This is a genomic window from Ancylobacter tetraedralis (assembly GCF_014195655.1).
In the GTDB taxonomy this organism is placed as follows: domain Bacteria; phylum Pseudomonadota; class Alphaproteobacteria; order Rhizobiales; family Xanthobacteraceae; genus Ancylobacter; species Ancylobacter tetraedralis.
Map to the genome: position 1 here is coordinate 113,287 of NZ_JACICD010000005.1, position 56,467 is coordinate 169,753.

Consider the following 56,467-nt stretch of genomic DNA (forward strand, 5'->3'; position numbering starts at 1 on the left):
TGTAGCGCGATAGATGACGCTGCGTTACGCTGCTTCCACACGTCTGGAGCCGCCCATGCGCGCAACCGATATCGCTCTGATTCTGGCCGCCATCGGCGCGCTCGTTGCTTCGGTTGAAAACCGCAATCGCGTTGAGGTGACGGTGCAGGCGAAACCGGCCATCCGCGAGGCGGCGTTCATCACCTGCCCGCTGCGCAAGCCCGACTTCGCCACCGTGATGCAGGCGGCCTTTCTCGGCGATGGCACGCTGATTGTCGAGCAGCAGACCAATACCCGCGTGCGGCACATCAAGGATTGCTGACGGCGCGCGAGCCGCCGCCACGCGCCCGTCGCGGGGCCATCCCGACAAACAAAAAGGCCGGGGCATGCCCCGGCCTTGTCGTCAGCCCATGTCAGAAACCGGCGATCACTCGGCGGCGGCCGGCGCGCCCTTCTTGCGGCTGGCGGCGTTCTTGTCCTGGCGCTCGGTGATGCGGGCGGCCTTGCCGCGACGATCGCGCAGGTAATAGAGCTTGGCGCGGCGCACCTTGCCGCGGCGGACAACCTTCAGGCTGTCGATGTTCGGCGAGAAGAGCGGGAAAACGCGCTCGACACCCTCGCCATAGGAAATCTTGCGGACGGTGAAGTTCTCGTTGATGCCGCCGCCGGAGCGCGCGATCACGACGCCTTCATAGGCCTGAACGCGGGTGCGCTCGCCTTCCTTCACCTTCACATTGACGATGACGGTATCGCCCGGCTGGAAATCGGGAATGGCCCGGATTTCGGAAAGCTTGGCGGCCTGCTCAAGGTCGAGCTCGCGGATAATATCAACCATTTTATCACCTCAGGCGAAATCGGCCTTTGCCGTTCGCATCTTGCTGTTGTCAGTTGGTAGTGATGGCGCGCCCTATACGCGAAGTCGCACCGCTTGTCATGCCTTCTTCGTCGCAGAACGGTCATGCGCGGCGGCATAGGCCGCCCACAGGTCCGGCCGCCGCGCCCGCGTGGCCGCCTCCGCCTGCTCGCGGCGCCAGCGCGCCACCTTGGCATGGTCGCCGGAGGTGAGGATGGCCGGGATCTCCAGCCCCTCGAAGCTCGGCGGCCGCGTATATTGCGGATATTCCAGCAGCCCGGCCGAAAAGCTCTCCTCGGTACCGGATTCGGGATGACCCATCACCCCCGGCAGCAGCCGCACGCAGGCATCGAGCAGCACCAGCGCCCCGATCTCCCCGCCCGAGAGCACCACGTCGCCGACCGAGACCTCTTCCAGCCCGCGCGCCGCGACCAGCCGGTCGTCGACACCCTCGAAGCGGCCGCAGACAATGACGACACCCTCCCCCGCCGCCAGTTCGCGCACGCGGGCCTGCGTCAGCGGGGCGCCGCGCGGGGTCATGAGAAGGCGCGGACGGGCGTCGCCCGCGGGGGCCGCGGCATCGATGGCGCGGGCCAGCACATCCACGCGCATCACCATGCCCGGCCCGCCGCCGGCCGGGGTGTCGTCCACCGAGCGGTGACGGTCGGTGGCGTGGCTGCGCGGGTCGACGGTCTCAAGGCCCCAGGCGCCCTGCCCGAGCGCGCGCCCGGCAAGCGAGACGCCGAGCGGGCCGGGGAACATCTCGGGAAAAATGGTGAGAACCGAGGCGCGCCACATGTGCCGCGCCTAGCTCTGGTCCGCCTCGGGAGGCGGGGCCTCCTCGCGCGCCCATTCGCCGGGATCGACCACCACGAGCCCACCCTTCACGTCCACGCTCGGTACCACCGCGCGGGTGAAGGGCAACATCACGGTCTTGCCGCCGCCCTCGGGCACGATCTCCAGAATATCGCCGGCGCCGAAATCATGCACCGCCACGACCTTGCCGAAGGGCGCGCCCTCCAGCGTCATCGCATTGAGTCCGATGAGATCGGAATGGTAGAAATCGTCGGCGTCATCGGGCGGAGGCAGAAGGCTGCGCGCGACATGAAGGCCGGTATGGGTCAGCGCCTCGGCCTGCTCGCGGGTGTCGACGCCCTCGATGCGGGCGACGAAATGCTCCTTCGCCGGCCGCATCGTCTTGATGCGGAAGACGCGCGTGCCGCTCTCGTCGGTCAGCGGGCCGTAAGCGGCGAGCGCGTCGGGATCCTGCGCGAAGATGAACAGCCGCACTTCGCCCTTCACCCCGTGCGGGGCGCCGATGCGGGCAAGCATGACGCGGTCATTCGGCATTCGGCTCTCGCAGCGGGAGGAAATGCAGCGCCTGCGGCGCCAGTCACCCGTGGATCCCGGATCGGCATGGCGCAAGGCGCAGCGGATCCGGGACACAGGCGTCGCAATCGTTTCCCGGACCAGCGCCGCCGCAGGCGGAGCGCCGATCCGGGATCCAGCAAAGATTTCGCCTCAGGCGTCGATCCCCAACGGACCGACACCCCGGCGAAAAGAGCCTCACTCGGCGGAGGCAGCGGCCGCGGCGGCAGCTTCGGCGGCCTTGGCGGCTTCGGCGGCGCGCTCCTGCGCCTTCTTGCCGGGCACGGCCTTCTCCGGGTTGTTGCGGGCGGCGCGCTTCACCAGCTCGAGGCTGTCGAGGAAGCGGGCGACGCGGTCGGTCGGCTGGGCGCCCTTGGCGAGCCAGGCCTTGGCCTTCTCGACGTCGAGGGTGAAGCGGTCGGCGGCGTCCTTGGGCTTCAGCGGATCGAAGGTGCCGATCTTCTCGATGAAGCGGCCATCGCGCGGGGAGCGCGAATCGGCGACGACGATGCGGTAATAGGGACGCTTCTTGGCGCCGCCACGGGCGAGACGGATCTTGAGGGACATAGGTCTTCCTTTCAGTGTGTCTGTTCTGTTTTTCGGTGCCGGCCGTCATCCCGGATGAAGAAGGCGTCTCGAACGCCGATCCGGGATCGCATGCCGCCCAAGGCGGAGAACGATCCCGGATCGGCGCTTGAGGCACCGTCCGGGCTGACGGATGTTCAAAGTCTCACTTCTTCTTCGGCCCCTTGCCAAAGCCGGGCAGGCCGGGAAAGCCACCCGGCTTGCCAAGACCGGGGAAGCCGCCCGGCAGGTTGCCGGGGAAGTTCGGCGGCAGGTTCGGCAGCCCGCCGGGGCCGGAGGCGCCGCCGCTGGGCATCTTCTCGGCCATCTGCTTGAGCTGCTCGGGGCTGGGCATGCCGCCCCCCCCGCCGAGGCCGAACATCGAGGCCAGCCCCGCCATCGGGCCGCCGCGCTTGCCGGCCGCGTTGGCGCCCATCGCCTTCATCATGTCCGCCATCTGGCGGTGCATCTTCATCAGGCGGTTGACCTCTTCCACCTTGGTGCCGGAGCCGGCGGCGATGCGCTTGCGGCGCGAGCCGTCCATCAGCTTCGGGTTGCGGCGCTCCTTGCGGGTCATCGAATCGATGATGGCCTTCTGGCGCTTGATCACACCGTCATTCATGCCGGAAGCGGCAAGCTGGTTCTTCATCTTGCCGACGCCGGGCAGCATGCCCATCAGCCCGCCGAGACCGCCGAGCTTCTCCATCTGGTCGAGCTGCATGCGCAGGTCCTCCAGATCGAACTGCCCCTTGCGCATGCGCTCGGCGGCGGCCATCGCCTTTTCGGCGTCGATATTCTCGACCGCCTTCTCGACCAGCGACACCACGTCGCCCATGCCGAGAATACGCCCGGCGACGCGGCGGGGATCGAAATCCTCCAGCGCGTCCATCTTCTCGCCGGTGCCGATGAGCTTGATCGGCTTGCCGGTGACGGCGCGCATGGAGAGCGCGGCACCGCCGCGCCCGTCGCCATCGGCACGGGTCAGCACGATGCCGGTGAGGCCGACGCGCTCGTCGAAGGCCTTGGCGGTGGTCACGGCATCCTGGCCGGTGAGGCTGTCGGCGACGAGAATGACTTCATGCGGCTGGGTCGCCGCCTTCACCTCCGCCACCTCGGCCATCAGCGCCTCGTCGAGCGTGACGCGGCCGGCGGTGTCGAGCATCACCACGTCATAGCCGCCGAGACGGGCAGCCTCCATGGCGCGGCGGGCGATCTGCACGGCGGACTGCCCGGCGACGATCGGCAGGGTGGCGACGTTCACCTGCTTGCCGAGCGTGGCCAGCTGCTCCATCGCCGCCGGGCGGCGGGTGTCGAGCGAGGCCATCAGAACCTTGCGGTTCGACCGCTCGGTGAGGCGCTTGGCGATCTTGGCGGTGGAGGTGGTCTTGCCCGAGCCCTGCAGGCCGACCATCAGCACCGGCACCGGCGGGGCGGCATCGAGGTCGATCGGCTTGGCGTCGGAGCCGAGCATGGCGATGAGTTCGTCATGGACGATCTTCACCACCATCTGGCCGGGGGTGATCGACTTGATCACCTCGGCGCCCACGGCGCGCGTGCGCACCCGGTCGGTGAAGGAGCGCACCACGTCGAGCGCCACGTCGGCCTCGATGAGCGCGCGGCGCACCTCGCGCATGGCCTCGTTCACGTCGGCCTCGGTGAGGGCGCCGCGTCGCTTCAGCCGGTCGAGTATGCCGCCAAGGCGGTCGCTCAATGAATCGAACATGCGTTCGCTCAGCTCCATGTCCCCGCGGAAAGACACGCAATGCCGAACGCGCCCGAGGGCGCATCGCGCTGTCGGGCGTTAACCTCCGGGCTCGGGTCCCGGGCGGCGGGTCGGCTCGCGACTATGCGAGGATGCCCGGGCTTTACTGCGACAGGACCGCCGAGTCAAGAAACGGGCGCTCCCGCCTGCGCGGGACCTTGTTCGATCGCGCCAGCCTAACCCAATCTTGACCCCGGCATGCTAGCGTGATTCACGACGACGCAGGGAGAGCACCATGGATCTGGAAGAACGGGTATTGGCGATCGTGGGCCGCTCGCGCGGCGGCCTGACCGTCGAGGCGGTATCCGAGGCCTATGCGAAGGATATGGAAAAAGACATCAAGGAAACCCTCGACAGGCTCAGCCAGGAAGGCCAGGTGAACCGCAATCGCGGCGCCAACGGCCAGCCCACCACCTATCATCGGGCCGTCATCCACCGGCGCGGCCAGTCGCCTGCCTCGGAATGACGAGCCGCGGCCTCGATCGCATCTTGGGTTAGCCGTGCTTTGCAGCCACCCGCGGCGTGCCCCGCGTGACCTGCGTCAACAGCTCCCGGTCACGGGCACGTAACATCGTCTGCCTAGCTTGGCGCTCTCACGCGCAGGAGGCTTTCAGGCGATGAACGTTCAGGATCTGGCACCGTCCTTCACCCTCCCGGCGGGCGAACTCGACGATGCCGCGCTGCTCGATGCCGTCCTCGCGCTGCGCGCCGCCGTCCTCAAGGGCGCCGCGCCGCTCGCCGCCCGGTTCGCGGCGGCGGCGGAACGCGAGGAGCCCGCCCTCGTCAATCTCGCCCACTATCTCAGCCTGCGTCACCATGACCTGCGCGACCTGCAGCGCCAGTTGATGCGGCGCGGCCTGTCCTCGCTCGGCCGGCTGGAAAGCCGCGTCCTGCCGACGCTGGATGCCGTGATCGCCGCGCTTGCCACCCTCGCCGGCCGCCCGGCCCCCTTCCCCGCCCCGGATGGCGCGACCTTCTTCGCCGGCGAGGCGCGGCTCGATGGCGCGAGCGCGACCAGCTTCGGCCCCGAGCCGGCGGATCGCTACACGCGCATCATGGTGACGCTGCCGAGCGAGGCCGCGGGCGACCCGGACTATGTGATGAACCTCGCCCGCCACGGCATGGACGTCGCCCGCATCAACTGCGCGCATGACGATGCCGAGGCCTGGCGGGCCATGGCCGCGCATGTGCGTGCCGCCGGCGCGGCGCTGGGGCGCCCCATCACCGTGCTGATGGACATTGCCGGCCCGAAGATCCGCACCGGCGCGGTGCTGCCGGTGAGCAAGAAGGGCAAGCCCTCCGGCAAGCTGATGACCGGCGACCTAGTCCGCCTCGTCGCCGAGGGCGCGCCGCGCACCGGCAGCGGCGTCGATTTCGCCGCCGCCGTGTCGCTGCCGGAAATCGTCACGCGCCTGCGCGTCGGCGACCGGGTGCTCTATGACGACGGCAAGGTGTCGGGCGTGGTCGAGAGCGTTGGCGATGGCGAGGCGGTCATCCGCATCGTCCATGCCCGCGCCCAGGGCACCAAGCTGAAGCCGGAAAAGGGCATCAACCTGCCCGACACCCCGCTCGGCCTCTCTCCGCTCACCGCCAAGGACGATGCCGACCTCGCCACCGTGCTCGAGTGCGCCGACATGCTCGGCTATTCCTTCGTCAGCCGCGCGCAGGATCTCGACCTGCTGGACGCGGCGATCGCCCGCCACGGGCGCAACGACCGCGAGGGCCGCCCGCTCGGCCTGATGGCCAAGATCGAGCGGCCGGAGGCGGTGCGGAACCTGCCGGACCTCATCGCCCGCGCCGCGCGCAGCGGGCCCTTCAGCGTGATGATCGCGCGCGGCGACCTCGCGGCGGAAATCGGATTCGAGCGGCTCGCCGAGATGCAGGAGGAACTCCTGTGGATCTGCGAGGCGGCCGCCGTGCCGGCGATCTGGGCGACCCAGGTGCTGGAGGATCTGGTGCGAGACGGCATCCCCTCGCGCGGTGAGATGACCGATGCCGCCATGGCGGCGCGGGCCGAATGCGTGATGCTGAACAAGGGGCCGGCGGTGATCGAGGCGATCGACCTGCTGGACCGGCTGCTCGGGCGCATGGCCGGCCATCTCGACAAGAAGACGCCGACCCTGCGCGCGCTCAAATCCTGGTGAAACACTGGTTTCAGTGAAGCGCGCGGCGCCCTTCACTGACCCACGAGATAGTGGCCGCTCCATTCGGAGGTCGGGATGGCCGCGCCGAGCTTGTAGCTGAAGGTCTTCACATCCAGCCCGTCATGCTCGGTCTCGCACTCGTAGGACAGGTGATACCAGATGTTGCCGCTGCGGACGGCGGCGCCCGGCGCCTTGATGCGCCAGCCCTTCACCACCGGATCGCGATAGGCATAGGCGACCAGTTCATCGGGCTTCATGCCCTTGTTGGTGCGGCCCACTTCACCCATGGCGCGGGCGTTGCACCGCTGCTCGATGCGCTCGGAAGGTTCGAGCAGCATCATCTGCTCATTCTCCGACCGCGCCTGCGCCGGTGCGTGCAGGAAAAGGGTGAGGCCGCCCAGGGCGAGGCCGGCGATTCTAGCGGCGGTCGACGGTGCCATGCGTACTCCACTCCCCTGACGAATCGTGTCGGCCCTCTTCAATCCGCCACTTGTGACTATCCTGTGGCCCCATCCGCATTGTGACGCAGGCCGCGCGTGTTGCCGCGCCTCCAAGGGCGGATTAGAACCGGCCCATGGCGCTCATGGACCTTGCCAACCCCACCCGCTTCCTCGCCCTTTCCGGGCGGGTACTGCCGTGGCTCGCCGGCGCCGCCGTGCTGGCCCTCGCCATCGGCTTCATTCTCGCCTTCCGCGCCCCGGCGGACTACCAGCAGGGCGAGACGGTGAAGATCATGTATATCCACGTGCCCTTCGCCTGGCTCGCCATGTTCGGCTACACGCTGCTGGCGCTTTCGGCGATCGGCATCCTCGCGTGGCGCCATCCGCTGGCCGATGTCTCGCACAAGGCGCTGGCGCCCATCGGGGCGGTGTTCGCCTTCCTGTGCCTCATCACCGGCTCGCTGTGGGGAAGGCCGATGTGGGGGACCTACTGGGTGTGGGATGCCCGGCTCACCTCCATGCTGGTGCTGCTGCTGCTCTATCTCGGCCTGCTGGCGCTACGCTCGGCCATTGAGGATGCCAGCCAGGCGGGTCGCGCCGTGGCGGTGCTGACGCTGGTGGGCTTCGTCAACGTGCCGATCGTCAAGTTCTCGGTCGACTGGTGGAACACGCTGCACCAGCCGGCCTCGGTGTTCCGCATGGGCGGATCGACCATCGATTCGAGCATGCTCTGGCCGCTGATGATCTGCGCGCTCGGCTTCACCCTTCTCATGCTAGCGCTGCACATGGCGGCGATGCGCAACGAAATCCTGCGCCGCCGCCTGCGCTCGCTGGAGGCGCGCGCCGCCGCCGAGGCGGCCCATGCGTAGAAACGCCATGCCGGGAGCGCATTGATGCTGGGCGAGCACGGGGCCTTCATCCTCGCGGCCTACGGGGTCAGCGCGCTGGCGCTGGGCGCGCTGGCGCTGTCCACCTTCCTCCAGGGACGGGCCGTGCGGCGGCGGCTCGGTGAACTGGAAGCGCGCGGCGTGCGTCGCCGCTCGGCACGGCGAAGCCTCTCATGAGCGCGGAACCCGCCCCGGAGAGGCCCGGCCGGCGCCGCCTTCTGGTACTGCTGCCGCTGGTCGCCTTCATCGCGCTGGCCGCGCTGTTCTATGGCCGGCTGTTCTCGGGCGATCCCGCGCGCATCCCCTCGGCGCTGATCGGCCGGGAGGCGCCCCCACTCGACCTCGCCGCGCTGGAGGGCCTGTCGCGCGATGGCGCCCCGGTTCCGGGCCTCGCCTCGACGGAGCTGAAAGGCGGCGTCACGGTGCTGAACGTGTTCGCTTCCTGGTGCGTGCCCTGCCGCGACGAGCACCCCTTCCTGGTCGATCTGTCGAAGATGCCGGGCTTCCGTCTGGTCGGCCTCAACTACAAGGATGACGCCGGCAATGCCCGCCGCTTCCTCGGCCGCTTCGGCAATCCCTATGCGGCCGTGGGCGTCGACCCGAACGGGCGCGCCGCCATCGACTGGGGCGTCTATGGCGTGCCGGAAACCTTCGTGATCGGCAAGGACGGGCGGATCGCCTACAAGTTCATCGGCCCGCTGGACGCGGAAGGCGTGAAGCAGCGCCTGCTGCCGGAAATCGAGAAGGCCATGGCGGCCACCCCTCCCGCGGGCGGCTGAGGCGGGCGGCTGAGGGGAGCCTGCCGAGGCAAGCTTGCCCTTCCCCGGTCCGGCTAGTCCTGCAGCGCCTTCAGCAGGGCCTTGTGCACCACGACATTCGGCGCCCCCAGAACCTGCGTTCCCGTGGGCGTGCGCAGCGCGCCATAGGCCCTCGTGCCATCCGCCGAGAAGATGACGCTGATCCTCGTGCTCGCGCACTCGTTCACCTTGCACAGCAGGAACACCTTGAAGCGCTGGGCGTCGACCTGCACGATCTGCGCCGGCGACCAGATGCCATGCCCGCCCTTCAGCCAGCGCTCGGACTTGATGACGGGGCCGGTGAGTTTCTTCCATGCCCCGCGATAGGGGTCATGGCCGATAACCTCGTAGAGCGCGGACTTGCCCTGCGTCGTGGTCGTGCTGGTCGCGGCACGCGCCGGAGACGCCAGCATCGGCGCGGCGAGGCCGAGCAGGGTGAGCACGGTCAAACCTGTGAGCACGGCCCTCATCACGACCTCCACCCGTCACCGGGCTGCATCAATTGCGCTCGTCGGGCAGCACCGGCAGCGGCAGAACCTCGATCTCGTCCTCGACCAGCGCGCGCACCTCGTCCGGCGTCGCCTCGCCATGGATGGCCCGCTGCTCTTCCTCGCCCTCGTGCATGCGCCGGGCAAGGCGGGCAAATTCATCCCCGACATAGTCGGAATGGGCGATGACATGCGCGCGCACCGCCCGCAGCATGGCCCGCACATGCTGTTCGCGCTCCGACATCAGGGCGACCGGCTGGGCGGAGGGCTCGGCAGCCACCGGCACGGCCGTCGCGGCAGCCGGGGCGGAAGACGCCTCCGCCGGCACCGCCTCGACGTCGCGCTTGCGGGTGCCGCGCCCCAGCGCGGGCGCCATGATCGCCTTGTCGACATCCGCCGAGCCGCAGACCGGGCATGTCACCAGCCCACGCGCCTTCTGGCCGTCATAGGCGGCCGAATCACGGAACCAGCTTTCGAAATCATGGTCCTGCGCACAGTGCAGCCGGTAGAGAATCATGCGGCACCATCGGTCGTCACCAGGTGCAGGCGGCCGGCTTCGGGCGGCTCCACCAGTTCGAAGCGTCGCCCGTGCTCCAGCGAGGGAACACGCGCGCGCACCGCCCGCACCTTGGCGGGGTCGATCTCGGCGAGGATGACACCCGGCTGGGTGCCGGCCTCGGCGAGGATCGTGCCCCACGGGTCGATGATCAGGCTGTGGCCGAAGGTCTGGCGCCCGTTCTCGTGCGTGCCACCCTGCGCCGCCGCCAGCACATAGGAGCCGGTCTCGATGGCGCGGGCGCGCAAAAGGATGTGCCAATGCGCCTCGCCGGTGGTCTGCGTGAACGCGGCCGGCGCCGCGATCATCCCCGCCCCCGCCTCGGCGAGCGCCCGGAACAGCGCGGGGAAGCGCAGGTCGTAGCAAATGGTGAGGCCAAGGCGGATCTGCGGCAGGTCCGCCAGCACGGCGAACTCGCCCGGCCGGTAGGCGGCCGATTCGCGATAGACGTCGCCATTGGGCAGGTCGACATCGAACATGTGGATCTTGTCGTAGCGCGCGACAATCGCCCCGTCCGGCCCGATGAGGAAGGCGCGGTTGGCAGCGCGATGCTCACCCGCCCGGATCGCCAGCGAGCCGATATGCAGGTGCACCCCGAGTTCGGCGGCGAGCGCGCGGAACGCCGCGAGCGCGGGATCTGTCTCCTCCTCGTGGAGGATGGCGAACAGCGCCTCGCGCCCCTCTTCCATCGTGCCGGTCATTTCCGGAGTCTGGATATAGCTGGCCCCGGCGGACGCCGCCTCGCGGATCAGCGCGGACGCCGCCGCGACATTGACCGCCACGCTTTTGGCCGTGCGCATCTGCACCACACCCGCCACGAACGGCGCGCCCAGATGCAGGGTGCGGGGGCTGGAGGCCGGCGTGGTGTTGGTCATGGCGTCATCACTTTCATGAGGGGCGATCACGAGGGGCGATCACGGGGGGCGATCGAGGGGGCCGGGCGCGCAGCGGCAGCGGGAGGGCCGGCGCGTGGAGCCCGCCCCGCCTCAGCTACCCAGCAGCCCGTCGAGTTCGCCGGCCTCTTCGAGGGCATAGAGGTCGTCGCAGCCGCCGACATGGCGGCCGTCGATGAAGATCTGCGGAACGCTGGTGCGCCCGTTGGCGCGGGTCGACATGGTCGAGCGACCGACGGGATCGCCGGTCACGTTGATCTCGGCAAAGGTCGCCCCCTTGCGCTTCAGCAGGTCCTTGGCGGCATGGCAATAGGGACAACTGGAGGTGGTATAGATCTCGATCTGCGACATCGGTTCGCCTCACACCGCGCCGCGCGGCGCATGTTCCTATGATATGGGCGTATCGTGCCCGTCAACAACCCGCGCAAATACCAGTACGTCGACGCGCAGGGCCCCCGCGCGCATCAGCGCCTTGGCGCAGGCGTCGATCGTGGCGCCGGTGGTCAGCACGTCGTCGACCAGCACCAGTCGACGGCCCCGCAATTCCGCGCGCATCGTCTCCGGCACGATGAAGGCACCGGCGACATTCTGCGCGCGGGCGGCGCGGTCGAGGCCGACCTGCGGCGTGGTCGCGCGGGCGCGCCTCAGCCAATCCGCCCGCACGGGCACGCCGCTCGCGGCGGCCACGCCCCGCGCCAGCAGCATGGACTGGTTGAAGCGGCGCTTCCACAGCCGGAGCGGATGCAGCGGCACCGGCACCAGCGCACCGGCCTCGGCGAGGATGTCCGCGCCGGCCCGCGCCATCATCCGCGCCATGGGCGCGGCGACATCGAGCCGGTCGGCATATTTCAGCGCATGGATGATGTCGCGGGAGACGTCGCCGAAGACCGCCACCGCCCGCGCCCGCCCATAGGCCGGCGGACGGGCGAACGCGGCCTCGCTGACCACCGGCCCCGTCGTGCCAAATGTTTCGTATTCATGCGTGAGCGGAATGCCCAGCCGGTCGCAATAGGGCCGCTCGATAAACCGCACGCGGCTCCAGCACGGCGCGCACAGGCAACCCGGTTCGCCCACCGCGGCGCGGCAGGCCATGCAGATCGGGGGAAGCGCGAGATCGACCAGCCCTCGCGTCCACATCCGTCCCATGCCGAGCCACCGCCCAGCGCGCAGGCCGAGCCTGCGCAGGCCCAGCGTGCGTTGCCGTTCGGGCGCGAGGGGGTTGTCCATGGACACCAGCCTACCATGTGTGCAGCGGCACCGTCGCTGCGGCTCCACGCGGCATCGCGCTCCCGATTGCGGGAGCACGGCTTTGACCCGCCGCGGCCGCCGCCCTATGGCTCTCGCCCGAGGAGCATCGCATGTCCACACCCCCGAGTTCCACACCCCCGAGTTCCGCCCACCCGAGTTCCGCCCACCCGAGTTCGGGCGTCGTCGACATCTTCGATTCCCGCGCGCTCGCCGCGCGCCGCCGCCGCGCGCTGGCGCTGGGGCCGGAAACGTTTCTCATCGACCGGGTGGCGGAAGACCTGGCCGACCGGCTCGGCGCGGTGAAGCGGCAATTCGCGACGGCGGTAGACCTCGGCACCCCGACCTCCGCGCTGGCCGCCGCGCTGGCCGGCTCGGGCATGGTGGAAAGGCTCCTTGCCGCCGGCCCCTCTGAGCGGGCGGATGTGGACGTGGTGGCGGACCCGGAAGCCCTGCCCTTCGCGCCCGAATCGCTCGATCTCGTGGTATCGGCCCTCGCCCTGCAGACGGTGAACGACCTGCCCGGGCAACTCGCGCAGATCCGCCGCGCCTTGCGGCCGGACGGGCTGCTGCTCGCCGCCTTTTTCGGCTCGGGCACGCTGGCCGAGCTGCGCGAGGCGTTCGCGGTGGCCGAGAGCGAGACGCTGGGCGGCATCTCGCCGCGCGTCGCCCCTTTCGCGGACCTGCGCGACCTCGGCGGCCTGCTGCAGCGCGCCGGCCTCGCTTTGCCGGTGGCGGATGTCGACCGCATCACGGTGCGCTATGGCGACCCGCTCGCGCTCTTGCGTGACCTGCGCCGCATGGGCGCGGCCAACCCGCTCACCGACCGCCGCCGCACGCCCTTGCTGCGCAAGACGCTGGCGCGGCTGTTCGAGGTCTATGCCGAGCGCTTCTCCGACCCGGACGGCCGGCTGCGCGCCACGTTCGAGATCGCCTGGATTTCCGGCTGGGCCCCGCATGAGAGCCAGCAGAAGCCGCTGCGCCCCGGATCGGCCAAGCTGCGGCTGGCGGATGCCCTGAAGGTGCCGGAAGGCCGGTTGCCGGGCGAGAGCTGAACTAGCGCCCCGGCCCGAGCAGATCGACGAGCATCGGGATCAGCGGCTCGTCGGCCGGCGGCATGGGGTAGTCGCGCAGGTGGCCCGGCTTCACCCAGGCGAGGCGCTGGCCCTCGCGGCCATGCGGATTGCCTTCCCAGCGCCGGCAGATCCACAGCGGCATGAGCAGCTGGAAATTTTCATAAGTATGGGACGCGAAGGTGAGCGGGGCGAGGCACGCCTCCTTCACCGTGATGCCGAGTTCCTCGGCAAGCTCGCGGATCAGGCATTCCTCCGGCCGCTCGCCGGCCTCCACCTTGCCGCCGGGAAATTCCCACAGGCCGGCCAGCGACTTGCCCTCGGGCCGCTCGGTCAGCAGCACGCGCCCGTCGACATCGACGAGCGCGCAGGCGGCGACGAGGAGGAGCTTCATGCCGCCGGCCTCACGAGCGATAATCGCCGTTGATGGCGACATATTCCTTGGTCAGGTCGCAGGTCATCACCCGGTCCGTGCCGTGCCCCAGCCCGATGTCGACGGTGATGTCGATCACGTCGTTCTTCATGTAGGCGGAGGTCTCCGCCTCGTCATAGGCCGGGTCGCGGGCGCCCTCATGCGCCACGCGGATCGGGCCGAAGGAGATCGACAGCAGGTCCCGCTCGGCCGGCTCGCCAGCCTTGCCCACCGCCATGACGACGCGGCCCCAATTGGCGTCCTCGCCGGCCACGGCGGTCTTCACCAGCGGCGAATTGGCGATGGACATGGCGATTCTGCGCGCCGATTCCTTCGATGTGGCGCCGGTGACATGGATGCGCACCAGCTTGCGCGCGCCCTCCCCGTCCCGCGCCACCTGCTCGGCGAGATCGGCCAGCACCTCGGTCAGCGCGCGGCGGAAGTCCGACAGGCGCGGGTCCTCGGCATCGGAAATGCGCGGCGCGCCGGAAGCGCCGGTGGCGAACAGCATCAGCGTGTCGGAGGTCGAGGTGTCGCCGTCGATCGTCACCGCGTTGAAACTGTCCGTCACGCCCTGCGACAGCAGCGCCTGCAGCGCCGGCGCCTCGATGGCGGCGTCGGTGAACACGAAGGAGAGCATGGTCGCCATGTCCGGCGCGATCATGCCGGCGCCCTTGGCGATGCCGGCCAGCGTCACCTCGACCCCGTCGATCGTCACCTTGGCGGTGGCGAGCTTGGGGAAGGTGTCGGTGGTCATGATGGCCCGCGCGGGATCGATCCACGGCAGCGGGGCGAGGCGTGTCGCGGTCTCGTCCAGCACGTGTTCGAACTTGGTGGCGTCGAGCGGCTCGCCGATCACGCCGGTCGAGGCGAGATAGATCTCGTCCTCCGCGCAGCCGAGCGCCCGGGCGGCGATCGTCGCGGTGAGCGCGGTGGCGTCGCGGCCCTTCCGCCCGGTGAAGGCATTGGCATTGCCCGAATTGACCACGAGGCCCCGCGCCAGCCCCTTGGGCAGGATCTCGCGGCACCATTCGACCGGCGCCGAGGGGCATTTCGACTTGGTAAACACGCCCGCCGCCGTCGTGCCGGCATCGAGCGCCAGCAGCAGCACGTCCGTTCGGCCCTTATAGCGAATCCCCGCCTCGGCGGTGGCGTAGCGGACGCCGGCCACCGGGCCGACATCCGGCGTGGTCTTGGGCGCGAGCGGCGAGACGGGGGAAGCGTGGGCCATCGGGCAGTCCCTGCGGGCAAATGAAAGCGCCACGGGTGTGCCCGATGCGCGCGACATCCGCAAGACGGCGGCGCCACTGCACGGCGCGATTCAGCCCGCGCGGCGTCGATGGGCCAAAGAAGAAGGCCCCGCACCGGATGGCGCGGAGCCTTTTGATCAACCGGCCTTCAGAGCCCGACGAGAGCCGCGCTCACTGCGCGGGGCTCACGGCTCCGGCCACGGTACCGGCTCACTGCGCGGGCTTGGGCGCCGTGGCGGGGGCGGCCGGAGCCGCGCCGGCGGGCTGGGTGGTGAGGTCGGCCGGGCTCGGGGCCGCGGCGGTCTTCTCCACCTTGGCGCCCTCGCGGAACTTCTGCACCGCCTCGGCCTGCGCCTTCTGGGCCAGGAACTGCTGGATCTGCGGCTTCACCTCGTCGAAGGTCGGCACCGGCTTCTGGCGCTTTTCCTCAACCTTGATGACGTGCCAGCCGAACTGCGTCTTCACCGGCTTGGAAATCTCGCCCGGCTTCATCGCGAAGGCGACGTCGGCGAATTCCGGCACCATCTGGTCCTTGGCAAAGAAGCCGAGATCGCCACCGTCCTTCTTGCCCGACGGATCCTCGGTCAGCTCGCTGGCGAGCTTGGCGAAATCCTCGCCCTTCTTCAGGCGGGCCTCGACCTCGTCGGCCTTCTTCTTGGCCTCGGCGTCGCTCTCCTTCTTGGCCGGATCGGTCAGGAACAGGATGTGGCGCGCATGAACCTCTTCTTCCGGCTGCTGCTGCTTGATCGCCTCTTCATAGGTCTTCTTCAGCGCTTCGTCGGTCATCGCGGCCTTGGTGGCCTGCTCCAGCGCCGCCTGCATGAGCAGGCGCTTGCGGATGAAAGCCATCTGCTGCTGGAAGTCGGGGGTCTGGTCGAGCTTCTGCGCCTCGGCAGCCTGCGCCATGGCGGTGAGGTCGATCAGGAAGCCGAGCACATATTCGTCGCGTGCCGCGCCCTGGATCTGCTGCGGCAGGTTCTGCGCCAGTTCCTCGGTGGCTGCCTTCACGTCGCCACGGGTGATCGGCGCCCCGTTGACGGTGGCGAGCACCGTGTCGTCAGCCTGCGCGACCGGCGCGGCCGCTGGCGCTGCAGCCGCCGGGGCGGCGGTCGTCGCCGGCGCGGTCTGCGCGAAGGCCGGCATGGCAACGCCCATCAGCGCGGCCACCAGACCAGCCCGCACGAGGCCAGCGCGGCGATTCTGCGCCTTGGGCGCCGACAGGGTTTCGGGGTGCGGACGATGGAAGTTCATAAAGGCCATTCCTTGGGTTGCGGTTGTCCGCGGTTCGGGCGGCGAAAGCTGGCGCAGTCGGACCGAGGTTGCAAGCGGGGGTTTAGGCAATCGGCAAAGCATGTCAGGTTCACGACGGCGATACCGGCGCGAGCCGCCGTCCGAAGCTCCGCTGCGTCAGGAAACTGTCGTCCGGCGCGCGATTGACAACCCCTAAACCCGTTCATAAGTGTGGCGGAAGGTGCGTGGTCGCTCTGATCCTCGCATTGATGTGACGCAACCACCCGAACGCCGTTCGCGACCGCCTGGCCCGGCAGACCCAATTCGGCCGCAAATGGCGTCTGGATGAACGGCGAGGCCCGCATGGCGCGTGCCGGCGTGGGGCGGCGTCTCACTGGTACCGGCGGCCCGTCACCGTTGGTACCCGACCTCTGCCCTGGCGGACACGGATTGGAAGCTCATGTTCGGCGCTCTCGCGCGAAAGCTGTTCGGATCGGCCAATGATCGCCGCGTGCGCGGTTATCAGCCGAAGGTCGCCGCCATCAATGCGCTCGAGCCGGAGTTGCTGAAACTCACGGATGAGCAACTGCGCGCGCGGACCGTCGAGTTCCGCCAGCAGCTCGCCAATGGCGCCAGCCTCGACGACCTGCTCGTTCCCGCCTTTGCCACGGTGCGCGAGGCCTCGCGGCGCGCCCTCGGCCAGCGGCATTTCGATGTGCAGCTGATCGGCGGCATGGTGCTGCATGAGCGCGGCATCGCGGAGATGCGCACCGGCGAAGGCAAGACCCTGGTCGCCACCGCGCCGGTCTATCTGAACGCGCTGACGGCCAAGGGCGTGCACGTCGTCACCGTGAACGACTATCTCGCCAAGCGCGACGCCGAATGGATGGGCCGGGTCTACCGCTTCCTCGGCCTGACCACCGGCATCATCCATCACGGGCTCGACGACAACGAGCGCCGCGCGGCCTATGCCTGCGACGTCACCTATGCGACCAATAACGAACTCGGCTTCGACTATCTCCGCGACAACATGAAGTACGAGCTGAACCAGATGGTCCAGCGCCCGCACTTCTTCGCCGTGGTCGACGAGGTGGACTCCATCCTCATCGACGAGGCGCGCACGCCGCTCATCATTTCCGGCCCGCTCGACGACCGCTCGGATTTCTACAACACCATCGACACCTACATCCCCCGCCTGTCGAAGGAGGATTACGAGGTCGACGAGAAGCAGCGCTCGGTCTCCATGACCGAAGCCGGCATGGAGAAGATCGAGACGCTGCTGCGCGAGGCCGGGCTGCTCAAGTCCGAGAGCCTCTACGACATCGAGAACGTCTCGGTGGTGCATCACGTCAACCAGGCGCTGCGGGCCCACACGCTGTTCCAGCGCGACAAGGACTATATCGTCCGCAACAATGAAGTCGTCATCATCGACGAGTTCACCGGCCGCATGATGCCGGGCCGGCGCTATTCGGAAGGCCTCCACCAGGCGCTGGAAGCCAAGGAGCGCGTCCAGGTCCAGCCCGAGAACCAGACGCTCGCCTCCATCACCTTCCAGAACTATTTCCGCATGTACGAGAAGCTGGCCGGCATGACCGGCACGGCGAACACGGAAGCGCAGGAATTCGGCGACATCTACAATCTCGAAGTCATCGAGATCCCGACCAACCTGCCGGTCCAGCGCGTCGACGACGACGACGAGGTCTACCGGACGGCGGGCGAGAAATACAACGCCATCATCGACCTCATCACCGAGTGCAAGGCCAAGGGCCAGCCCGTGCTGGTGGGTACCACCTCGATCGAGAAATCGGAACTGCTGGCCGAACTGCTCAAGAAGCGCGGCTTCCGGCAGAAGGATTTCTCCGACCCCGACGCCTTCCGCCCGCTCTATGACGGCGACCAGGGCAAGGCCGAGGACAAGGTGTTCGCGGTGCTCAACGCCCGCCACCACGAGCAGGAATCCTACATCGTCAGCCAGGCCGGCGTGCCCGGCGCCATCACCATCGCCACCAACATGGCCGGCCGCGGCACCGACATCCAGCTCGGCGGCAATGCCGACATGCGCATCCAGCACGAGCTGGCGGACCTGCCCGAGGGCGAGCAGCGCGCCGCCGCCGAGGCCAATATCCGCGCCGAGATCGCCACGCTCAAGGCCAAGGCGCTGGCCGCTGGCGGCCTCTACGTCATCGGCACCGAGCGCCATGAGAGCCGGCGCATCGACAACCAGCTGCGCGGCCGCTCCGGCCGCCAGGGCGACCCCGGCCATTCGCATTTCTTCCTGTCGCTGGAAGACGACCTGATGCGCATCTTCGGGTCGGACCGGCTCGACGGCATGCTGCAGAAGCTCGGCCTCAAGGAGGGCGAGGCGATCGTCCACCCCTGGATCAACCGCGCGCTGGAAAAGGCGCAGCAGAAGGTCGAGGCGCGCAACTACGACATCCGCAAGAACCTGCTGAAATACGACGACGTGATGAACGACCAGCGCAAGGTGGTGTTCGAGCAGCGCGTCGAGCTGATGCAGGACGACGACGTCGCCGAAACCGTGGCCGAGATGCGCCACGGCGTGATCGAGGACATCGTCGTCAAGTTCGTCCCGCCCAACGCCTATCCCGAGCAGTGGAACACCGAGGGCCTCGCCGAGGCGCTGGCCCGCGTCACCGGGCTCGACCTGCCGGTCAAGGAATGGGCGGCCGAGGAAGGCATTGCCGACGAGGAAATGCGCCAGCGCATCCAGACACGCGCCGACGAGGCCATGGCAGCCAAGCTCGCCCAGTACGGCCCGGAGATCATGCGCTATGTCGAGAAGTCGATCCTGCTGCAGACGCTGGATCACCTCTGGCGCGAGCATCTCGTCACGCTCGACCATCTGCGCCAGGTCGTCGGCCTGCGCGGTTATGCCCAGCGCGACCCGCTGAACGAGTACAAGTCCGAGGCGTTCCAGCTGTTCGAGGCCATGCTGTCCAGCCTGCGCGAGGCGGTCACGGCCCAGCTGATGCGGGTCGAGGTGATGATGACGCCGCCGGCCGAGCCGGAGCCGCCGATGACCGCGCATCACATCGATGCCGACACCGGCGAGGACGAGTTCGCGCTCGCCGATGCCGCCTTCGCTCAAGCGGCCACGCTGGCCCCCTCCGCCGATGCCGGCACGGCCGTGCTCCGCGATCCGAACGACCCCTCGACCTGGGGCCGTGTCGGGCGCAACGAGGTCTGCCCGTGCGGCTCCGGCCTCAAGTACAAGCACTGCCACGGCAAGTTCATATGAGCGCGCCGGCGGCGCCTCCGGCCGATGCCGACCTCAAGGAGGTCGAAATCGCCGAGCGCCGCCTGCGTGACGCCGCGCTGGCCGGCGACACCTTCGCGCTGGATCGGCTGCTGGCCGACGATCTGGTCTTTGTCGACCAGCGCGGCCAGTTCCTGAGCAAGCAGGACGACCTCGACCTTCATCGCACCGGCGCGCTAAAATTAAGCCGGCTTATATTCTCGGATTATCGCCTGCGCGCGCTGGCTCCCGGGGCGGTGATCGCCGTGCTGCGGGCTGAGGCGAAGGGCCACGCCGGCGGCGCGGCCTTCACGGCGAGCCTGCGCATCACCCGCCTGTGGCACCGCTCCGCAGACGGCTGGCGCGTGGTCAACCACCACGCCACCGTCATCAGCTGACGCGCGCCCGATGCCGGGCCCCGCCGCGAAGCGACGCGGGCGGCGGATCCTTCACAAATAGCCGACTTATGACCTTCTCGAGCCTCGTCCGCACGGGCGCGGCACAGACCCATCCGGCACCTTCATGAGACGCAAAAGGCCAGCGAGAGCCCCGCCGGCCTTTTGCGTCTCATGGCTTTCTCGCTGGCTTACTGGACGGTGGTGGAGAAGCTTCCCGAGGTGAGGATCGACGCGCCGGGAAGGGCCGGCGCGGTTCCGCTGAGCGGCTGGCCCGCGGTGGCCGATGCCTGTGCTGCGGATGCCTGAGCCGGTGTCGGCACGGCGGGCGTGGCGGCGGCTGCCGCGGCCGAGGGCGTCGGGACGGTGGAATAGGACGCGCCCGGCGTCGGCACCGCCGCATAGGCAGGCGCTGAACCAGCGGCCGCTGCGGCATTTGCCGGCGCATGCGCCGGGCGGGCGGAGGGGGCGGCTGTCGCCACGGGATGCTGGACGACAGCCGCCGAGGCGCGCGACGTCGCCTGCGGCACGGCCACCGGCCGCACGGGAGGCACCGGCACATCGGCCGCCGCCTCTGCGGGAACGGTGGGCGCGACCGGTGCGGCCACCCGCGTCGAGCCGCCGCCGAACAGGCTGCTGAGCGAGAAGCCGGAGGACGGCGCGGCAGCCGCAGGAGCCTCGGCGGCGGGAGAGGCAACGGTAGTCGTCGCATTGGCAGGCGCGGCGCCAGCCGGCGTGGCAGCGGCGCGCGCCGCAGGAGTTCCGGCAGGGGCAACCACCGCCGCCGCCGCGCTGGCAGGCGTCTCGGTCGCGGGCGACGTGGTGGGCGGCGTGGCGGGCGACGTGGCGGCGCTGAAGAAGCTCTTCACACTGGCGAGGAACCCGCCGCCTTCCAGCGCCGCAACCTCCGTACCCGGCGCGGTGACGGCAGGGGAACGGGCGGCAAGCAGGCCGGCGGCCGGCTCCGGCAGGGTGGGCGTACCGGCGGGTTGCGAACTCAACGGCGGCAGATCGGTGGGACGCGGTGACGGCAGCGGCACATCGGCCGTGGTCGGCACGGACGCGGCGGTGGCAAGCGCGATGCTCTCGGCCGGTGCCGGCTCGTTGGTCGCCACGCCATAGTCGCTCCCCGGCGGCTTGACCACGGGCGGCAGCGAACCCGGGGCCTTCAGCTCGGGATTTTCCAGCTTGGCGAGGAACACCTTGTGCATGCCCCCGTCCTTGCCGGTCTTGACCGGCGCGACAGGAACAAGCGCCCCGGCACTGGCGATCCGCGTCGCGACATCGCGCTGGCGGGCGGCGAGTTCCTCGCCGAGATCCCCCGGCTGGGTATAGGCGGGGCACGGCGACGAGGCCTGGAACTTCTGGCTCGGATCGACCGGCGTCGCGTTGAACACGTAGCGCTTGCTGCAATAATCGACCTTCGGCGGCGCCTTGGTCAGATCGAACGTGTCGCTGCCTTCCTTGAGCATCTTCCAGAAGGCGAGATTGGGATTGTTGCGGTGGCGGACCATGTTTTCCGGCGTCATGCGGAAAGGATAGGCCTGCACCTGGAAAGATCGCTGACCGCCCCGGAAGCTCTCGCGACCGAGCGCGAAGATCTCCTGCACCTGCTCGTCGGTCATGGCGTAGCAGCCGCGCGAGGAACAGTCGCCGTGCACCATCAGGTTGGAGCCGTAGCGGCCGAGCGCCTTGTCATAAGGGTTGGGAAAGCCGAGATCGAACGAGAGATAATAGCTCGAATTCGGATTCATCTGGCCGGGCGTGATCGTATAGAAACCCTCCGGCGCCTGCCGGTCGCCTTCCGTCTTCTTCGGTCCCAGTTCGCCGGACCAGCGGCAGATCGGGTAGGTCTTGAGCAGCGCGTAGTCGCCATTCGTGGTCTGCTTCCAGACCTCCAGCTCCGACTCTTCCTTGAAGATGCGCACGACGAGCGGGCTGTCGGTGGACATGCCCTTTTCCTGCAGCAGCGCGACGGTCTGGGGCGAGAGCGTCTTCATCGCCTTGGACATCATCGGCGAGGGGCCGTCATCCCCGGTGCAGCCGGCGAGCGAGAGGGCCGCGACACCCGACAGAAGGGCCATGCGCCAGCGCGCCGCCCCGCCACCGACCAGCCGCGAAAAAGCGGAAAGGTTCAAGCGCGACACTCCCCGTCCGTCCCCAGATGGACTCGACCGCGTAGTCGTTATCCTCGCGCGGACCATACAGCAAGCGTGCACCCGCCGCCAAACGGCACCCGCAACCGGCGCGCGCCTACAGGGTGCGACCGATGGCGAGGAACTTCTCGCGCCGCGCCTTGCGCAGGCTCGGGCCGTCCAGCCCTTCGAGATCCAGCAGCGCTGCCTCGATCGCGTCGCCCGCCCGGGTCATGGCGAGCGCGGGATCGCGATGCGCGCCGCCCGGCGGCTCCGGTACGATGGTGTCGATCACATGAAAGCGAGCGAGGTCCTGGGCGGTGATCTTCATGTTCATCGCCGCCTCCTGCGCCTTGGCGGTATCGCGCCAGAGAATCGAAGCGGCGCCCTCGGGCGAGATCACGCTGTAGATGGAATGCTCCAGCATCAGCACCCGATTCGCGGTGGCGATGGCGATGGCTCCGCCGGAACCACCCTCACCGATGATGACCGCGACATTGGGAACGCTGAGCGAGAGGCACGCATCGGTGGAGCGGGCAATCGCCTCCGCCTGGCCGCGCTCCTCGGCGTCGAGCCCGGGAAAGGCGCCGGCCGTGTCGACCAGCGAGATCACCGGCAGCGCGAAGCGATCGGCCAGTTCCATCAGCCGCACCGCCTTGCGGTAGCCCTCGGGCCGGGCCATGCCGAAATTGTGCTTGATGCGGGTCTCGGTGGTGTTGCCCTTTTCCTGACCGATCAGGCACACCGGCCGGCCGCGAAAACGCGCCAGACCGCCGAGAATGGCGTTGTCGTCGCCGAATTTACGGTCGCCGGCGAGCGGCTCGTATTCCTCGAACAGGGCGCCGGCATAATCGGAGAAATGCGGGCGCAGCGGGTGCCGCGCGACCTGCGCCTTCTGCCACGGCGTGAGATTGGCATAGAGATGGACCAGCGCATCCTGCGCCTTGCCTTCGAGGCGGGCGATGTCGTCGCCGATGGCGACCGCGCCGCCTTGCGCCGCGACGGTGCGCAATTCTTCCAGCTTGGCCTCGAGTTCGGCCACGGGCTTCTCAAAATCGAGGTAGCTGCGCATGGGGTTTCGGTCAATCCGGCTTCGGGAAACGGTCGGCCTGCCCAGACAGGCAGGCTCTAAAGTTGCGCGGAAGCTGCCCCGAGAGGGAGGCGACGTCAAGGCACGGCTTGATTCGCCCTTAATCGCCGTCGGAATCACCCAGCGGATGCAGGTCGCGCACCAGGCTTTTCAGACGCTCGTCGAGCACATGGGTGTAGATCTGCGTGGTCGAGATGTCGGTATGGCCGAGCAGCGTCTGCACGATGCGCAGATCGGCGCCATGCGCCAGAAGATGGCTGGCAAAAGCGTGGCGCAGCACATGCGGGGAGAGCTTGGCGGGGTCGAGCCCGGCGGCGAGCGCGAGGTCCTTCAGGTCCAGAGCCACCTGCTGGCGGGTGATATGGCCGCTCGCCGCAGCGGAGGGAAACAGCCAGCGCCCGGCAAGCGCCTTGGTATCAACTCCAGCCTTGGCGTCACGCCCGGCCTTGCGTCCCGCCGTTCGGCCGCTGGCGGCACGGTCCTTGGACTCCTGCGCCATGGCGTCGAGCGCGGCACGCCAGGCCCGCATCGCCGTCTTGGCGGCTTCGCCCAGCGGCACCAGCCGCTCCTTGGCGCCCTTGCCCCGCACGATGATCGACTCGCCCCTTGTGCCGGCCGCCGAGGCCGGCAGCGCCGCCAGTTCGGAAACGCGCAGGCCGGTGGCATAGAGCAACTCGACGAAGCAGGCGACGCGCGCCCGCCGGGCCTGTTCGGCAAAGCTCGGCACCGCCTCGGCGGCCCGCGCATGGGCGGTCTCGATCAGCGCCGTCACCTCATCCAGCGTCAGCACCTTGGGGAGCGGGCGCGTACGGCGCGGTCCCTCCAGCACGGCGGCGGGGTCGTCGCTGCGGTGATTCTCGACATAGAGAAAGCGGTGGAACTGGCGCAGCGCCGACAGCCGACGCGCCACGCTGGCGCTGGCGAGGCCGCGCGCCGACAGTTCGGCGAGATAGGCGCGGATCTGCGTCGTGCCCGCCTCCAGCGCGCCCACGCCCTCGGTGGTGAGAAAGCCCTCGTAATCCTCGAGGTCGCGGGCATAGGCGGCGAGCGTGTTGGCGCTGGCGCCGCGCTCGGACGCCATCATGTCGAGAAACAGTGCGGCCGGACCCGTATCGCGCCCCTTGGTGCGCGGCGCCCCGCTCATCGGCTCGGCTTGTCGAGAGGCACGGTCACGGTCATCTCGCGCGGCTGCGGCTCCACCAGATTGGCCAGCGCCCACATCGCGCCATAGCCGATGCCGCCGAGCACGGCGAGGATGACAAGGAGGCGGATGAGGCTCGGCATGGTGTCTCGGGCGTCCGGGCGAATCGATGGGGGTCGCTCGCCGCGACCTTAAGGCCTTTCGCCACCCGGACGGAAGGAACCGCTTGGCCGCGGCGATCCGCTCGTCGCAGCGCTTGCCGAAAGACACGCTCACATTGCGTCGCCCCCGCGCGGATGATAGTCCGCGAAGCGATGAGCGGACACGATGTCATGACGGCGGATTTCGTCCAGGACGACAAGACGACAGCCCTGCGCGAACGGCTGGGCTCGCGCTCGATCGTCCTCGTGGGCATGATGGGCGCTGGAAAGTCGTCGGTCGGCAAGCGCCTCGCCCGCCGGCTCAACCTGCCTTTCGCCGATGCCGACATCGAGATCGAGCAGGCCGCGGGCATGACGATCCCCGAGATTTTCGCCCATCACGGCGAACCCGCCTTTCGCGACGGCGAGAAGAAGGTGATCTCGCGACTGCTGGAAAACGGGCCGATGGTGCTGGCCACCGGCGGCGGCGCCTTCATGAGCGACGAGACGCAGGCGGCGATCGCCCGGCACGGCATTTCGGTGTGGCTCAAGGCCGAGCTCGACCTGCTGCTGCGCCGGGTGCGCCGGCGCGACGATCGCCCGCTGCTGAAGACCGACGATCCGGGCACGACCCTCGCCCGGCTGATCGACCTGCGCTATCCCGTCTATGCCCGGGCCACCCTCACCGTCGTCTCGCACGACGTGCCGCAGGACGTGATGGTCGAGGCGGTGGTAGACGCGCTGGCGGGCCATCTCGGCGCCGAGCCAACAGGAGAGACCCCGTGAGCCACGTCGCCGAGGAACTTCGCGCCGACATCACCCGGCTGAATGTGGGGCTGGGCGAGCGGGCCTACGACATCCTCATCGGCCCCGGCCTGTTCCACGAGGCGGGGGAGCGCATCGCCAGGCTGCGCCCCGGCGCGCGGGTCGGCATCGTCACCGATCGCCATGTCGCCGAGCGCCACCTCGCAACGGTGGAGGCCGCGCTCCGCGCCGCCGGGCTCACCCCCACGCCGGTCATCGTCGAGCCGGGCGAGAAATCGAAATGCTTCCGCGTGTTCGAGGAGGTGGTCGACGCCCTGCTCGCCGCCCGCATCGAGCGGCGCGATGTGGTGCTGGCGCTCGGCGGCGGCGTGGTGGGCGACCTCGCCGGCTTCGCGGCGGCGGCGCTGCGGCGCGGCGTCGATTTCGTGCAGGCCCCGACCAGCCTGCTGGCGCAGGTGGATTCCTCGGTCGGTGGGAAGACCGGCATCAATTCGCGGCACGGTAAGAATCTGGTCGGCGCCTTTCACCAGCCGATCCTGGTGCTCGCCGACAGCGCCGCGCTCGACACGCTGCCGCTGCGCGAATTCCGCTCGGGCTATGCGGAAGTGGCGAAGTACGGCCTCATCGACAACGCGCCCTTCTTCGCCTGGCTGGAGCGCAAGTGGCAGGAAGTGTTCGCGGGCGGGCCGGCGCGCATCGAGGCGATCGCCACCAGCTGCGCCTCCAAGGCCGCCGTGGTCGCCCGCGACGAGAAGGAGACGGGCGACCGCGCCCTGCTCAATCTCGGCCACACGTTCGGCCATGCGCTGGAGGCCGGGGCCGGCTTCTCCCAGCGCCTGCTGCATGGCGAGGCGGTGGCGGTGGGCATGGCGCAGGCCTTCCGCTTCTCGGCCCGGCAGGGGCTGTGCTCGCCGGAAGATGCCCTGCGCGTCGCCGCCCATCTGAAGACGGTTGGCCTGCCGACCCGCATCCGGGACATTCCGGGCGACCTGCCGGACACGGACGGGCTGATGGATCTGATCGCCCAGGACAAGAAGGTATCGCGCGGCGCGCTGACCTTCATCCTGGCGCGCGGTATCGGCCGCAGCTTCATCGCCCGCGACGTCGACCCGGCCGAACTGCGCGCCTTTCTTGAGGCCGAACGGGGCGCCATCTGAGATCAGGCGACGCCGTCGACGCGGACGAGCGTCGAGCAGGCATCGAACGGGCATCTTGCGAGAGGCATCCCGCGCCGCGGGATTCGCCCGCACTCTGGGGAGAGCCGTGTGAGCACCTATGACTGGCTGGCCCTTGGCGCGGTTGTCGTCTGCCTGCTGCTGTCGTTCTTCTTCTCCGGCAGCGAGACGGCGCTGACCGCCTCTTCCAAGGCGCGCATGCACGCGCTGGAGAAGAACGGCGACACGCGCGCCGCCCTCGTCAACAGCATGATGGCCCGGCGCGAGCGTCTGATCGGCGGTATCCTGCTGGGCAACAATCTCGCCAACATTGCCGCCTCCTCGCTCACGACCGGCCTGCTGCTCGCCTGGTTCGGCTCGGCGGGCATCGCTTACGCCACCATCGGCATGACCATCGTCGTGGTCATTTTCTCCGAGGTGCTGCCCAAGACCATCGCCATCAACCATCCCGACCAGGTCTCGCTGCGCGTGGTGCGTCCGCTGCGGGTGCTGGTGAGCCTTTTCGGCCCGCTGACCCTCGCCATCGAGGCGCTGGTGCGCAGCATGCTGAAAGGGCTCGGCGTGCCGCTCGGCAAGACCCAGAGCGTGCTCTCCGCCGCCGAGGAACTGCGCGGGGCGGTCGACCTTCTGCACCGCGAGGGCAGCGTGGTGAAGGACGAGCGCGACATGCTCGGCGGCCTGCTCGACCTCAGCGAGCTGGCGGTATCGGACATCATGGTCCATCGCACCAAGATGGCCAGCCTCGATGCGGATGATCCACCCGAGACCATCGTCAGCGAGGTGCTGGCCTCACCCCATACCCGCCTGCCGCTCTGGCGCGAGCGGCCCGACAACATCATCGGCGTGCTGCATGCCAAGGATCTGTTGCGGGAACTGCGCGCCATCGGCAACGACACGTCGAATCTCGATGTGGAGGCCATCGCCCGCCCGCCGTGGTTCGTGCCGGATGTCACGTCACTGACCGACCAACTCAAGGCGTTCCGCCGCCGCAAGCAGCATTTCGCCCTCGTGGTCGACGAGTATGGCGAGGTGATGGGGCTGGTGACGCTGGAGGACATTCTCGAGGAGATCGTCGGCGACATCACCGACGAGCACGACAAGGCGTTCACCGGCGCCCGCCGCCAGCCGGACGGCTCGGTCAGCGTGGAGGGATCTGTGGCGATCCGCGATCTCAACCGCGCCATGGGCTGGGACCTGCCCGACGAGGAGGCGACCACCATTGCCGGGCTGGTCATTCACGAGGCGCGCATCATTCCCGAACCCGGACAGGCCTTCCTGTTCCACGGCTTCCGCTTTCAGGTAATGCGCAAGCAGCGCAACCGTATCACCCTTCTGCGCGTGGTGCCGCTGCGGCGCACGACGGCGTGAGGGCGGGCGCTGGAATTTACGTCGTCGCGACCCATATAGAGCGGGCTTGCCGTCACTCCCCGGGTGCTTTGGCCTCGATCGCGAGCGCATGCAGTCCCCGGGCGATCTCATCCGCGAGCAGTCCGTTCACCGCGCGGTGTCGGGCAATCCGGCCCTGCCCCCGAAACGCTTCCGCCACGATGCGCACGCGCAGATGCGTGAGCTGTCCCACACGGTGCCCACCATGTCCCTCATGCCGATGGCTTTCGTCCTCAAGCTCCAGAACGCTGGGGGACAGTTGCGCCAGCGCCGTGCGCACGCGCGCCAGCGCGCTGGCGACGGCATCCGACGCGTCGGAAATCCGGGAATTCGGGGGGAGCGTGCTCATGGCTGATGCGGTACCTCCCGCAGCGCGAAGCGTCAATATCGCCGTCCGGCACGGTGACGCACCGTTGGTTTCTTGTATACCCGTCCCAGCCCACGCATAATCACCCGACCATGAAACTCGACTCCCCCATATTCGACCGCATTCGCGTCAAGCCGGACCGGGAACGCCGTCTCAAGACGGAGTGCCCGACCTGCGAATGGGCGGGCTGCGACAAGCCGGCCACGCACCGCGCGCCCAAGGGGCGCCATCGCGAAGGGCAGTTCTGGCGCTACTGCTTCGACCACGTGCGCGAATACAACCAGTCCTACAACTACTTCGCCGGCATGCCGGACGATGCCGTGACGGCCTACCAGAAGGACGCGATGACCGGCCATCGCCCCACCTGGAAGATGGGCCAGAATGGCGGCGCCCGGCGCGGCGCGCAGGGCCAGGAACATCAGCCGGACGGCTTTGCCGACCCATTCGGCGTGTTTGGCGAGATGGGCGGGAGCAGCCGGCCCACCCCCGAGCCGCCGCGCGACGGGCGCATGATCCGCAATGCCGAGCGTCGCGCCTTCGAATCGCTCGGCGTGGAGATTTCCGCCACGCCGGAGGAGATCAAGGCGCGCTTCAAGCTGCTGGTGAAAAAGTACCATCCGGACGCCAATGGCGGTGATATTTCCACCGAGGACCGGCTGCGCGACGTGATCCAGGCCTATAATCATCTGAAGACCGCGGGCTTCTGTTAGGGCCGCTCTGCTGACAAGTCCGCGATCGCTAGCGCGGCAACGGAGGAATGATGACTGCCTCGCCCACGCATACCGCCGTGCTGCCGGACATGAAGGTGTCCGTCCGCCAGGTGTTCGGCATTGATGTCGATCTGGAAGTCCCGGCCTATGCCGAACCGGACGCGTATGTGCCGGAGGTTGACCCGGACTATCTGTTCGACCGCCCGACCACGCTCGCCATTCTCGCCGGCTTCGCCCATAACCGCCGCGTGATGGTTACGGGATACCACGGAACCGGCAAGTCGAGCCATATCGAGCAGGTCGCGGCCCGCCTCAACTGGCCCTGCGTGCGCGTCAACCTCGACAGCCACATCTCCCGTATCGACCTGATCGGCAAGGATGCCATCGTGGTCAAGGACGGGCTGCAGATCACCGAGTTCCGGGACGGCATCCTGCCCTGGGCCTACCAGAACAATGTCGCGCTCGTGTTTGACGAATATGACGCCGGCCGGCCGGACGTGATGTTCGTGATCCAGCGCGTGCTGGAATCGGCCGGCCGCCTGACGCTGCTCGACCAGAACCGCGTCATCCGCCCGCACGGCGCGTTCCGGCTGTTCTCCACCGCCAACACCATTGGCCTGGGCGACACGACCGGCCTCTATCACGGCACGCAGCAGATCAACCAGGCGCAGATGGACCGCTGGTCCATCGTCACCACGCTGAACTATCTGGCGCATGACAAGGAGGTCGACATCGTCCTCTCCAAGGCCAAGCACTTCCAGACCGAGGGCGGGCGCGACACCGTGGCGCGCATGGTGCGCCTCGCCGACCTCACCCGTCAGGCCTTCATCAATGGCGACCTGTCGACCGTGATGAGCCCGCGCACCGTGATCACCTGGGCCGAGAACGCCGAGATCTTCCAGGAACTCGCCTTCTCGTTCCGCGTGACCTTCCTCAACAAGTGCGACGAGCTGGAGCGCCCGCTGGTAGCCGAGTTCTACCAGCGCTGCTTCGGCAAGGAACTGACGGAATCGGCGGTCAACGTCGTCATGTCGTGAATGGGCTCTCTCCCTCTCCCGCCGAACCCGGCTGTTGCCGGGTTCGGTTCGCAAGCTCGGACTCGGTAACAGCCGATCTTGACGGAGAGGGTTTGGGTGAGTGGCATCCGGCGCTTCGCAATCGCATAGCCCCTCACCGACCCGCTTCGCGGGCCACCTCTCCCCGGCGGGGCGAGGAATGAAACCTCGGCGTCCGAGGCTGCCTCTCGATCCAAGGCGATGATCATGTCCACCTCGAACCGCCCGACCCGCGCCCAGCCCAAGGAAGCCCCGACCGAGCCGCTCAAGCGCGCCGTCACCGGCTGCCTTCGCGCCATCGCGGGCAATCGCGAGATCGATGTGAGCTTCGGCGCGGAACGGCCGGGCTTTACCGACGGGCGCGCGCGCCTGCCCGAGCCCACGCGCCGCATGACCAAGCAGGATGCCGCCATCATGCGCGGCCATGCCGATTCCATGGCGCTGCGCATGGCCTGCCACGACCCCAAGGTGCACCAGCGCCTCTCCCCGGTCGGCCAGCAGGCACGCGCCGCGTTCGAAGCGGCCGAGCAGACGCGCTGCGAATCGCTCGGCGCGCTGCGCATGGACGGCGTGGCGCTCAACCTCTCCGCCATGCTGGAGGACCGCTACCAGAAGGCGAATTTCGCCAATCTGGCCGACCGCTCGGATGCGCCGCTGGAGCATGCCCTCGCGCTCATGCTGCGCGAGCGCATGACCGGCATGGCCCCGCCGGCCGCCGCGCGCGAAATGGTCAATCTCTGGCGCGGCTTCATCGAGGAGCACGGCGCCACCGCGCTCGATGAGCTGGCCGGCTCGGCGGCCGATCAGACCCGCTTTGCCGAAGCGATGCGCGACCTTCTGTCCTCGCTCGGCATGGGCGAGGACATCGCCCCGTTCGACGAGAACAACGACCCCTCCACGGATGCCGATGACAGCCGCGACGAGGACAGCGGCAAGGGCAGTGACGCGGAGGAGGACGAGAACAGCGAGGGCCAGACCGAGCTGGACACCGACCTCTCCTCCGACCAGAATCCGGAGGACAGCGAGGACCAGCAGGAGCAGCCCACCTCCGACCTCGCCGACGATGCCGAACTGGGCGATGCCGATGAATCGTCCGAGCCCTGGCAGCCACAGAATGCCGTGCCGTCCGAGCCGCGCCCGCCGGAATACCACCCCTTCACCCCGCGTTTCGACGAGACGGTGAACGCGGACGAATTGTGCGACCCCGAGGAACTGGCACGGCTGCGCGCCTATCTGGACAAGCAGCTCAGCCATCTCTCGGGCGTCGTCTCGCGCCTCGCCAACCGGTTGCAGCGCCGGCTGATGGCGCAGCAGAGCCGCGGCTGGGACTTCGACCTCGAGGAGGGCATGCTCGACCCCGCGCGGCTCTACCGCGTGATCCTCGATCCGATGCAGCCGCTCTCGTTCAAGCGCGAGCGCGATACCGATTTCCGCGACACCGTGGTCACGCTGCTGCTCGACAATTCCGGCTCGATGCGGGGGCGCCCGATCACGGTCGCCGCCGCCTGCGCGGATATTCTCGCGCGCACGCTGGAGCGCTGCGGCGTGAAGGTCGAGATCCTCGGCTTCACCACCAAGGCGTGGAAGGGCGGGCAGGCGCGCGAGGCCTGGCTTTCCGCCGGCAAGCCGGGCGCGCCCGGCCGGCTGAACGACCTGCGCCACATCATCTACAAGTCGGCCGATGCCCCCTGGCGCCGCGCCCGCAAGAATCTCGGCCTGATGATGCGCGAGGGGTTGCTGAAGGAGAATATCGACGGCGAGGCGCTCGACTGGGCGCATAATCGCCTGCTCGCCCGCAACGAGCAGCGCCGTATCCTGATGATGATTTCCGACGGCGCGCCGGTGGACGATTCCACGCTTTCGGTGAACCCCGGCAATTATCTGGAGCGGCACCTGCGTTGGGTTATCCAGCAGATCGAGGACAAGTCCCCGGTCGAACTCATCGCCATCGGCATCGGCCATGACGTGACGCGCTATTACAAGCGCGCGGTGACCATCGTCGACGCCGAGGAACTGGGCGGGGTGATGACCGAGAAACTCGCCGAGCTGTTCGCCGAGCACGGCCCGGTGCGCGGGGAGCGCGGAACTTCGCCGAAGAGCGCGGCGAAGGCCGCGGCCACCCGAGCGTCGGCGGCGAAACCGGCTCCGGCCGCGAAAGCGGCGGCCGGCAAGACGCCGAGCGGAAAGACGCCGGGTGAAAAGACTGCGGGCGGCAGGACGGGCGCCTCCGCTGGCCCGGCCGGGCCCGTGCATATTCCCACGCGACGCTCGACCTGATCGGGCCGGTCTGCGGGGGCCAGTCTGCCGGGGCCGGTCTGTGAGGGCCGGTCTCGCCCCAGCCTTCCGGCTCCCAGTTCCGGCTCCCAGTTCCGGCTCCCAGTTCGCCTGCAGGGGCAGCCTCAGGCTTCCTCACCTCGGCCATGAGGCAGGGAAACACGAGGCTGCGAAGCGGCAGCGTCGTTCACGCCGCCCACGCCCCTTGAAATGCCGCTGCGGCACCCCATATCCCTGACAACCCAGCCAGAACGGGGCTGTCGGTAGGTTGGCGCTTCGTCAGCGTCTCGCCGGCAGGAACGTGGTCAGGACGGATGTACTCCGGCCACGTTCTCACCCTCCGGCCGCTTGACGAGCGGCCGGCTTCTTGCGGGGCATGTCCCGAATAGACCGACATCCAGGCGCGCCGTCATGGCGCGCTTTTTTATGTCGCGCTTTTTTTGCCGGTCGACCTGAACACGCCACTGCGCCTCGCGTATGACGGGACATTGCGATCGGCGCCGGGGCCTCAGCCGCCTCCAGCGTCCCACAAGAGCGCGTCGACCCGTGCCCTGCCCAGAGCCACGGGCCGCAGGATCACGGGCCGACGCAGCATCACACCCCGAATGGACGACGCGCCCGCGGGGAGGCTTCTTCGGGAAAGGGCCCGGTGCCGGGATCGTCCGGCAGATGCGGCATGGCGACCACAACTTCCGGCCCGAACCGCCCGCGTGCCGACGCGCCGGCCGGCGAGCCGGACGCGGAAACGAGCGTCTCCCCGGCGGCGGAAGAGGGACGCTCGGTTGCCGCCCGATGAGCTTCAGCCTCCGGCGCCAATGTCGGCGCGCCCGGCCCGGACGGCAGGTCGACTACGGCCGGCGCGGGCGGCGACGCGGGCGCCGGCTCCACCCCGGATGGCGCCACATCGTGCGGCACCGCCTGCGCCTGAGCCGCCTGCGCCTGCGTCACGGCGCGGCTCTCGATGGCAGCGGCGATCGCCGCCTTCACGCGCTCGGCCTCGTTTTCCAGCATCGGCGTCGCGGCGATGCCCGGCAGCACCTTCCATTCGAAGGCGTCGAGCTTGCCCGTCACCGGCGATACCGGCGCCCAGCGCTCGGCGACCACCCCATCCGCCACCCAGGCAGGATCGCGCAGGGCGCGCACCGCGCGCGCGGTCCATTCGCGCGCCTTGCCGACATCGGCATGCTCGGCTGCTTCCAGCTCGGCCATCAGCAGGCAGACGCGCTGCGACGGCTCGCCCAGAAGCGGTGCCAGCGCCGTGCGGGCAATGTCGAATTCCTGCGCGTCGAGCGCGGCCCGCGCCATCACCATGGCGCTTTCCCGGTGCGAGGGCATGCGCGAGGTGAGCGTGCGGATGCGCTTGAGCCGCTCCTGCGACGAATCGCCGGGCCGCAGATGCAGATAGGCATCGGCCAGATCGGGATGCGGCGTCGCCGCATAGGCGGTCTCGATGATCTTCGCCGCTTTGCGGGCGTCGCCCACCGCGCCGAGCAGACGCCCGGCGACATCGGCCGCCGGCACCAGCGTTGGCGCAAGGCGGGTGGCCTCCACCGCCTTCTCGCGCGCCGTCGAAGGATCGGAGAGTTCCAGCGCCAGAGCCTGCGCGGCGAGCAGCACCGCCCGCCGGCGGCGGTGGGCCGCGCGGTCGAGTCCGCCATGGGCCGCCTCGCGCTCCAGCATGGCGAGCGCCCCGGCGAAATCACCGGAGAGGCAGCGCGCCTCGATAACCGCGTCCGCCGCCCAGGCGAGCCCGGGCTCCTGGCGTGCCGCTTCTTCCGCCGCCATCAGCGCGGCGCCGGTGTCGCCGCGCCGGCGCGCCTCCACATGAAGGCCGCGCAGGCCGAGCAGGCGGGTCGCGGGCGTTTCCGTCATGGTGCGGAAGCTGGCCTCGGCTCCGGCGGTATCGCCCGAGAGCTGTGCCGCCTGCGCGGCCAACAGCTGGGTCAGCGGCTCGCGGCCGAGAAGGCGCTGCGCATCATTGGCGGCGCGGCGCGCACCCATGATGTCGCCGGAGCCGACCGCGACCAGCCCGCGCGAGATCGCCGCCCAGCCCTTGTTACGGCGGCGGTGGCGCAGCGACGAACCGATGAGATCGGGCGAGCGCACGATGAGACGCAGCAGCGTCCACAGGAGAATGGTGGCGGCGAGCAGCACCAGCAGCGCGCTCGCCCCGACCAGGAGGCTGGTCTCGATGTGCCAGCCCTGCCAGTCGATGGCGATTTCGCCCGGACGGTCGGCCAGCCAGCCGACCCCGAAGGCGATGGCGGCGAGGATCAGCAGATAGACGACGATGCGGATCACTGGACTCCTCCCGCGAGCGTGGCCAGCACGTGCTGGCTGAGGCCGGCCACCGCGGCGAGCGCCGCCTGCCGGGCCTCGATGTCAGAGATGACCGGCGCGGCGAGCGCGCGCGCGTCCGCCGGAAGGCCGTTCAGCGCCGCCAGTGCGACGGTCAGATCGTCGCGAGCGAGCGCCGCCTCGGCCGTCGCGAGGCCGGACGTCGCCGCCTCGGAGGGCACCTCCGCGCTGCGCCGCACGGTGACGAGATTGCCGGCGCTCTTCATCAGTCGGTCGACGATGCCCGCATCGGCATCCGGCGCGGCGGCGGGCGCGGCCTTCGGCGTTATCGCGGCCATCAGTTGCGCGAGCAGAGCCGGCCCGGCGGGAAAGCCCGTGGCGGCACGGGACTCCAGCGCGGCCAGGGTGTCGCCGCCCGCGCCGAGCAGCGCGCGGCTGGCCTTCAGTTCGGTGACGAAGGGACGGCCCGCGACGACCGCCTCCTTCAGCGCGCCGAGCGCGGCGAGCTGCGCCGCCGCCTGGCCGCTGGTGCGCTGCTGCGCGCTGACCGTGGCGACCTGCTGCTCCAGCGCGCCGATGCGCGTGCGCGCCGCCGCAAGTTCTTCCGGGGAAACGGCTGGCGCCGGCGCAGGGAGCGCCGCGACATGGCTTTCCAGCGCGCCCAGACGGGTGTCGAGCGTGCCGACGCGGGTGCCGAGGCCGGACACTTCCTCGGCCGAGGCACCGGGCGCGGGAGTGGCGGCGGGTGGAGCGCTGGCCATCTCGTTCACCTTGCCGCCAATGGCCGTGAGACCGGATTCCAGTGCATCGAGCCGGGTCGCCAGTTCCTGCGGCGCCAGCGCGCCGGCCGGCAGCGGGTTTGCCCCGCCCCCGGACGCCTCCAGCGCATCGAGGCGCTGGCGCAGATCGAGCGCGCGCGCCTCGAGATCGGTGATGGCCTCCACGTTTTCGCCGGCATTATAGACGGTCGAGACCACCGCGAACGCCACCGCGCCGCCGACGAGGCCGGAGACCAGGGCGATAAGCAGGCTGGCGAGCACGCCGGGCCGGCGGGTCGTTGCCGGGGCAGCCGCCTCCGGCTTCGGGCCGGGCACTTCGCTGGGATGGACGGGCTCGGGCGGTGCCGCATCCTCCGCCGCGGCTTCCGAAGCGGAGGCGGCCGGTGCCGTTTCGGAAGCCGCAGGGTTGGAAGCCGCGGCATCCGGAGGCAGCGCGGCCACATCTTCCGAAGCGGGCGACTTTGCCGCCTCGCCCGCCGGCGGGGTCACGTCGGTGGCGGGCAGGTCGAGCGTCGGCGGAGGCCGGCGGCGCGATTTGTCTTTCGCGCCGGCCACGGCCGTCTCGTCGGTCGGGTCGAGTTTCGGATCGTCCTGCGCCACGTTGATACCCCTGACATCATAAACCGCCGGTCCGGTCCCGGTTCCGGGATAGACCGCGCCCGCGCCCGCCGCAACCTCGGGAGACCCCCATGGTTCACCCGCCCAGCAGCGCGAACAAGCCCTCTTCCGTCGGCGCCGCCGCGATCCGCGTCGGCCAGCCGGCCGCCACGAGCGGCGCCGCCACCTTCGCCGAGAAGCACAGATGCGTCACCTGCGCAAAAGCCCCCATCGCGTCGGCATCGCCGGCTAGTGCCACCAGCGTCGCCGCCGTGCGCGGGGAGAAATGGAACGCCATGTCGATCCGCCCCTCCCGCGCCGCCACAAGGGTGGTAGCGCGTAGCCGTGGCGCCGCCACGGCACGGTAGATCACGAAAAGGTCAACGCCGATGCCGGCCGGCGCCAGCTCCGTGGAAAGATCCACCGCGCGGTCCTCCCCGGCGACATGCAGCACGCGCATGCCCGGTGCCAGCCGCCCGCGCAGCAGCCCCGCCAGCGCGAGGCCGTCACCGCCAGCGACATGCACGCTGCCGAACGCGGCCGGCGCGGCGGCGGCGGTGCGTCGACCCACCGCATAGAGCGGCAGCGCGGCCAGCGCCGCCAGTTCGGGGCGCAGGTCGAGCAGGCGGGCGCCGTTCACGCTGGTCAGCGCCACCGCGTCGAACGCCCCTTCCGGCAGGCGGGAATCGGCGAGGCCTTCGACCAGCAGCAGCGGATCGACCAGCGCGACATGGCCGGCGGCGGCGAGGCGGTCCGCCGTCGCCTGCGCATCGGGCTGCGGGCGTGTGACGAGCACCCGCATGCGCGTCAGGCGGGAAGCAGGTCGGGCGGCACCAGCGCACGCATCTCGCGCCCGGCGGCGATGCCGAGTTCCAGCGCCCGGTTGACCGGGCCGTGGCGCACCACCTCGTAATAGTGCTTACCGTCCGGCGAGAGCACTGCACCACGGAAACGGATCTCGTCTCCGTGGATCTGCGCGTGGCCGGCGATCGGCGTGCGGCAGGAGCCGTCGAGCTCGGCGAGGAAGGCCCGCTCCACGCGCAGCGCGAGCCCCGTGGGGGGGCACAGGATGGGCACCAGCAGCGAATCCACCGCCAGATCGCGCCGGCGGGATTCGATGGCGACGGCGCCCTGCCCCACGGCGGGCAGGAAATCGGCGGTGTTCAGCACCTCGCTCGCCTTGTCCGCCATGCCGAGCCGGGTGAGGCCGGCCAGCGCCAGCAGGGTGGCGTCGAACTCGCCGCTCTCCACCTTGGCGAGCCGGGTCTGCACATTGCCGCGCAGCAGCGAGACCTCGAGGTCCGGTCGGAGACGGCGCAGCTGCGCTTCGCGCCGCAGCGAGGCGGTGCCCACCTTCGCGCCCGGCTTGAGGCCGGCCAGCGACCAGCCCTCGCGCAGGATCAGCGCGTCGCGCACATCCGCGCGCGGCAGGTAGCCGACCAGATGCAGCCCGTCCGGCAGCTTCGTCGCCATGTCCTTGGCCGAATGCACCGCGAGGTCGATGCGCCGCTCCAGCAGCGCTTCCTCGATCTCCTTGGTGAACAGCCCCTTGCCGCCGGCCTGCGACAGCGCCCGGTCGGTGATGGCGTCGCCCGTGGTGCGGATGACCTGGATCTCCACCGCCTCCTCATCCCAGCCATGCGCCTTGAGAAGGGCATCGCGCACGGCATGCGCCTGCCAGAGCGCCAGCGGGCTGCCGCGGGTGCCGAGCCGGAGACGGGGAAGCGATTGCGTCATGAGGTCCTGCGGTGCTAGCGGTTCCGACGGGGTTCAAAACACTGTCCATCGGCATGGAGTCAATGCGCGATCTTCTTCTGCTCGGGATCGAGACCACCTGCGACGAGACCGCCGCGGCCGTCGTGCGCCGCCGCGCGGACGGCAGCGGCACGATCCTGTCGAACATCGTGCGCTCGCAGACCAGCGACCATGCGCCCTATGGCGGCGTGGTGCCGGAAATCGCCTCCCGCGCCCATGTGGAGGTGATCGACACCATCATCGAGCAGGCGCTGCGCTCCTCCGCCGTGAAGCTGGTGGAACTCGACGGCATCGCCGCCGCGGCGGGGCCGGGGCTGATCGGCGGCGTCATCGTCGGGCTCACCACCGCCAAGGCGATCGCGCTGGCCGCCCGCAAGCCGCTGATCGCCGTCAATCATCTGGAAGCGCATGCGCTCACGGCCCGTCTCACCGACGCGGTGCCCTTCCCGTTCCTGCTGCTGCTGGTCTCGGGCGGGCACACCCAGCTCGTCGCCGTCACCGGCGTCGGCGAATATGTGAAGCTCGGCGGCACCATCGACGATGCCATCGGCGAGGCCTTCGACAAGACCGCCAAGATGCTCGGCCTGCCCTATCCCGGCGGACCCGCGGTGGAGGCGGCCGCCCGCACCGGCGATGCCCTGCGCTTTGCCCTGCCGCGCCCGCTCTATGGCCGGCCGACGCCGGACTTCTCGCTCTCCGGCCTCAAGACCGCGGTGCGGCTGGAGGCGCTGAAGATCGCCCCGCTGGCCGACCAGGACGTCGCGGACCTGTGCGCTTCCTTCCAGGCCGCCGTGGTCGACCTCCTCGCCGACCGGGTGCGCTGCGCGCTGCGGCTGATGCGCGAGCACGGCCTCGCCCCGCATGCACTGGTGCTGGCTGGCGGGGTCGGCGCCAACCAGGCGGTGCGGCGCACGCTACACAAGGTGGCGGCCGATGGCGGCACGCGCCTCGCCGTGCCACCGCCGGAACTGTGCACCGACAATGGCGCGATGATCGCCTGGGCGGGAGCCGAGCGGCTCGCGCTGGGACTGACCGACGACCTCGCCACCTCCCCGCGCGCCCGCTGGCCGCTGGAGGAAGTGGCCGGGGTCGACTGGGCGGACTGATGGCCGCGCCCTTCACCCGCATCGGCATTGCCGGCGCCGGCGCCTGGGGCACCGCGCTGGCCAATGCCGCCGCCCGCGCCGGCCGCGAGGTCGTGCTATGGGGCCGCGACGGCGCGGCGGTGGAGGCGATGCGCGAAACCCGAGTCAACACGCTGCATCTGCCGGGCGTGGAACTGGCCCCCGCCGTCACGCCCACCGCGTCGCTGTTCGACCTGTCGGAGTGCGAGGCGGTGCTGCTGGTGGTGCCGGCGCAGGCGAGCCGCGAGGTGGCCGGCGCGCTCGGCTCCCACCTCGCCCGCGGCACGCCGCTCGTCGCCTGCTCGAAGGGCATCGAGCGCGGCACCTCGCTGTTCATGACGCAGGTACTGGCGCAGGCCTGCCCGCATTCGCCCCCCGCCATTCTCTCCGGCCCGAGCTTCGCCACCGATGTCGCCGCCGGCCTGCCCACCGCCGTGACGCTGGCGGCGCGCGACGGCCAGCTCGCCGAGGCGCTGGCCCGGGCGCTGGGCTCTTCCTCGTTCCGGCTCTATCACAGCGAGGATGTACGCGGGGTCGAGATCGGCGGCGCCGCCAAGAACGTGCTGGCCATCGCCGCCGGCATCGTCGGCGGGCGGAGGCTGGGCGCCAGCGCGGCGGCGGCGCTGATCGCGCGCGGCTTCGCCGAACTGATGCGTTTCGGCAAGGCCTATGGCGCGCGGGCGGAGACGCTGACCGGGCTGTCGGGCCTCGGCGATCTCATCCTCACCTGCTCCACCGCGCAGTCGCGCAACTACGCGCTCGGCCTGTCGATCGGCGAGGTCGGCGGCTTCCACCCGAGCGGCCGGCTGGCGGAGGGGGCGCTGACCGCCGGCGTGCTGGTGGCGATGGCGCAGGAGCGCGGCGTCGACATGCCGATCGCCCGCGCGGTCGAGGCGGTGCTGGCGGGGCGCAGCGATATCGAACAGGCGATCGGGTCTCTGCTGGCCCGTCCCCAGAAGGCGGAAAGTTGAGATGGCGCACTGGCTCTACAAGTCCGAACCGTTCAAATGGTCGTGGGACCAGCAGGTCGCGGCCGGGCTCAAGGGCACCCATTGGGACGGCGTACGCAATCACCTCGCCAAGCAGCAGCTGCTCGCGATGAAGATCGGCGACCGGGGGTTCTTCTACCACTCGAACGAGGGCAAGGAGATCGTCGGCATCGTCGAGGTGATCAAGGAGGCGTACCCGGACCCCTCCGACCCAACGGGCAAGTTCGTCATGGTCGACATCAAGGCGGTAGAGCCGCTCGCGCATCCGGTCTCGCTCGCCACCGTCAAGACCGAGCCGCGACTGTCGGAAATGGCGCTGATGAAGTTCTCCCGGCTCTCGGTGCAGCCGGTGACGGACGCGGAATGGGATATCGTGCTGGAACTGTCGAGGCAGGCGCGGTGAGCGCGGGTCCGGTGAGCCATCCCGCCGCCGATCCTGCCGCCTTCGTCCGCGCGGAAACCCGCCTTCTACCGGTGCCACTGGTGCCGGAGATCGTCTTGCACCTCGCCGCCGAATCGCTGCCGATCTGGCAGCGAACCGAGGAGGAACTGGGCGAGATCGGCCTGCCGCCGCCCTTCTGGGCCTTCGCCTGGGCGGGCGGGCAGGCGCTGGCCCGGCATGTGCTCGACCATCCCGCCATCGTGCACGGCAAGCGTGTGCTGGACTTCGCCTCCGGCTCCGGCCTCGTCGCCATCGCGGCCAGCAAGGCGGGGGCGTCATCCGTCGAAGCGGCCGACATCGATGGCTTCGCGCAGGCCGCCATCGCCGCCAACGCGCAAGCAAACGGCGCAGACGTCACCGTGATTGCCGTCGACATCATCGGCATGGTGGGCGGATGGGACGTGGTGCTGGCCGGCGACATCGCCTATGAGCGAGACCTCAGCACGCGCGTGTTCGGCTGGCTGGAGAGCCTGGCGGCGGGCGGGGCGGATGTGTGGATCGGCGACCCCGGACGTTCCTACCTGCCCCATGAGCGGCTGGAGAAACAGGCCGAATACGGCGTGCCGGTGACCCGCGACCTCGAGGATTCCGAGATCAAGCGCACCTTCGTCTGGCGTCCGCGCGCCTCCGCCTGAGGGCCGGCAACGAGCCGTCAAGCGACGCTAGGTGCGAATACATACCGACCAAAGTTAGCCGCGACCGCGCTTGTCGGCCCCCGAGCGGGTCCGCATAATCGTTCCAGAAGCAAGAGTGGCGCGGCTTGCGCCAACCCAAGGGGAAGAAACGCCATGTCCGAGAAAATCTACGATGTCCCGGCGGAGTGGGCCCAGCACGCCTATCTGGACGCTCACGGCTACAAGGCGAAGTACGAGGCCTCGGTGAGCGACCCCGAAGCCTTCTGGGGCGAGGAAGGCAAGCGGATCGACTGGTTCGAGCCTTATACGAAGGTGAAGAACACCTCCTTCGACCCCGGCCATGTCTCGATCAAATGGTTCGAGGACGGCGTGACCAACGTCGCCTGGAACTGCATCGACCGTCATCTCGACACGCGCGGCGACCAGGTGGCGATCATCTGGGAGGGCGACAGTCCTTCCGAGCAGCGCCTCATCACCTATCGCGAGTTGCACGACGAGGTCTGCCGCTTCGCCAATGTGCTGCGCAACCGCAATGTCGAGAAGGGCGACCGCGTCACCATCTACCTGCCCATGATCCCCGAGGCCGCCTTCGCCATGCTGGCCTGCGCCCGCCTCGGCGCGGTGCATTCGGTGGTGTTCGGCGGCTTCTCGCCGGACAGCCTGGCGAGCCGCATCCGCGATTGCGATTCCAAGACCATCATCACCGCCGACGAGGGGCTGCGTGGCGGGCGCAAGGTGCCGCTCAAGGCCAATGTCGACGCCGCCATCGCCAAGCTGGCCGATGGCGCGGTCGATCATGTCGTCGTCGTCCGCCGCACCGGCGGCACGGTCGACATGACCCCCGGCCGCGACGTCTGGTATCACGAGGCGGCCGATCTGGTAACCAGCGAATGCCCGGCGGCGCATGTGAACGCGGAAGACCCGCTGTTCATCCTCTACACCTCCGGCTCCACCGGCCAGCCCAAGGGCGTGCTGCACACCACCGGTGGCTATCTCGTCTACGCCTCCATGACGCACCAATACGTGTTCGACTACCACGAGGGCGACGTCTACTGGTGCACGGCCGATGTCGGCTGGGTCACCGGCCACAGCTACATCCTCTATGGGCCGCTGGCCAACGGCGCGACGACGCTGATGTTCGAGGGCGTGCCGAACTACCCCAGCAATTCCCGCTTCTGGGAAGTGATCGACAAGTACAAGGTCACGATCTTCTACACCGCGCCCACCGCGATCCGCGCGCTGATGCAGTCGGGCGATGCGCCGGTGAAGAAGACCTCCCGCGCGTCGCTCCGCCTGCTCGGCTCGGTCGGCGAGCCTATCAATCCGGAAGCGTGGGAATGGTATTACCGCGTGGTCGGCGACGAGCGCTGCCCGATCGTCGACACCTGGTGGCAGACCGAGACCGGCGGCATCCTCATCACCCCGCTGCCCGGCGCCACCCGGCTCAAGCCCGGTTCGGCCACGCAGCCCTTCTTCGGCGTCATCCCGCAGGTGGTGGATGCGGAAGGGCGGGTGCTGGAAGGCGCCTGCGAGGGCAATCTGGTGATCGCCGATTCCTGGCCCGGCCAGATGCGCACGGTCTATGGCGACCATGAGCGCTTCGAGCTCACCTATTTCTCCACCTACCCCGGCAAGTACTTCACCGGCGACGGCTGCCGGCGCGATGCCGACGGCTATTACTGGATCACCGGCCGCGTCGACGACGTGATCAACGTCTCCGGCCACCGCATGGGCACGGCCGAGGTCGAGAGCGCCCTCGTCGCTCATCCCAAGGTGTCGGAAGCCGCCGTGGTGGGCTATCCCCACGACATCAAGGGACAGGGCATCTATGCCTATGTGACGCTGATGTCGGGCGTGGAGCCGACCGAGGAACTGCGCAAGGAACTGGTCGCCTGGGTACGCCGGGAGATCGGCCCGATCGCCTCGCCGGACCTCATCCAGTTCGCTCCCAGCCTACCCAAGACGCGCTCGGGCAAGATCATGCGCCGCATCCTGCGCAAGATCGCCGAGGACGAGTTCGGCAATCTCGGCGACACCTCGACGCTGGCGGATCCGGGCGTGGTCGAGGACCTCATCTCGCACCGGCAGAACAAGAAGCACGAGGCCGCGTGAGGCGGGGGCAGCCGCCGCGCGCCAATGAGAAGGGCGACCCTCGGGTCGCCCTTTTTTGTTGAGCTGCCGTTTTGTCGCCGGGCCGGCGCGCGCCTCAGCCGCGCACCAGATCCCCGATCAGGCTGGCCGCCACCGACAGCTTGGAGACCGAGAGCCCCGAGCCGGCGATCTCGTGCACGCCGTTGCGGGCCCGCTCCACCGCCTCGCCGCGCGCCTGCGCCCAGGCGGCGACACCCGGGGCGCCGCTGCCATGCTCGGTGATCACCTCGGCGGTGAGGCGGCGCACCGCCACCTCGAAGGCCGCCAGCGCGCGCTCCAGCGCCAGCCGGTCGTAATAATCGGTCACGACAAGTCCCTGCGCCGCGCCCAGCACGCGGTCGAGCCGGAAATGCAGCCCCACCGCGAAGAAGGTCGCCGCCACGTCGCCCAGCGGCGCATTGGTGCGATCGGCAATCAGCACGATGTCGGTGGCGCTTTCCACCGCCGGCAGGCGGGCAATGCGGCGGGCGAGCGGCTCGGGCACGCCGGCCTCGGTCCAGCGGGCGATGCGTGCATCGTGCAGCGCACGCGTCTCCTCGGGGATCAGCTCGCGCACCACCCCCTTCAGCGCCGCCTCGACCGGCGCGATGCCAAAAGCATAGTGCGCCACCAGTTCATCCAGGCTCTGGCGCAGGTCGACATTGCGCAGGAACCACACGGTGCGATCCTGCAGCATGTCCTGCACCACGGCGTAAAGGTCGAGCTGCACCGCGCCGGGCACAAGCCCGTCCAGCGCGTCGATCTCGCTATTCAGCGCGTTCAGCTCGAAACTGTCGCGCGTCGCCGCGAAGGCCTTGGCGATGGAGCCGATGCCGGCACCCGTCTCGTCGGCCAGCCGCGCCGCGAAGGCCGGCCCGCCATGGTTGATCATCGCATTGGACAGCCGCGTGGCGATGATGTCGCGGCGCAGCCGATGCCCCTCGATTCCATCGCTGAAGCGCGCGCTCAGTTCCGGCGGGAAATAGGCGGTGAGCTCGCGGGCGAGATAGGGATCGTCCGGCACATCGGTGTCGAGCAGGTCGGCATGGGCGGTGAGCTTGGCATAGGCCAGGAGCACCGCGAGTTCCGGCCGGGTCAGCCCGTCGCCGCGCCCGCGCCGCTCCTGCAATTCACCGTCGCCGGGCAGGAACTCCACCGCACGGTCGAGCAGGCGGCGCGCCTCCAGCTGCTGCATCAGGCGCTGGTGGAAGCCGAGGTCGCCCACCCCGCGCCGCTGCGCCAGCGAAAGCGCCAGCGTCTGCAGGTAATTGTTGCGCAGCACCAGCTGGCCGACCTCGTCGGTCAGCGAGGCGAGGAACGCCTTGCGGGCCTCCGGTTCCAGCCGCCCCTCGCGCACCGCCGACACCAGCGCGATCTTGATGTTCACCTCCACGTCGGAGGTGTTCACGCCGGCCGAATTGTCGATGGCGTCGGTGTTGAGCCGCACCCCGTGCCGCGCCGCCTCGATCCGCCCGCGCTGGGTCACGCCGAGATTGGCGCCCTCGCCGATCACCCGGGCGCGCAGTTCGGCCCCGGTGATGCGGATCGCGTCATTGGCGCGGTCGCCGACCTGTACATCGCTCTCGGCCGCGGCGCGGACATAGGTGCCGATGCCGCCGAACCACAAGAGGTCGACCGGCGCGCGCAGGATCGCGGCCATCACCTCGGCCGGCGAGGCCGAGCTCTTGTCGAGCCCGAGCGCCTCGCGGATGGCCGGGCTCAGCGCAATGCTCTTGGCCGCGCGCGAGAACACGCCGCCACCCGCGGAGATCAGCGAGGCGTCGTAATCCTGCCAGGAGGAGCGCGGCAGCGCGAACAGGCGCTGGCGCTCCTTCAGCGAGGCCACCGGGTCCGGGCTCGGGTCGAGGAAGATGTCGCGATGGTCGAAGGCGGCGACCAGCTTGATGGTGCTCTCCAGCAGCATGCCGTTGCCGAACACATCGCCCGACATGTCGCCGACGCCGGCCACGGTGAACGGGCGCACTCTTATGTCGACGTCCATCTCGCGGAAATGCCGGCGCACCGCCTCCCAGGCGCCGCGCGCGGTGATGCCCATCGCCTTGTGGTCGTAGCCGACCGAGCCGCCGGAGGCGAAGGCATCGCCCAGCCAGAAATCGCGCGCCTGTGAGATCGCGTTGGCGGTGTCGGAGAAGGTCGCGGTGCCCTTGTCGGCTGCGACCACGAGATAGGGGTCATCCTCGTCATGGCGCACCGTCTCGCCGGGATGGACGATCTCGCTGCCGTCGATATTGTCGGTGAGGTCCAGCAGCGAGGAGACGAACAGCTTGTAGGCTTCCGTCCCCTCGGCCTGGATCGCCTCGCGCGGGCCCGTGGGCAATTGCTTGGGCACGAAGCCGCCCTTGGCGCCCACCGGCACGATGACCGCGTTCTTCACCTGCTGCGCCTTGACGAGGCCAAGCACCTCGGTACGGAAATCCATCGGCCGGTCGGACCAGCGCAGCCCGCCGCGCGCCACGCGGCCGAAGCGCAGATGGATGCCCTCCACACGCGGCGAATGCACGAAGATCTCGAACAGCGGCTGCGGCAGCGGCATGCCCTCGACCTGGTGGCTGAGGAACTTGATGGCGATGGCCGGCTTGGGACCGCCATCGGCGCCCAGCTGGTGGAAATTGGTGCGCACCGCCGCCTCGATGAGATTGGCGAAGCGGCGCAGGATGCGGTCCTCGTCCAGGCTCTGCACGCTCGCCAGCGCCGCCTCGATCTCCTCGCGGATCGCCGCCTCGCGCACGGCCCGGCCCTCATCTGGGCCGGCGTCGAAGCGGGCATGGAACAGCGCGACCAGCCGGTCGACAATGGCGGGATGCGCGTTCAGCGTCGCCCAGAGGTAATCCTGGCTGAAGGGCACGCCGATCTGCCGGAGATAGCGCGCGAGCGTGCGCAGCAGCGCGATGTCGCGCCAGCCGAGCCGCGCGTTAAGCGCCAGCGCGTTGAAGCCGTCGCTCTCCGCCGCGCCGCGCATCACCGCCATCAGCGTGGCGTGCAGCCGCCCTTCCAGCACTTCGAGCGCGATCTCCCCGCCGCCGCGACGGCCGAGCAGCATGTCGTGGACATAGATCGGCGCCACGTCGTCGGGGCTGAGGGTGAAGGTGCGCTCGTCCACGACGACGAAGCCCATCGCCTCCAGCATCGGCACGCGCTCGGAAAGCAGGCGCGGCACCTCGTAGCTCAGCACCTTGAGGGCGATGCGCTCGCGCCCGGGCGCCCCTGGCGGGCGATGGAAGTCGACCGCCACCGGATTGCCCGCGCTCAGTCGCTCGATCAGCCTGAGGTCCGCCAGCGCCTGGTCCGGCGTGTAGCTGCCCTGGTAGCCGACGGGAAAGGCCGTGCCGTAGCGGCGGGCCAGCGCGTTCGCCTGCGCCGGCGGGAACACCAGCGCCAGCGCGGCCGCGAAGCCATCGCCCCAGGTGCGGATGATGGCGCCGACGCCATCCTCCAGCTCGGCGCGCCCGACCTCGGGCACCACCGTGCCGGACAGTTCCACGATGAAGTGCACGCGCGTCAGCGGCCCTTCCATGAACAGCGGGCGGAAGGCGGCGACCTGCCCGCCGAAGCTGCGCTCCAGCAGCGCGCCGATGCGCTCGCGCACCTCCGAGCCGTAGCGGTCGCGCGGCACGAAGACCAGCACCGAGACGAAGCGGTCGAAACGATCGCGCCAGGCCAGCACGCGCACGCGCGGATGCTCGTCCAGCTGGAGGATGGCCAGCGCGAAGGCATAGAGCGTCGGCGGATCGATCTGGAACAGGTCGTCGCGCGGGAAGTTTTCCAGCACCTTGACCAGCGCGCGGCCGGAATGGCTCTCGGGCACGAAGCCGGCACGCGCCAGCACGCCATCCACCTTGCGACGCACCAGCGGAATGGCGCGGACCGATTCGGCATAGGCGGTGTTGGTGAACAGCCCGGCAATGCACAGGCCGCCGACGATACGCCCCTCCCCGTCATAGCGCTTGACCACGACCACATCGATCCAGGCCCGCCGGTGCACCAGCGACAGCGTGCGCGACTTGATCACCACGAGCGGCGAGGCCTCGGCCAGCACATTGCTCAGGTCCGCGCTCACCGCGCGCGGGTCGCTGTCGCGGCGGAACATGCGGAACTCCTCGTCCGCCAGCACGCCGCGCGCATCCTTCATGCGGCGATCGAAGGCCAGCGGGCCGCCCGCCACCTCGCGGGCGTCATAGTGACGGCAGCCGAGAAAGGTGAAATTGCCCTCGACCAGCCATTGCAGGAAGGCCACCGCCTCGTCCGTCTCCTCGCGCACGCCGGCCGGGGCATGGGCGAGATCGGCCAGCGCCGCGCGCACCTGATCGATCATCGGGCGCCAATCGAGGACGGCGGCACGCACCTGCGCCAGCACCAGCGCGATCTCACCCGCCAGCGCCGCGCGCGTCGGCGCATCCTCGATGCGCGGGATATGGATATGGATGAGGCTCTCGCGCCGCGCCCGCCCGCCGGCGGGCGCGCCCGCCGGGGCCAGCCCTTCCAGCGCGCCGGTCGCGTCCCGCTCGACCCCGAGGATGGGGTGCACGACGAAGGAGGCGCTGAGGCCGCGGGCATTGAGCGCCGCCATCACCGAATCCAGCAGAAAGGGCATGTCGTCATTGACGATCTCGACAACCGTCACCTTCGCCAACCGCTGGCCATCGGCGGCGGCCGTCGGCGCCTCGACGCGGATGTCGGCCTTGCCGCCGGGCGCGCGCCGGCGAAGATGGTCGTGAGCTGCCAGCGCCAGCGCCGCGAGTTCGTGCGAGGTATAAAGTCGCACATCCTCGGCGACCGCCCGCCCGAACAGCCGGCTGGCGAATTGCGTCGGAACGTCGCCATCGGTGGCCTGCAGGATGAGATCGGCCTGCTCGACCAACTGGCGCGCCGCGCGCTCGTCCTCTGTGGAGAGGAAGCCTTCCACGCCCATGATGTCTGTCTCCCGGACCCTGATCCTGCCGATTTCGCAAGCAGCGAGCCTAATTCTGCATCTTATATCGTGCAGCACGATGACGGCACAGCATGATGTTGCAATGCGGTCACACGACGGCGCAGCAAGCGACCGGTTTGACTTGTATCAAGCACCGACTCAGGCGCCGGACGCACGGTCAGCCTCATGAACCGGACGATGATCCGGGCTTGGGCTAACTGGGGTTTTACCGATGTCTACACGTCGTCCGGCACTGAACATGTTCACCGCCCTCGCGGCACTTCTCGCGCTGACGGTGTCCCCTCTCGCGCTCGTCGCAGCGGCCGCACCGGCGGCGGCGGCGGACATCGCCACGCCGGTCTACAAGGCGCCGGTGGCGCCGGTCGTCGAGGAGTTCAACCCCTGGCAGTTGCGCGTGCGCGTGCTCGGCGTCATTCCCGATGGTGGCGGCTCGGTCAACGGCGTGCCCGGTTCGGACCTCGACTATTCCAGCTCGGTGGTTCCCGAGCTCGACATCACCTACTTCTTCTCCAAGAACTGGGCGGCCGAACTCATCCTCGGCGTGACGAAGCACAATATTGACGGCGCCGGCACGATCTCCAGCCTCGGCAAGATCGGCGAAACGTGGCTGCTGCCGCCGACCCTGACCCTGCAGTACCACTTCACCGATTTCGGCAAGTTCCAGCCCTATGTCGGCGCGGGAGTGAACTACACGTTCTTCTTCAACCAGAAGGCCGATTCCGCGGACTCGCTCGACGTGAAGGACACCTGGGGCTGGGCGCTGCAGGCCGGCTTCGACTACATGATCGACGAACACTGGGGCTTCAACGTCGACGTGAAGAAGCTGTTCCTGGAGCCGGATTTCGACGTCACGGTTTCCGGCACGCCGCTCACCGGCAAGGCGGACCTCAATCCCTGGATTGTCGGCGTGGGCGTTACCTACCGCTTCTGAGGGGCGCAAGAACGGTGGGGGGAGAGGGCCGGCGCAAGCCGGCCCTTTTTCATTGGGTCGCCCCGCTCAGTGGCGGAAGTGGCGCACGCCGGTGAACACCATGGCGATGCCGGCCTCGTCCGCCGCGGCGATCACGTCCTGATCGCGAATGGAGCCGCCCGGCTGGATCACCGCGGTCGCCCCCGCCGCGATGGCGGTGAGAAGGCCATCGGCAAAGGGGAAGAACGCATCGGACGCCACCACCGATCCGCGCGTCAGCGTCTCGTCGAGCCCGGCGGCGGTCGCCGCTTCCTGCGCCTTGAGCGCGGCGATGCGCGCGGAATCGACGCGGCTCATCTGGCCCGCGCCGATGCCGACCGTCGCCAGGTCCTTCGCATAGACGATGGCATTCGACTTCACATGCTTGGCGACGCGGAAGGCGAAGGCGAGGTCCGCCAGTTCCTTGGGGCTCGGCGCGCGCTTGGTGACGACCGTCAGGGCCATGTCGTCCACGACAGCATTGTCGCGCGACTGCACGAGCAGGCCGCCCGCCAGCGATTTCACCAGCGTTCCGGCCGCGCGCGGATCGGGCAGCGCGCCCGTCACCAGCAGGCGCAGGTTCTTCTTGGCGCCGACGATGGCCGCGGCTTCTTCCGTCGCATCGGGGGCGACGATCACCTCGGTGAAGATCTCGACAATGGCGCGCGCCGCCTCGGCATCGAGCGTGCGGTTCAGCGCCACGATGCCGCCGAAGGCGGAGGTGGGGTCGCAGGCCAGCGCCCTGGCATAAGCCTCCACCAGCGTGGCGCCCTGCGCGACGCCGCACGGGTTGGCGTGCTTGACGATGACCACCGCCGGGCCGTGGGCGGGATCGAACTCCGCCACCGCCTCATAGGCGGCATCGGTGTCGTTGAGGTTGTTGTAGGAAAGCGCCTTGCCCTGCAGCTGCCGCGCGGTGGCGACGCCGGGACGGGCCGCGCCGCCGCGATAGAACGCCGCGCTCTGGTGCGGGTTCTCGCCATAGCGCAGCGCTTCCGCCAGCGTGCCGTCGAAGATGCGGGTGCGCGGCGTGGTATCCTGCTCCACTTCGGCAAACCAGCGGGTGATAGCTGCGTCATAGGTGGCGGTGCGGGCATAGGCCAGCTGCGCCAGCTTGCGGCGGGTCGCCAGCGTGGTGCCGCCCTGCGCGCCGAGCTCGGCAAGCACGGTCTCATAGCCCGAAGGGTCGACCACGACCGCGACATCGGCATGGTTCTTGGCGGCGGCGCGGATCATGGCCGGCCCACCAATGTCGATATTCTCGACGCATTCGTCATAGCCGGCGCCACGCGCCACCGTCGCCTCGAACGGATAGAGGTTCACGACCACGAGGTCGATCGGGCCGATGCCGTGCGCCGTCATCGCGGCCTGGTGCTCGGCATTGTCGCGAATGGCGAGGATGCCGCCATGCACCGCGGGGTGCAGCGTCTTGACCCGGCCGTCCATCATCTCCGGGAAACCGGTGAGGTCGGATACGTCGAGCACCTTCAGCCCGGCATCGGCAAGCGCCCTGCGGGTGCCGCCGGTCGAAACCAGCTCCACGCCACGCGCGGCGAGCGTCTGGGCGAAGGCCACCAGCCCGGTCTTGTCGGAGACCGAGAGGAGAGCGCGGGCGATCGGGCGGACATCGGTGGACATGGCAGATCATTGCTCTTGCGGGATGAACAAGGCGCCGCCCTATCACGTCTGCGCCGCGAGGTGAACCTTTGCCGGCCGCAGCCCTGCCGCGCGCCGGGCTCGCCTCACGCCCGCGCGGCGCGCATCCGCATGAAGGCCCAGGGTACCCGCGCCGCGATATGGGCGCGCCCGGTGATCACCAGTTGCCCGGTCGAGCGCGGTCCGCTGCTGGAGGCGAAGATGATGCTCTCCTCGATGCTGACCAGATGGTCCGGCGCGGTGAAGGCCCACTGGTCGCCGTCCGGCAGCCGCAGGATCACCGTATGCCCGTCGGCCGCCCGCGCGGGCTGCACGGCGGGATGGAGGTGGAAGCGAATGGCATAGCGGTCGCGATGCTCGGGCGAGATGGTCTCGCCCTGGGCGATACGGAACAGGTCCTCGCCATCGAGCCGCAGGCCATCCGGCGACAGGCGCCAGGAGCGCTGGTGAACGAGATCGAAGCGCCGGACATAGCCGTCATGGCTGGCGCGCAGCACATCCGCGCCGCCGCGCTCGCCCCGGTCGACATGCAGCTCCGCCGGCCCCTCGATGACAGGCGAGCCGCACAGCCGGCCGAGCAGGCCGCCGGCAATGAAGCGGCAGGACGAGGCATCCTCGATCACGGCGGTCGAGTGGGCGGCGGTCTGGCGGGCCACCGCGCGCCACTTTTCCCGCCCGGTGGCGGGCATGCCGCAATTGACCACGACGCGGCTGCGCCCCGACGACAGCTCGAAGGAAAGGCACCCCGCATGAGCCTCATGGCTGAAGGCGATGGGCGGGGGCGCGCCGGTATCGGCGATCACCACCGTGCCGCCGGCCTCCATGCGCTGATAGCCGGAATAGGGCGCGTTCGACACCGGCCGGCCGCGCGCATCGTCATAGGCCGTCACGGTGGCGAGCCAGTCGGCAGGTGTCGGCCCCATGCCGTTGAAATGGGCGAAGACACCGTCGCCATGCCGGAAGAAGCGCAGCATCGGCATCATGCGGTCGATCGCGTTGAGCAGCGCCGGCGGCGGCGGCAGGTGGCGCGCGCCATAGCTCTGGCGCAGCGGCAGCAGGTCGAGCAGCAGTTCGATCAACAGGCCGGGATTGCGTCCGACATGGCCGCCATCGGCCAGCACCTGCCGGTCCAGTTCGTCCGACAGCCGCTTCTGGGCAAAGCGGATGAGCCGCGCCTGATCGGCCATGCACAGGCTGGCGAAGGCCAGCGCCAGCGCGCAATCGAGCCGCGGGCGCCCGTCGCGCACATGCGGCACCACCCGCTTGAGGTAGCGCACCTGCGAGGTGAGGCTGCGGATGAAACGACGGTGGAAGGCGGGATCGGCGTCCTGGAGGATCAGCGGCGCCTGCGTCAGCCAGTTGATGACGCGCCGCGCGGCGATTTCCGGCGTGAGAGCGACGGGCGCGCGGTGGCCGCGCAGGGTGATCCAGTCACCCACCAGCGCCCGCGCATTGGCCCGTGCGATCGAGGTTCCCGCCGCCTGCATGTGGCGCAGCCAGCCGAACGCCATCAGTTCCTCGGCCCATTCCCGCGAGGGCGGATCGACCTCGAAGGGGGAGGCGCCATCGGTCAGCACCGCCTTGCCGGCAAAGGCGAAGCGGCCGGAATAGAACTCGGTCGCCCGCGTCGGATCCCCCGTGCGCAGGTCATGGGGGGCGAAGATCAGCCGCGAGGGCACCGCGACGGAGCGCGAACGCCAGGGGTACCAGCGGTGGGCGATCAGCCGGGTGCGCAGGCGCCGCCAGGCGGAATCGAGCACGAACCGCGTTAGCCGGCCACGGTCCGCATAGACATTGCGGGCCATCAGCGCCTCGTTCCTCGTCGATTCCGGTCGAACTTCTCAGGCACCGAGCGCTCCTCCCGAACGGCCAGCTTAACCAAGCCGAAACCAAGGTCCAACCGCAGCGGTCCGGAAGCCGCTTTCAACCGCGGCGCAGCCGGGCGGCGAAGAAGCCGTCCAGCCCGGCGAAGCGCGGGTCCTCATCGGGCAGGTGCACGGGCAGCGTGCGCACCTCGCCCTGCGGATTGATCCACTCGGCGGCGATGCCGCATTCGCCCGGCAGGACGGGATCGCGGGTGAAATCGGGCCGCGCGGCCAGGAAGGCCTCGACCTGCCGCTCGCCCTCCTCCGGCTCCAGCGAGCAGGTGGAGAACACCAGCAGCCCGCCCGGCCGGACAAGGTCGCCGGCATGGGCGAGGATGCGCGCCTGCAGCGCACCGAGGCTGGCAATGTCGGCCGGCGCCTTGGTCCAGGCGACGTCGGGATGGCGGCGGATCGTGCCGGTCGCCGAGCAGGGCGCGTCGATCAGCACGGCGTCGAACGGCCCGCCCTTCCACGAGGCGGCATCGGCTTCCACGATCTCCGCCGTAAGATGGAGACGGTCGAGATTCTGCTGCAGCCGGCGCAGGCGCGGGCCCGAGCGGTCCAGCGCCACCACTTGCGCGCCGGTCGCCGCGAGCTGTGCGGTCTTGCCGCCCGGCGCCGCGCACAGATCCGCCACGCGCTGGCCGGGTCCGGCACCCAAGAGCCGCGCCGGCAGCGCCGCCGCCGCGTCCTGCACCCACCATTCGCCATCGGCGAATCCGGGCAGCGCGGGCACGTTGCCCGCCTCGGCCAGCCGCACCGTGCCGGTGGGCAGCACCCTCCCGCCCAGTCGCTCGGCCCAGCCGGCGGCATCGCTCTTGACCGTGAGGTCGAGCGCCGCCTCGCTGGCGAGCGCCCGGGAAATGGCCTGCGCCATCGGCGCGCCATAGGCGTTCGCCCAGCCATCGATCAACCATGGCGGCTGGTCGGCCACATCGGGGAGCGCCGCCCGGCCCTCCCGGGCGATCCGCCGCAGCACGGCATTGACCAGCCCCTTGAAGCCGGCGGTGGACTGATCCTCGCCGGCGAGTTCCACGCTGGTCGCCACCGCGGCGTGGTCGGGCACATCCATGAACAGGATCTGCGCGGCGCCGATCAGCAGCAGCGTCTCCACCCGGCGCGCCTTCTCCGGCAGGGCGCGCTCCAGCGTGGAGCGCACCAGCGCGCGCAGGCTGCCGAGACGGCGCAGCACGGTGGCGGCGATCATGCGGGCGAGCGCCCGGTCGCGATCGTCGAGGCCGCGCGCCGCCCGCTCGATCACCTCCTCGAGCGGGCGTGCCTTCTCCATCACCGCGTCGATCGCCTCGGCGGCGGCGCGGCGCACGGCAAGGCCCGGCGCCTCGGGGGGCCGGGCGCCGGCGGGAGCGTTCGCGCGGGAACGGCGCGGTGCAGGTGATTTCGTGTTCATCGTCGATGGCACTAGGCCGGCACGCGCGCGAAGGCAACATCGCGATGGCCGCAAGACGCCCGGAAGGGGAAGGATGACGCCACGTCGCACCGCCTCCCTTGTGAAAGCGGGCAAGATCGTCTCCTATCCTTCCTCACCCCGAGGCCGTCTCCGCAGCGCTGGTTTCATGTCCCATCTGATCCTGATCGCCGATATCGGCGGAACCTCCTCGCGCCTTGCCCTGGTGGGCGTCGATGGCGTGCCGAGCGACATCCAGATCCATCGCAATGATTCGTTCGCTGGTTTCGAATCAATGATCGAGGCCGACCTCGCCGCCCGCGACCCGGCCGCCGCCCATGCGGTGCGCGGCGCGGTGCTGGCCATTGCCGGCCCGGTGGACATCGAGGAGGTGAGGCTCACCAATCGCGACTGGGCCTTCACCCGCCCGGAATTGAGCGCGCGCTTCGGCTGGGACCGGCTTGCCGTGCTCAACGATTTCGAGGCCTTGGCCCATGGCGTGCCGGCGCTTGGCGCGGACGATGTGGTGACGATCAATCCCGGCCATGCCGCACCGGACGCCCCCTGCCTCGCCTGCGGGCCCGGCACCGGCTTCGGCACGGCCGCGCTGGTGCGCGTGCCGGGCCATGCGACGGTGGTCAAGGGCGAGGGCGGTCATGTGCGGCTCGGCGCCGTCAATGTGCAGGAGGCGCGCCTGCTCGCCCATCTGTCGCGCGCCTTCGGCGGCACGGTGAGCGTCGAGAACGTGCTGTCCGGCTCCGGGCTTGCCCGCGTGCATCAAGTGTTTTCCGGCGATCGGCTGGAATCCCATGCCGTCATCGCCGCCGCTGAGGCGGGCGATGAGGAGGCGCTGGAAAGCTGCCACATCTTCCTGCGGGTATTCGGCCGCATCGCGGGCGACCTCGCTTTGCTGTTCGACGCGCGCGGCGGCGTGTTCCTGGCCGGCGGCGTCTCGGCGGGCCTCGTTCCGCTCTTCGCGGGCTCCCCTTTCATGGAGGCCTTCCTGGAGCACCCGCCTTTCGATGAGCGCCTCGCCGCGACGCCGGTATCGGTGATCACTCATCCGACGCCGGGCCTTTTCGGCGCCGGTCAGGTCGGGGCCGGCCTAGCGCGCGACGGGCTGGCGCGCGACGGGCTGGCGCGCAACGGGCTGGCCTAGCCCAGCTTCGAGAAGGCGACAGTATCGGCCGCTGCCTCCAGCGTGGCGGGGTCGAGGCCGGCGCGCTCCAGCGTCGCCCGCATGTGGCCGGGCAACGAGGCGCGCACGTCGATCGGCGGACGGCCCTGCCGCTGCGGGACCACCACGCGGCGCGCATGAAGATGCAGGATCGGCCCGCCCGGCAGGCGCGAAGCCCCGCCATAGATGCTGTCGCCGAGGATCGGGTGGCCGATCGCGTCGAGATGCACGCGCAGCTGGTGGGTGCGGCCGGTGAGCGGAGAGAGCGCCAGCATGGCGAAGCCCTCGCCGGCGGCAAGGGTCTCCCATTCGGTGATCGCCTCCTGGCCGCGCGGATCGACCGCCATCCACCAGCCGCGCGTGGGGGAGCGCTTGGCGAGCTTCAGCTCGATGCGCCCGCGCGCCTCGCCGGGCACGCCGCGCACCACCGCCATGTAGGTCTTGCCCACCGTGCCATCGGCGAAGGCCTTGCCCAGCTCGGCCAGCGCCTTGCGGTGACGGCCGAGCACGAGGCAGCCGGACGTGTCCTTGTCGAGGCGATGCGCGAGTTCGGGGGCGGCCGGCAGGCCGAAGCGCAACGCGTCGAGATGATCGGCCAGCGTCTCCCCGCCCTTGGGGCCCTTGTGCACCGCCAGCCCCGGCGGCTTGTCGATGACCAGCATCATGCCATCGCGATGCAGCACGCGGGCGGCGATGTCGAAAGGGGCGGCCGCGAGGGAGGTGTCGGGGAAGCTCATGGCGCCGTCACACCACAAAAGCGCCGAGGCGTCGAGAGCCTGATGTCCCGCGCATCATCCGGTCGGAGGATGCACGGCCTCGGGGACCGGCAGCATTTTCACGGGGATCCGGTGCCGCCGCCCCGCGACAGGCCCTGGAGCCCGCATCGATCTGATTGCGCGGCACTTCAATCGACGCGGGCTCGATCACGGGTTTGGGGGCGGATTGACCGATCCGCCGGGTTCAATCGGATCGCATCCGGCCCTAGCCGCGGCGAAGCTCCTCGCGGACGTCGAGCGTGGAGCGCACGCCGATATCGTCGAAATGGGCTTCCAGGAAGGCCTCGGCCGCCTCCCGGCCGATGGCCTTGAGGTAGACGAGGAATTCCCACTCGGCATTCATCTTGGTCGAGGCGTCGAGATTCACCAGCTTTTCCGCCCCGTCGATGCGGTGCAGGCGCAGGTCGCGATAGCCATCCACGCCGCCGCCCTTCTTCTTCAGCTTGCCGCTGTCCAGCAGGCGGGTGACGAACTCGGCCGCGCGCAGCTGCGCCAGCAGCGAGGCGTTGAAGGTGATCTCGTTCATCCGGTTGTTGATGTCGCGCGCCGTCTTCGGCGTCTCGCGGCGGATGATCGGGTTGATCTGCACCAGCAGGATGTCGTCGGTCTTCACCGCGTTATAGAACGGATAAAGCGCCGGATTGCCCATGTAGCCGCCGTCCCAATAGGGCACGCCGTCGATTTCCACCGCCTGGAACATGAAGGGCAGACAGGCCGAGGCCATGATCGCCTGCGCGGTCAATTCGTGCTTGGCGAAGACCCGTGCCTTGCCGGTATGCACATTCGTGGCGGACACGAACACGTGGACATGATTGCAGGACTGCAGTTCCTTGAAGTCGACATGTTCCTCGATCAGCTCCATCAGCGGATTGATGTTGAGCGGGTTGAGATCGTAGGGCGACAGGAACCGGCTCATCATGTCGAAGGCGATGTAGGTGGGATTGCCGTTGAGCGACCAGTTGCCCATCAGCCGGTCGAGCAGCGTGCGCTGCAGCGGGCTGGTGCGCCCATCCTTGGAAACCGCGCGCCAATAGCGGTCGAGCGCCTCGCGCCCGCCCTGGTTGCCGCCACGCGCGAGGCCGGTCGCCAGCACCGCCGCGTTCATCGCG

Annotated in this window: 50 protein-coding genes and 1 pseudogene (1 of these 51 cut by a window edge); 22 read left to right on the forward strand and 29 right to left on the reverse strand. The window is 69.5% G+C overall.

The window, feature by feature from the left end; translation table 11 throughout:
* Window positions 1-13: 13 nt before the first annotated feature.
* Entirely contained in the window at window positions 14-301 is a 288-nt protein-coding gene (locus tag FHS55_RS14105; protein WP_246340156.1) for a hypothetical protein, read from the forward strand.
* A 105-nt stretch (window positions 302-406) separates the two neighbouring features.
* Here FHS55_RS14105 and rplS read toward each other — a convergent pair whose 3' ends face one another.
* The 5 genes from rplS to ffh all read right to left on the reverse strand — a co-directional run bounded on the left by rplS (window position 407) and on the right by ffh (window position 4,487).
* Window positions 407-814, reverse strand: a complete 408-nt coding sequence (gene rplS / locus FHS55_RS14110; RefSeq protein WP_210286996.1) for a 50S ribosomal protein L19 — start codon at window positions 812-814, stop codon at window positions 407-409.
* 96 nt (window positions 815-910) lie between these two features.
* Window positions 911-1,630 carry a tRNA (guanosine(37)-N1)-methyltransferase TrmD gene (trmD, locus tag FHS55_RS14115; RefSeq protein WP_183190414.1) on the reverse strand — a complete coding sequence of 240 codons (720 nt, stop codon included), beginning with the start codon at window positions 1,628-1,630 and terminating at the stop codon, window positions 911-913.
* Between the two features lie 9 nt (window positions 1,631-1,639).
* Window positions 1,640-2,182, reverse strand: coding sequence for a ribosome maturation factor RimM (gene rimM / locus FHS55_RS14120; RefSeq protein WP_183190415.1), 543 nt, complete (start codon window positions 2,180-2,182; stop codon window positions 1,640-1,642).
* A gap of 216 nt (window positions 2,183-2,398) precedes the next feature.
* Window positions 2,399-2,767 (reverse strand): 30S ribosomal protein S16, encoded by a 369-nt coding sequence (rpsP, locus tag FHS55_RS14125; protein WP_183190416.1) that lies wholly within the window; start codon window positions 2,765-2,767, stop codon window positions 2,399-2,401.
* A gap of 163 nt (window positions 2,768-2,930) precedes the next feature.
* Window positions 2,931-4,487 (reverse strand): signal recognition particle protein, encoded by a 1,557-nt coding sequence (gene ffh / locus FHS55_RS14130; protein ID WP_183190417.1) that lies wholly within the window; start codon window positions 4,485-4,487, stop codon window positions 2,931-2,933.
* Window positions 4,488-4,749: 262 nt separating this feature from the next.
* Between ffh and FHS55_RS14135 the strand changes: the two are divergent.
* Together FHS55_RS14135 and FHS55_RS14140 are read left to right on the forward strand one after the other, a co-directional pair.
* A pseudogene (locus tag FHS55_RS14135) lies at window positions 4,750-4,992 on the forward strand (DUF5805 domain-containing protein); the annotation flags it as partial.
* Window positions 4,993-5,143: 151 nt separating this feature from the next.
* Window positions 5,144-6,670, forward strand: a complete 1,527-nt coding sequence (locus FHS55_RS14140) for a pyruvate kinase (RefSeq protein ID WP_183190419.1) — start codon at window positions 5,144-5,146, stop codon at window positions 6,668-6,670.
* A gap of 32 nt (window positions 6,671-6,702) precedes the next feature.
* Here FHS55_RS14140 and FHS55_RS14145 read toward each other — a convergent pair whose 3' ends face one another.
* Window positions 6,703-7,110 (reverse strand): DUF930 domain-containing protein, encoded by a 408-nt coding sequence (locus tag FHS55_RS14145; RefSeq protein WP_246340158.1) that lies wholly within the window; start codon window positions 7,108-7,110, stop codon window positions 6,703-6,705.
* A gap of 134 nt (window positions 7,111-7,244) precedes the next feature.
* Here FHS55_RS14145 and FHS55_RS14150 point away from each other — a divergent pair, with 134 nt between their 5' ends.
* From FHS55_RS14150 to FHS55_RS14160, 3 genes are read left to right on the forward strand one after another with little or no spacing between them, the layout of a single operon-like run.
* Complete coding sequence (locus FHS55_RS14150) at window positions 7,245-7,979, forward strand: heme ABC transporter permease (protein WP_183190420.1); 735 nt, start codon at window positions 7,245-7,247, stop codon at window positions 7,977-7,979.
* 24 nt (window positions 7,980-8,003) lie between these two features.
* Window positions 8,004-8,174, forward strand: a complete 171-nt coding sequence (gene ccmD, locus FHS55_RS14155; protein WP_183190421.1) for a heme exporter protein CcmD — start codon at window positions 8,004-8,006, stop codon at window positions 8,172-8,174.
* Window positions 8,171-8,776, forward strand: coding sequence for a DsbE family thiol:disulfide interchange protein (locus tag FHS55_RS14160; protein WP_183190422.1), 606 nt, complete (start codon window positions 8,171-8,173; stop codon window positions 8,774-8,776). Before ccmD ends, FHS55_RS14160 begins: the two co-directional genes overlap by 4 nt.
* Before the next feature lie 53 nt (window positions 8,777-8,829).
* Here FHS55_RS14160 and FHS55_RS14165 read toward each other — a convergent pair whose 3' ends face one another.
* The 5 genes from FHS55_RS14165 to FHS55_RS14185 all read right to left on the reverse strand — a co-directional run bounded on the left by FHS55_RS14165 (window position 8,830) and on the right by FHS55_RS14185 (window position 11,958).
* Window positions 8,830-9,255, reverse strand: coding sequence for an Ivy family c-type lysozyme inhibitor (locus tag FHS55_RS14165; protein ID WP_210286997.1), 426 nt, complete (start codon window positions 9,253-9,255; stop codon window positions 8,830-8,832).
* A 37-nt stretch (window positions 9,256-9,292) separates the two neighbouring features.
* Complete coding sequence (locus tag FHS55_RS14170; protein ID WP_183190424.1) at window positions 9,293-9,799, reverse strand: DUF1178 family protein; 507 nt, start codon at window positions 9,797-9,799, stop codon at window positions 9,293-9,295.
* On the reverse strand, window positions 9,796-10,713 hold the full coding sequence (locus tag FHS55_RS14175) for a carbon-nitrogen hydrolase family protein (protein ID WP_183190425.1): 918 nt from the start codon (window positions 10,711-10,713) through the stop codon (window positions 9,796-9,798). The genes FHS55_RS14170 and FHS55_RS14175 overlap by 4 nt, the downstream gene beginning before the upstream one ends.
* Before the next feature lie 111 nt (window positions 10,714-10,824).
* On the reverse strand, window positions 10,825-11,082 hold the full coding sequence (grxC, locus tag FHS55_RS14180) for a glutaredoxin 3 (protein ID WP_183190426.1): 258 nt from the start codon (window positions 11,080-11,082) through the stop codon (window positions 10,825-10,827).
* Window positions 11,083-11,118: 36 nt separating this feature from the next.
* Window positions 11,119-11,958, reverse strand: coding sequence for a ComF family protein (locus tag FHS55_RS14185; RefSeq protein WP_183190427.1), 840 nt, complete (start codon window positions 11,956-11,958; stop codon window positions 11,119-11,121).
* A 131-nt stretch (window positions 11,959-12,089) separates the two neighbouring features.
* Here FHS55_RS14185 and FHS55_RS14190 point away from each other — a divergent pair, with 131 nt between their 5' ends.
* A complete protein-coding gene (locus FHS55_RS14190; RefSeq protein WP_183190428.1) occupies window positions 12,090-13,031 on the forward strand; it encodes a methyltransferase domain-containing protein in 942 nt (313 codons plus the stop codon).
* Window position 13,032: 1 nt separating this feature from the next.
* On the opposite strand, the gene mutT is transcribed toward FHS55_RS14190, so the two are convergent.
* From mutT to FHS55_RS14205, 3 genes are all read right to left on the reverse strand, one after another.
* The gene (gene mutT / locus FHS55_RS14195; protein ID WP_183190429.1) at window positions 13,033-13,443 is read right to left on the reverse strand and encodes an 8-oxo-dGTP diphosphatase MutT; all 411 of its coding nucleotides are present in this window, start codon (window positions 13,441-13,443) and stop codon (window positions 13,033-13,035) included.
* A gap of 10 nt (window positions 13,444-13,453) precedes the next feature.
* Window positions 13,454-14,692, reverse strand: a complete 1,239-nt coding sequence (gene argJ, locus FHS55_RS14200) for a bifunctional glutamate N-acetyltransferase/amino-acid acetyltransferase ArgJ (RefSeq protein ID WP_183190430.1) — start codon at window positions 14,690-14,692, stop codon at window positions 13,454-13,456.
* A 229-nt stretch (window positions 14,693-14,921) separates the two neighbouring features.
* Entirely contained in the window at window positions 14,922-15,962 is a 1,041-nt protein-coding gene (locus FHS55_RS14205; RefSeq protein WP_183190431.1) for a peptidylprolyl isomerase, read from the reverse strand.
* Window positions 15,963-16,401: 439 nt separating this feature from the next.
* Here FHS55_RS14205 and secA point away from each other — a divergent pair, with 439 nt between their 5' ends.
* Window positions 16,402-19,200, forward strand: a complete 2,799-nt coding sequence (gene secA / locus FHS55_RS14210; protein ID WP_183190432.1) for a preprotein translocase subunit SecA — start codon at window positions 16,402-16,404, stop codon at window positions 19,198-19,200.
* Window positions 19,197-19,595 (forward strand): nuclear transport factor 2 family protein, encoded by a 399-nt coding sequence (locus FHS55_RS14215; protein ID WP_183190433.1) that lies wholly within the window; start codon window positions 19,197-19,199, stop codon window positions 19,593-19,595. Before secA ends, FHS55_RS14215 begins: the two co-directional genes overlap by 4 nt.
* Window positions 19,596-19,783: 188 nt before the next feature.
* On the opposite strand, the gene FHS55_RS14220 is transcribed toward FHS55_RS14215, so the two are convergent.
* From FHS55_RS14220 to FHS55_RS14235, 4 genes are all read right to left on the reverse strand, one after another.
* Window positions 19,784-21,730, reverse strand: a complete 1,947-nt coding sequence (locus tag FHS55_RS14220; protein ID WP_246340160.1) for a L,D-transpeptidase family protein — start codon at window positions 21,728-21,730, stop codon at window positions 19,784-19,786.
* Between the two features lie 115 nt (window positions 21,731-21,845).
* Window positions 21,846-22,799: an acetyl-CoA carboxylase carboxyltransferase subunit alpha gene (locus FHS55_RS14225; RefSeq protein WP_183190434.1), complete on the reverse strand. Its 954-nt coding sequence runs from the start codon at window positions 22,797-22,799 to the stop codon at window positions 21,846-21,848.
* Window positions 22,800-22,917: 118 nt separating this feature from the next.
* Window positions 22,918-23,961, reverse strand: a complete 1,044-nt coding sequence (locus FHS55_RS14230) for a site-specific tyrosine recombinase XerD (RefSeq protein WP_183190435.1) — start codon at window positions 23,959-23,961, stop codon at window positions 22,918-22,920.
* On the reverse strand, window positions 23,958-24,101 hold the full coding sequence (locus tag FHS55_RS14235; protein WP_183190436.1) for a hypothetical protein: 144 nt from the start codon (window positions 24,099-24,101) through the stop codon (window positions 23,958-23,960). The genes FHS55_RS14230 and FHS55_RS14235 overlap by 4 nt, the downstream gene beginning before the upstream one ends.
* Window positions 24,102-24,290: 189 nt before the next feature.
* On the opposite strand from FHS55_RS14235, the gene FHS55_RS14240 reads away from it, so the two are divergent.
* From FHS55_RS14240 to FHS55_RS14250, 3 genes are all read left to right on the forward strand, one after another.
* Window positions 24,291-24,884: a shikimate kinase gene (locus FHS55_RS14240; protein ID WP_183190664.1), complete on the forward strand. Its 594-nt coding sequence runs from the start codon at window positions 24,291-24,293 to the stop codon at window positions 24,882-24,884.
* On the forward strand, window positions 24,881-26,020 hold the full coding sequence (aroB, locus tag FHS55_RS14245; RefSeq protein ID WP_183190437.1) for a 3-dehydroquinate synthase: 1,140 nt from the start codon (window positions 24,881-24,883) through the stop codon (window positions 26,018-26,020). Before FHS55_RS14240 ends, aroB begins: the two co-directional genes overlap by 4 nt.
* Before the next feature lie 108 nt (window positions 26,021-26,128).
* Window positions 26,129-27,406, forward strand: coding sequence for a CNNM domain-containing protein (locus FHS55_RS14250; RefSeq protein ID WP_183190438.1), 1,278 nt, complete (start codon window positions 26,129-26,131; stop codon window positions 27,404-27,406).
* A 52-nt stretch (window positions 27,407-27,458) separates the two neighbouring features.
* Here the strand turns inward: FHS55_RS14250 and FHS55_RS14255 are convergent, their stop codons facing one another.
* A complete protein-coding gene (locus tag FHS55_RS14255; RefSeq protein ID WP_183190439.1) occupies window positions 27,459-27,773 on the reverse strand; it encodes a BolA family protein in 315 nt (104 codons plus the stop codon).
* A 110-nt stretch (window positions 27,774-27,883) separates the two neighbouring features.
* Here FHS55_RS14255 and FHS55_RS14260 point away from each other — a divergent pair, with 110 nt between their 5' ends.
* From FHS55_RS14260 to cobT, 3 genes are all read left to right on the forward strand, one after another.
* A complete protein-coding gene (locus FHS55_RS14260) occupies window positions 27,884-28,501 on the forward strand; it encodes a J domain-containing protein (RefSeq protein WP_183190440.1) in 618 nt (205 codons plus the stop codon).
* A 50-nt stretch (window positions 28,502-28,551) separates the two neighbouring features.
* Window positions 28,552-29,538 carry a cobaltochelatase subunit CobS gene (cobS, locus tag FHS55_RS14265; RefSeq protein WP_183190665.1) on the forward strand — a complete coding sequence of 329 codons (987 nt, stop codon included), beginning with the start codon at window positions 28,552-28,554 and terminating at the stop codon, window positions 29,536-29,538.
* A gap of 225 nt (window positions 29,539-29,763) precedes the next feature.
* Window positions 29,764-31,833, forward strand: coding sequence for a cobaltochelatase subunit CobT (gene cobT / locus FHS55_RS14270; RefSeq protein ID WP_183190441.1), 2,070 nt, complete (start codon window positions 29,764-29,766; stop codon window positions 31,831-31,833).
* A gap of 591 nt (window positions 31,834-32,424) precedes the next feature.
* Here the strand turns inward: cobT and FHS55_RS14275 are convergent.
* The 4 genes from FHS55_RS14275 to hemC form a co-directional block, all read right to left on the reverse strand.
* On the reverse strand, window positions 32,425-34,131 hold the full coding sequence (locus FHS55_RS14275) for a heme biosynthesis HemY N-terminal domain-containing protein (protein ID WP_183190442.1): 1,707 nt from the start codon (window positions 34,129-34,131) through the stop codon (window positions 32,425-32,427).
* Window positions 34,128-35,507, reverse strand: a complete 1,380-nt coding sequence (locus tag FHS55_RS14280) for a COG4223 family protein (protein ID WP_183190443.1) — start codon at window positions 35,505-35,507, stop codon at window positions 34,128-34,130. The genes FHS55_RS14275 and FHS55_RS14280 overlap by 4 nt, the downstream gene beginning before the upstream one ends.
* A 94-nt stretch (window positions 35,508-35,601) precedes the next feature.
* Window positions 35,602-36,306, reverse strand: coding sequence for a uroporphyrinogen-III synthase (locus FHS55_RS14285; protein ID WP_183190444.1), 705 nt, complete (start codon window positions 36,304-36,306; stop codon window positions 35,602-35,604).
* Window positions 36,307-36,311: 5 nt separating this feature from the next.
* The gene (gene hemC / locus FHS55_RS14290; RefSeq protein WP_183190445.1) at window positions 36,312-37,241 is read right to left on the reverse strand and encodes a hydroxymethylbilane synthase; all 930 of its coding nucleotides are present in this window, start codon (window positions 37,239-37,241) and stop codon (window positions 36,312-36,314) included.
* Between the two features lie 62 nt (window positions 37,242-37,303).
* Between hemC and tsaD the strand changes: the two genes are divergently transcribed.
* The 5 genes from tsaD to acs all read left to right on the forward strand — a co-directional run bounded on the left by tsaD (window position 37,304) and on the right by acs (window position 42,561).
* Complete coding sequence (gene tsaD, locus FHS55_RS14295) at window positions 37,304-38,365, forward strand: tRNA (adenosine(37)-N6)-threonylcarbamoyltransferase complex transferase subunit TsaD (RefSeq protein ID WP_425485816.1); 1,062 nt, start codon at window positions 37,304-37,306, stop codon at window positions 38,363-38,365.
* Window positions 38,365-39,354: an NAD(P)H-dependent glycerol-3-phosphate dehydrogenase gene (locus FHS55_RS14300; RefSeq protein WP_183190447.1), complete on the forward strand. Its 990-nt coding sequence runs from the start codon at window positions 38,365-38,367 to the stop codon at window positions 39,352-39,354. The genes tsaD and FHS55_RS14300 overlap by 1 nt, the downstream gene beginning before the upstream one ends.
* 1 nt (window position 39,355) lies before the next feature.
* Complete coding sequence (locus FHS55_RS14305; RefSeq protein ID WP_183190448.1) at window positions 39,356-39,775, forward strand: EVE domain-containing protein; 420 nt, start codon at window positions 39,356-39,358, stop codon at window positions 39,773-39,775.
* The gene (locus tag FHS55_RS14310; protein ID WP_425485817.1) at window positions 39,772-40,449 is read left to right on the forward strand and encodes a class I SAM-dependent methyltransferase; all 678 of its coding nucleotides are present in this window, start codon (window positions 39,772-39,774) and stop codon (window positions 40,447-40,449) included. Before FHS55_RS14305 ends, FHS55_RS14310 begins: the two co-directional genes overlap by 4 nt.
* 153 nt (window positions 40,450-40,602) lie before the next feature.
* Window positions 40,603-42,561, forward strand: coding sequence for an acetate--CoA ligase (acs, locus tag FHS55_RS14315; protein WP_183190450.1), 1,959 nt, complete (start codon window positions 40,603-40,605; stop codon window positions 42,559-42,561).
* A 94-nt stretch (window positions 42,562-42,655) separates the two neighbouring features.
* On the opposite strand, the gene FHS55_RS14320 is transcribed toward acs, so the two are convergent.
* Window positions 42,656-47,509: an NAD-glutamate dehydrogenase gene (locus FHS55_RS14320; RefSeq protein ID WP_183190451.1), complete on the reverse strand. Its 4,854-nt coding sequence runs from the start codon at window positions 47,507-47,509 to the stop codon at window positions 42,656-42,658.
* Between the two features lie 253 nt (window positions 47,510-47,762).
* Between FHS55_RS14320 and FHS55_RS14325 the strand changes: the two genes are divergently transcribed.
* Window positions 47,763-48,461, forward strand: coding sequence for an OmpW/AlkL family protein (locus tag FHS55_RS14325; RefSeq protein ID WP_183190666.1), 699 nt, complete (start codon window positions 47,763-47,765; stop codon window positions 48,459-48,461).
* A 66-nt stretch (window positions 48,462-48,527) separates the two neighbouring features.
* Here the strand turns inward: FHS55_RS14325 and purH are convergent, their stop codons facing one another.
* From purH to FHS55_RS14340, 3 genes are all read right to left on the reverse strand, one after another.
* Window positions 48,528-50,117, reverse strand: coding sequence for a bifunctional phosphoribosylaminoimidazolecarboxamide formyltransferase/IMP cyclohydrolase (gene purH, locus FHS55_RS14330; RefSeq protein WP_183190452.1), 1,590 nt, complete (start codon window positions 50,115-50,117; stop codon window positions 48,528-48,530).
* Between the two features lie 104 nt (window positions 50,118-50,221).
* Window positions 50,222-51,940, reverse strand: a complete 1,719-nt coding sequence (locus FHS55_RS14335) for a heparinase II/III family protein (RefSeq protein WP_183190453.1) — start codon at window positions 51,938-51,940, stop codon at window positions 50,222-50,224.
* Between the two features lie 118 nt (window positions 51,941-52,058).
* A complete protein-coding gene (locus tag FHS55_RS14340; RefSeq protein WP_183190454.1) occupies window positions 52,059-53,408 on the reverse strand; it encodes an RsmB/NOP family class I SAM-dependent RNA methyltransferase in 1,350 nt (449 codons plus the stop codon).
* A gap of 166 nt (window positions 53,409-53,574) precedes the next feature.
* On the opposite strand from FHS55_RS14340, the gene FHS55_RS14345 reads away from it, so the two are divergent.
* The gene (locus FHS55_RS14345; RefSeq protein ID WP_183190455.1) at window positions 53,575-54,564 is read left to right on the forward strand and encodes a glucokinase; all 990 of its coding nucleotides are present in this window, start codon (window positions 53,575-53,577) and stop codon (window positions 54,562-54,564) included.
* Here the strand turns inward: FHS55_RS14345 and FHS55_RS14350 are convergent.
* Complete coding sequence (locus tag FHS55_RS14350) at window positions 54,561-55,319, reverse strand: RluA family pseudouridine synthase (RefSeq protein WP_183190456.1); 759 nt, start codon at window positions 55,317-55,319, stop codon at window positions 54,561-54,563. The two genes, FHS55_RS14345 and FHS55_RS14350, sit on opposite strands and share 4 nt — an antisense overlap.
* A gap of 244 nt (window positions 55,320-55,563) precedes the next feature.
* Window positions 55,564-56,467, reverse strand: partial view of a patatin-like phospholipase family protein gene (locus FHS55_RS14355; RefSeq protein WP_281379632.1) — the 3' portion only. 761 nt of this gene lie beyond the right edge of the window; the window shows 904 of its 1,665 coding nt (coding positions 762-1,665); its start codon lies beyond the right edge, outside the window; its stop codon occupies window positions 55,564-55,566.

Excerpts from the sequence above, each read along its gene's own strand:
- FHS55_RS14170 (WP_183190424.1), bottom strand. The coding sequence starts at position 9,799 with ATGATTCTCTACCGGCTGCACTGTGCGCAGGACCATGATTTCGAAAGC.
- tsaD (WP_425485816.1), top strand. The coding sequence starts at position 37,304 with ATGCGCGATCTTCTTCTGCTCGGGATCGAGACCACCTGCGACGAGACC.
- FHS55_RS14230 (WP_183190435.1), bottom strand. The coding sequence starts at position 23,961 with ATGAGCGGGGCGCCGCGCACCAAGGGGCGCGATACGGGTCCGGCCGCA.
- purH (WP_183190452.1), bottom strand. The coding sequence starts at position 50,117 with ATGTCCACCGATGTCCGCCCGATCGCCCGCGCTCTCCTCTCGGTCTCC.
- ccmD (WP_183190421.1), top strand. The coding sequence starts at position 8,004 with ATGCTGGGCGAGCACGGGGCCTTCATCCTCGCGGCCTACGGGGTCAGC.
- grxC (WP_183190426.1), bottom strand. The coding sequence starts at position 11,082 with ATGTCGCAGATCGAGATCTATACCACCTCCAGTTGTCCCTATTGCCAT.
- FHS55_RS14160 (WP_183190422.1), top strand. The coding sequence starts at position 8,171 with ATGAGCGCGGAACCCGCCCCGGAGAGGCCCGGCCGGCGCCGCCTTCTG.
- ffh (WP_183190417.1), bottom strand. The coding sequence starts at position 4,487 with ATGTTCGATTCATTGAGCGACCGCCTTGGCGGCATACTCGACCGGCTG.
- FHS55_RS14205 (WP_183190431.1), bottom strand. The coding sequence starts at position 15,962 with ATGAACTTCCATCGTCCGCACCCCGAAACCCTGTCGGCGCCCAAGGCG.
- FHS55_RS14320 (WP_183190451.1), bottom strand. The coding sequence starts at position 47,509 with ATGGGCGTGGAAGGCTTCCTCTCCACAGAGGACGAGCGCGCGGCGCGC.
- FHS55_RS14345 (WP_183190455.1), top strand. The coding sequence starts at position 53,575 with ATGTCCCATCTGATCCTGATCGCCGATATCGGCGGAACCTCCTCGCGC.
- FHS55_RS14140 (WP_183190419.1), top strand. The coding sequence starts at position 5,144 with ATGAACGTTCAGGATCTGGCACCGTCCTTCACCCTCCCGGCGGGCGAA.
- FHS55_RS14300 (WP_183190447.1), top strand. The coding sequence starts at position 38,365 with ATGGCCGCGCCCTTCACCCGCATCGGCATTGCCGGCGCCGGCGCCTGG.
- FHS55_RS14145 (WP_246340158.1), bottom strand. The coding sequence starts at position 7,110 with ATGGCACCGTCGACCGCCGCTAGAATCGCCGGCCTCGCCCTGGGCGGC.
- FHS55_RS14235 (WP_183190436.1), bottom strand. The coding sequence starts at position 24,101 with ATGCCGAGCCTCATCCGCCTCCTTGTCATCCTCGCCGTGCTCGGCGGC.
- FHS55_RS14150 (WP_183190420.1), top strand. The coding sequence starts at position 7,245 with ATGGCGCTCATGGACCTTGCCAACCCCACCCGCTTCCTCGCCCTTTCC.
- FHS55_RS14340 (WP_183190454.1), bottom strand. The coding sequence starts at position 53,408 with ATGAACACGAAATCACCTGCACCGCGCCGTTCCCGCGCGAACGCTCCC.
- rimM (WP_183190415.1), bottom strand. The coding sequence starts at position 2,182 with ATGCCGAATGACCGCGTCATGCTTGCCCGCATCGGCGCCCCGCACGGG.
- FHS55_RS14185 (WP_183190427.1), bottom strand. The coding sequence starts at position 11,958 with ATGGACAACCCCCTCGCGCCCGAACGGCAACGCACGCTGGGCCTGCGC.
- cobT (WP_183190441.1), top strand. The coding sequence starts at position 29,764 with ATGTCCACCTCGAACCGCCCGACCCGCGCCCAGCCCAAGGAAGCCCCG.
- FHS55_RS14260 (WP_183190440.1), top strand. The coding sequence starts at position 27,884 with ATGAAACTCGACTCCCCCATATTCGACCGCATTCGCGTCAAGCCGGAC.
- FHS55_RS14255 (WP_183190439.1), bottom strand. The coding sequence starts at position 27,773 with ATGAGCACGCTCCCCCCGAATTCCCGGATTTCCGACGCGTCGGATGCC.
- acs (WP_183190450.1), top strand. The coding sequence starts at position 40,603 with ATGTCCGAGAAAATCTACGATGTCCCGGCGGAGTGGGCCCAGCACGCC.
- secA (WP_183190432.1), top strand. The coding sequence starts at position 16,402 with ATGTTCGGCGCTCTCGCGCGAAAGCTGTTCGGATCGGCCAATGATCGC.
- hemC (WP_183190445.1), bottom strand. The coding sequence starts at position 37,241 with ATGACGCAATCGCTTCCCCGTCTCCGGCTCGGCACCCGCGGCAGCCCG.
- rplS (WP_210286996.1), bottom strand. The coding sequence starts at position 814 with ATGGTTGATATTATCCGCGAGCTCGACCTTGAGCAGGCCGCCAAGCTT.
- trmD (WP_183190414.1), bottom strand. The coding sequence starts at position 1,630 with ATGTGGCGCGCCTCGGTTCTCACCATTTTTCCCGAGATGTTCCCCGGC.
- cobS (WP_183190665.1), top strand. The coding sequence starts at position 28,552 with ATGACTGCCTCGCCCACGCATACCGCCGTGCTGCCGGACATGAAGGTG.
- FHS55_RS14105 (WP_246340156.1), top strand. The coding sequence starts at position 14 with ATGACGCTGCGTTACGCTGCTTCCACACGTCTGGAGCCGCCCATGCGC.
- FHS55_RS14240 (WP_183190664.1), top strand. The coding sequence starts at position 24,291 with ATGACGGCGGATTTCGTCCAGGACGACAAGACGACAGCCCTGCGCGAA.
- argJ (WP_183190430.1), bottom strand. The coding sequence starts at position 14,692 with ATGGCCCACGCTTCCCCCGTCTCGCCGCTCGCGCCCAAGACCACGCCG.
- FHS55_RS14305 (WP_183190448.1), top strand. The coding sequence starts at position 39,356 with ATGGCGCACTGGCTCTACAAGTCCGAACCGTTCAAATGGTCGTGGGAC.
- FHS55_RS14350 (WP_183190456.1), bottom strand. The coding sequence starts at position 55,319 with ATGAGCTTCCCCGACACCTCCCTCGCGGCCGCCCCTTTCGACATCGCC.
- FHS55_RS14285 (WP_183190444.1), bottom strand. The coding sequence starts at position 36,306 with ATGCGGGTGCTCGTCACACGCCCGCAGCCCGATGCGCAGGCGACGGCG.
- FHS55_RS14175 (WP_183190425.1), bottom strand. The coding sequence starts at position 10,713 with ATGACCAACACCACGCCGGCCTCCAGCCCCCGCACCCTGCATCTGGGC.
- FHS55_RS14335 (WP_183190453.1), bottom strand. The coding sequence starts at position 51,940 with ATGGCCCGCAATGTCTATGCGGACCGTGGCCGGCTAACGCGGTTCGTG.
- rpsP (WP_183190416.1), bottom strand. The coding sequence starts at position 2,767 with ATGTCCCTCAAGATCCGTCTCGCCCGTGGCGGCGCCAAGAAGCGTCCC.
- FHS55_RS14190 (WP_183190428.1), top strand. The coding sequence starts at position 12,090 with ATGTCCACACCCCCGAGTTCCACACCCCCGAGTTCCGCCCACCCGAGT.
- FHS55_RS14225 (WP_183190434.1), bottom strand. The coding sequence starts at position 22,799 with ATGCGCAGCTACCTCGATTTTGAGAAGCCCGTGGCCGAACTCGAGGCC.
- FHS55_RS14215 (WP_183190433.1), top strand. The coding sequence starts at position 19,197 with ATGAGCGCGCCGGCGGCGCCTCCGGCCGATGCCGACCTCAAGGAGGTC.
- mutT (WP_183190429.1), bottom strand. The coding sequence starts at position 13,443 with ATGAAGCTCCTCCTCGTCGCCGCCTGCGCGCTCGTCGATGTCGACGGG.